The sequence below is a fragment of the Nonomuraea sp. NPDC059194 genome, from assembly GCF_042754765.1.
Lineage (GTDB): Bacteria > Actinomycetota > Actinomycetes > Streptosporangiales > Streptosporangiaceae > Nonomuraea.
On record NZ_JBHZBH010000057.1, the window covers coordinates 1 to 41260 of the forward strand.

Here is a 41260-nt window from a genome sequence, read left to right on the forward strand (position 1 = left end):
CTCGCGTACCTGGGGGTCAGGGATCGGTAGATCCTGTTCGCTTGCTCCCACGAAGGGATGACTCCTTCCCCACCCTCAGCACAGAGTTTCATGTCTGTTTGTTACCTATGTCTATTTTGACAGGGAGGGCTCAGTGTTCAGATAAGCGCAGATCTGAATCCCTGAGTCAGCGTCCAGGAATCCCCAATGAGGAAGGAGCGACAGCAGAACGGCGCTCGTCCAGCACAGCACACGGTGCTTCATCGCCTTCCTCCCAGATCCGCAACGCCTCGTCCTCCCGCGCGATTCTTGGGAGAAGGTCCATGATCCCGCGATGACCAGGGCCTCAGGACGAGGTACGGCCGTAGTCACTCAGTTAGTCACCCAGCAACACAAAAGGCCGCTTCCAACGCTCTGGAAGCGGCCTTTGACCTGGGTGGGGCGTTCACGAGTAGCTTCCACCTGCGATGGGAGTCGGAGAGCGGAGATCGTTTCCCAGCCGAGCGGAGATCGTTTCCCAGGCCTCGTCTGTCCCGGCGTGGCCGGGACAGACGAGGGCGCCTTGCCTGATACCGCTCACGTGTGGGTGAGGGGTAGGGGGTTGGTTTGTGATTTCGTCCCTGCGCGTGGGCGGACCTTCAGTCGGTGGGCGAAGGGCTCTGAGGCGAGGCGCCGTCGCAGGAGCCTGCGGGGTCGTCAGGCGGTGACTCCCAGTGCGAGGGCGGCGACGACCGGTGCGAGGTACAGCAGCGGGAAGATGACGGTCTTGTACGAGCGAGCTCGCAGCACGGTGATGACCGCGCCGGCGAAGTACAGGATCAGGCCGACTCCGGCGGCGATGCCGATCGCGGGAACCGCCAGACCGACCAGTAGGCCGACCGCTCCGGCGGCCTTGGCAGCGGCCAGCCAGGGCCACCACGATTGCGGCACGCCGTACTCGATCAGCGGCTTGGCGACGAAGTCGGCCGTGCGCATCAGGGAGAAGGCGGAAAAGCCGACCCAGGCGGCGGTGAGAACGGTGACGACCAGGTGAACAGCAGACATTTGAGGTGCTCCTTGCATCTGTGACCGGGGTGATCGGGGGAGTCCGTCACTGCCTTGACCCGGCGCGATGCGTCGATGTGACCGCGGGGCGGATGTGGTGTGCGTCACATCCGAAAGGAGCGGACGGCCGGCTGGGAGGCGGATCCAGGTAATCCACCTCCCAGCCCTGGCGGAAAGGTGGTCAGTCGAGGACGGCCAGGTCAAGTCGGTGGAGGCGGTCGGGTTCGGCGATGACATCGATGGCGGTGATGAGGCCGTCCGTGACGGCGAAGGTGAGTGCCACGCGCAGGTGGCCGTGGGGGGCCATCGCGAGGCCGACCGTGCCGTCGATGAGGGCCGGTCCGGTGAACTGGGCCCGCTGCATGGCGGCCATCGCACCCATGGCGACGGGCTCGGCTCCGTGGACCGTGACGGGCTCGGGAGTGGGGATGACGGCCTTGTCGGCCCGGAGCACGACATCGGGGTGGAGCAGGGTGATCAGCGCGTGGAAGTCTCGGCCGCGGGTGGCGGACAGGAAGGCTTGGACGATCTCCCGCTGGCGGGTCAGATCGACGTTGGGCGCGGGTGCGGCCCCCTTGACGCGGCGGCGGGCGCGGCTGGCCAACTGCCGAGTGGCGTCCGGTGACCGCTCCAGCATGGGGGCGATCTCCTCGAACGGCACGGCGAACAGATCGTGCAGCACGAAGGCGACCCGCTCGGCCGGCGTCAGGATGGCGAGCACCACCAGCAACGCCACCCCTACCGAGTCGGCCATCACCGCTTCCTGTTCGGGATCCCCATCGGAGGCGGGGCCCAGCAGCGGATCAGCCGTCTGGACATCCAGGGGATCTTCGCGGCGGTGCTCGCGCGAGCGCAGCATGTTCAGGCACACCCGGGCCACCACCGTGGTCAGCCAGCCAGCGAGGTTGTGCACCTGGCTGACATCGGCCCGGCTGGCCCGCAGCCAGGCCTCCTGCAGCGCATCGTCGGTCTCGCTCAGCGAGCCGAGCATCCGGTAGGCCACCGCGCGCAGATGCGACCGATGCTCGGCGAATCGCTCGGCCAGCCAAACTTGTTCGTCCACGCGTCACATTCCTTCGATAGCCAGTGTCAAAGCAGCAGATCGATACAACAAGGGATCAAACTATCGATCGGCAGATTATTGGACATATCGGACCCAATGGAGGAGTCATGGCGTCACCCATCCTGGTCACCGGCGTGCTGGGCGGTGACGTGGTCCCACCAGTGCGGAAGGCTGGCCGCGACGCGTGGATCCTGGCGGGAGGGACGAGCTGACCCGGTGACGCGCTTCCACAGCGGATTCACTCGCTGGATCGAACAACGCCTCCTCCACGAGGATCCCGACGACCTCGCCGAGGCGATCGGCGTCCTTGCCCGCGCCGAAGGCCTCTCACCCGACGTGGCAGACCTGGTCGCCGCTATGACCGGCACCACGATCAGCGACGTCATCGCCGCCTACAAAACCGACAACACCGAATGGGCCCGAACTCAAGCGACATTCGATCGGTCCGACCTGGCCGCGCTCGACGACCACCTCGACATGATCGCCCGTTGCTCCCAACCGGAACTGCGGCCCCGTCGCAGCCAGCATGGGGACGCGCGCTGACCAGCCCTTGGCGTCAATGGCCGCGTGGCGGCGTGAGAGGTGGTGTGGACGGAGACAATGGACTCCACGCCGGATCGTTCTAGGGAACTCCAGCGGATCGTGCTGGATGGTGGCACTGATCGACTCTTGCGGCGGCTTGTCGCACGGCATGACTGGCCGCTGCGGCCTGTCATACCGCATTCCCGGGGGCCTTGTCGGACTTTCGTCAGCTCACGTTGAACCCCGGGGCGCGCTGTGGATGACGGTCACGGAGGACGACGAGGACGAGGAGTTTCCTGCCTACTCCCACATGCTGGTGACACGCCAGAGCTGGCGTGTGGGTGCCCTCGACTCCCTGCTGAGAGCCGTGGCCGATGATGTCATGGCCGGTGTCCTGGTCACCGACCTGCACATGAGCCGGATCTACCACCCCTATGACGGTGGGGGCGACTGCATCCTCGAAGACTCGGAGGCGAGAGATCGTCTCAAGGCCGCGCACATGCAGTGGTTGTCGAGCCACCCGGCGGGTCTGTAGTAGCAAGGAAGGGCTGTGGCTCGGCAGCGACGAGCCTGCTGCGGATGCGTCTCTTCACGCGGGCTGCAAAGCCATCTACAGTTACGGTTTGCAGGCAGTGTGTGACTCTTTGCAGTCGCAGATTTTCTGCGGGTTACGCACGGCACCAGAACGTGGAGGTCGGGCATGACATTGGGCGAAGCATCGCTGCTGGAGCGTCTGACTGCGGACGAGGAGTCTGTCCGTGGGCAACTGGAGTCGTTGCGCGAGCAGGTGGTGGCGCTGGAAGAGCGGCTACGCGACCTGACTACCGCCCGGAGAGTGATCGCGCCGCTGCTGACTGAGGATTCTCGAGCCGAGCAGGCGGTATCTACCCGAACCTCTGGCGCTGCCACGCAAAGATCGACGGAGGTCGCGCCGACGCTGCCGCCAAAGCCGGTGACCGGACTCGACAAGCAGGTCGTCGTGATCATGGCCAGTTCCGGGCGGGCGATGCGTGCCAGGGAGGTGGCCCAAGCGCTCGGCGAACCGGATGTGCGGGGGCGGGTGGAGACCACGCGAGCACGGCTCAAGCGCCTGACGACGCTGGGCTTGCTGGCCCAGCACGAGCCGGGGCTGTTCTCGATTGCCGCGGGGATCAACGGCTATGTGACCAGCGGGGAGGCCGATTGACCATTCATCCCTGATCACGGCTCATGCCGTGAACGAGCAGGGTGCCGCCGAGGGTTCAGCTCGGCGGCACCCGAGGTTGCGTGAGCGACCAGAGCTGACTACCCAAAGTGGCTCTCGCATTCCCGAGGGTAACCCGGATGTGGTGTCTTGGGGAGGCGTCGAGCCTGGATTTCGCCTGTCCTGCCACCGGCAGGGTGAGGCGGGAAGGATCGACGATGCCTTCACCAGGGCGAAAACGAGTTCGGCGCGGGTCAGCTTCCATCGGACCCGTCGGCCGCGGCGGGCCACAGCCGGACGGACAGCCCGGTCTCCAACTGGGCGATGGTGGCCACGTCCGGCCAGCAGCGCCCGACGGCCACGTCATTGACGGTCTGCCGGTTCACCCCGGACACCTCGGCCAGGCGGCGGAAACTCAGCCCCCGCTCGGCCATCACTGCTTGCAGGGTGGCGGCGATGGCCTGGACGACGGCGGCGGCCGGGTGATGGGTCAGATCCGCGTGGGGCCAGTTCTCCGGGTCCTCGGCCAGGTCCCGGGGAGAGCGAGACCGCCCGTGTCCTCCGACCATGACAAAACACTCCTCTCGGTGGATGTCGTCGCGCTGCGTAACGGCAGATTGTTCTGCCGCTATGGATGGGGTGTGACTCTCGACGCAATGACCTCGGCCACGATCACCGGCTACCGGCCACAGAAAGCCCCGCCCGAGTGGGACCACATCTGCGGGCATGTGCGGATGCTGGTCGCCGCCAGCGCTGAGCGCTCCCCCTACCGGGTGGAACGGCTGCTCACCGCGACCACCCGGCTGGCCGTGTGGTGTCACCGCTCCGGCCTGCCCGATGACCCGGAAGTGTGGTTGCGGCATGAGACGATCGACGCGTATGTCCTGACCGGCTGCACCGACCTGGCCCCGAATTCGGCACAGACCTACCGCAGCTGTCTGCGGCACATGCGCGCCACGCTGGCCTGGCTGGAGCGCGGCGAGCAGGTGCCGCCGCCGATGAAGGCCCCCAAGAAGGTCAGCCCGCCATACTCTCCGACCCAGCTCGGCCGATTGCGCGGCTGGGCCGAACGCCTGCCCGGCCAGGCCAGAGGCGACGCGCTGGCGTTGATGGCGCTCGCTTTCGGTTGCGGTCTGACCTCTGGGGAGGTGGCCGCCGTCCGGACCGGGCATCTGCGCCGCCTGGACTCCGGCGCGGTTGTGGTCAACGCTCCAGGCACCGAGCGGTTGATTGTCTGCCGCGCCGCCTGGGAGGACGTCCTGGCCGGTGCCGCCGACACCGGCAGCGACACCTTCGTGTTCCGGTCGCGGCGAGCCGCCCGGCACGCCAAGAACCTGTTCAGCTCCTGGACAGCCCGGCACCCACCGACCGGCGGCCTGCCCGCCCTGTCGGTGCGCCGACTGCGCTCTTCGTGGATCGTCGAGCTGCTGGCCGCGCGGATCGACCTGAGGGTGGTGGCCGCCGCGGCCGGGATGAGCGCCACCGCGCTGGCCCGCTACCACCATTTCGTCCCCACCCTGGACGAACAGACCGCGGTCGCGCTGCTGCGCGGCCGCAACGGTTGAGTACGGCGAAGCCACGCGCCTGGCCGCCGCGCACCACCCGAGCCCGAGCCACCCGACCCCGGCCTCCCACCAAGCCGACGGCACAGATCCCCGACGCCGTCACAAGCCACTACGCCCGGCTGCTGGATGACTCCGGCATCATGGCGTTGATCGACGACGAGCTCGGCCCACGCCCCGGACCGTCGGGAGTGCCGATCCGGGCGGTGCTCATCTGCCTGATGGTCTCGATCCACCACAGCGGCAAAGCCACCCTGGCCGAAGCCTGGCGGCTGGCCGCCTTCTGTCTGTCCCCGACCGCCCGCGAGCAGCTGGGACTGGACGCCGACCGGCCACCTGCCGACGATCCGCACGCCTGCCTGGCCGACAACAGATGCTTCTATCGCGCCTTCGACCGGCTCACCAGCCTGCTGGACCCGGCCCGGCACGACCGCCGCACCCGCTTGCCCCAGCACGAGGCCGACCTGCTCGTTACTGCCTGGGAAGACGACGATCCCGACCACACCCGCAAGCGGAACCTGCTGCAAGACATCGCCACCGCGCTCGTGCTCACCCCGGCCCGCTGGAGCAAAGGCCGCGGCTACCTGGCCGGATTCGGCGGCGACGTCGGCATCGACACCACCGCCGCCCCGGTCTTCGCCCGCCCGCCCCGAGCTCGACGCTCCACCGGGGAACTGATCGCATCCACCGAGATCACCGCAGGCTGGCACCACTCGGCCGGCAACGACCCACCCGAGTACGGCTACAGCGCCACCCTCACCGTCGCCGCCCGCACCCGCTCGGTTCTCGGCTCCTTCCCGCAACTGGCGCTCGGCCTGGTTCTCGACACCCCACACAAGCGCATCGGCGCCAACGCCATCACCACCTTGAAGCCCCTGGCCGCACTCGGCTTCCCCACCGCCTTCGCCGTCGTCGACCGCGCCTACACCGACCAGCAACCCGGCCACTTCGCCCAACCCGCACGCGAACTCGGATACCGACTCGCCCTCGATTACAAAGTGGATCAGCGGGGAGTGCAGGGCAGCGCCCACGGCGCCCTGCTCATCGACGGCTCCCTGGCCTGCCCGCTGATGCCCGGCAGGCTCGCGCAGGCCACCACCGGCCTGGACGACGCCGCCATCCGCACACCATCGGAAGACCTCACCGCGTTGATCGCCGCGCGAGAACCGTACTTGCTGCGACTCAAACAGAACGCGAATGCAGACGGCGCCATCCGCTTCCAATGCCCGGCAGCAGGCACCTCCCCGTCGGTCACCTGCCCTCGCTTCGATCGTCTCCACCAGCGCGGGGCGCTCCGGCCCGCCGCGGTCGACCTGACCGACGCCCGGCAGCGAGCGGCTCACCTCGCTGCAAAGCCCCGCGTCCTGCCCCCACAGCCCGACCTGACGGTCGGCGAACTGCCGAAGATCTGCCGCCAGCGCACCATCACCTTGGGCAAGGACGACCTCGGGCACCTCGACAAGTTCCGCCAAGACTTGGCCTACTTGAGTCCCGCCTGGATCGGGACCTACAAGTCTGTCCGCGCCAACACCGAAGGCATCAACGGCAGACTCAAGGGACACGACCTCGATCTCGGCGATCCCAAGAACCGGCTCGCCCACGGCCGTGTCGCCCAGACCATCCTGGTCGCGTTGCTCGTCGCGGTCGCTAACGACCACTTCCTCGATCAGTGGCGCCACATCCACGAGCCCCAAGACGAGCCCGTCACACTCGCCGACACGCCGCAGACCCCAGCCCAGCCCTTCGACGGCATACCACCCGCAGGCCAGAGCAGGCCACCACCCGCCCCATAAGCCGCAAAACCCGCCACCCTGTCGCAGCGCCCCGCTCACCGTCGGCTTCGTCATGCCCAACGGCAGGATCTCGCTCCCCCACCAGCGGCCTGACACCACCCGGGCCTTCCCAGACACCCGCTCCGCAGTCCCCGAACCAGGACGAACCCGATTCGGAAACCCCTGAAACGACAAGATCCCGCCCGATCTCAACGATCAGACGGGATCCCGTCAACTTCAGTCCAGCCGTTTCAAGAACGACTCTGGGTGGAGATGAGGGGATTCGAACCCCTGACCCCTTCGATGCGAACGAAGTGCGCTACCGGACTGCGCTACATCCCCAAGGACTCGATTAGATTAGCAAACTTCCACGGGTCCTCGCGCCATCCACCCCGTCTCAGTCCCCCACCGCGCGGCGTGGCGGGTCGGCGTACTGGTCGAACAGCACGTCCGGCGCGCGGAACTCGATGATCTCGGCCTCGGCCTGCTCGGCTGCCAGGGCCTCGGCGCGCCGCCGTTCGCGCTGGCGGCGCAGGCGGGCGGCGCGGGCCTCGGCGGCGCGCATGCGGCGCTCCCTGTCGACGCGGGTCGCGATGCGCAGCACGGTGAGGTACGCCGTGAGGAGCAGCCCGGCGGGCGCCACCCCCCACCACGGGATCACCTGGACCGCGGCGGTGACCACGGACGCGAGCGTCAGCAGGACGGAGAAGAACAGCATCCTCCTGCGGCGCGCTACGATGATCGCTCTGCGACGGGCGCGCAGCTGGCGCAGGTCCACGGGCGGCTGCGTGAGGTCGCTGATCGTGTCGTACGGCTCGGCAGGCTCGGAGTCCTGCGACTCCACAGGGGAGGAGGCGGCCATGGTCGGGACGGGCCCGGTGATCTCGGCCGCGTAGAACTCCTCGAGCTCGGCCAGGTTGTTACGGTCTCGGCGCAGCCACATCGGCACGAGCACGCACAACCACATCACCACGATGGCGAGGTACAGCAACACGCTGCTCACGGCCACCTCCGAGCGCCAAGAAGAGCCGCGCGAAGCGCTCGGGAAGCCCCCGGAACGGTTCTGAGGGCAGCCCGAAGACGCCTGGGTGCTCTTGGCGTCTTCGATGTGCTCACGTCACGCACCGTAAGACCGCGTGTCACTAATTGACGAGTATTCGGTGCGGTGTGTCGCGAGATCGTCAAACCTCTTCATGCGATGAGCCTGCGCGACGCCACTGTACGAGCAGCCCACGAGGCACGTCCTCGACGGTCAGCGCATAGCAGATGTGGTCGCGCCAGGCCCCATCGATGTGGAGCTGACGCCGACGAATGCCTTCTTCCCTGAACCCGAGCTTCTCAACCACTCTGCGGCTGGCGTGATTCTCGGGACGGATGTTCGCCTCGATCCGGTGGAGGCCAGTGGTGAAGAAGCAGTGGTCGACGGCCATGGCGAGCGCGGTGGGCGTGATGCCGCGTCCGGCGAGCGCGCCGTCGATCCAGTAGCCGACCTGCGCGGAGCGGGCCGAGCCCCAGACGATGGCGCCGACGGTGAGCTGGCCGGCGAACCGGCCCTCGTGCGTGACGACCCACGGCATGGACAGCCCCTGGCGGGCCTCTCTGCGCAACATGGCGACCATCGAGAGGTACGGCCCCAGCCCGGTCCTGAACAGGGGCGTCTCGGGGTTGCTCGGCTCCCACGGACGCAGCCAGTCGGCGTTGCGCAGGCGGGTCTCGCGCCACACGCGGACGTCGCCCAGGCGCAGGGGGCGTAGCCCGACGGGTCCCTCGTTCAGGGTCGCCGGCCAACCACGAAGTCGATCCACATCACTCATCATCCCCCGGAACCTGGCGAAGCCGCCATGGATCGACCCGGGGTGGGTCAGCGGGGGTGATCGCCGCCGTGGATCTGGTCCACGGCGTGCCGAAGGATCGGAGCGAGTACGGCCACGCCGTCCTTCACCCCGCCCGACGACCCCGGGAGGTTGACGATCAACGTGGACCCCGCCTGCCCCGCCAGCCCCCGCGACAGGACCGAGGTCGGCACCCGCTCCCTGTTCGCCTGCCGGATCGCCTCGGCGATGCCCGGAATCTCCCGCGAAATGACCTTCGCCGTCATCTCCGGCGTCAGGTCCTGGGGTGTCAGCCCGGTCCCGCCCGTGGTGACGATGAGCGCGTACCCCTCGGCCACCCCGATCCTGAGCGTCTCCTCCACGGGGGGCCCGTCAGGCACCACCACCGGCCCCGACACCGAGCACCCCGCCTCGGCCAGCAGCGACGCCAGCAGCGGCCCCGACCTGTCCTCGTAGACCTCGGCCGAGGCCCGGTTCGACACGGTGACGACCAGGGTGCGGATCAAGGACGTCTCCATACCCCGCTCTTCCCGCCCGTCTTCTCCTCGACCCGGACCTCGGTGATCACCGCCGCGGGGTCGACGGCCTTCACCATGTCGATGAGGGCCAGGCCCGCGACGGTCACCGCGGTCAGCGCCTCCATCTCCACTCCGGTGCGGTCGGCGGTCTTCACCACGCAGGTGATGTCGACCCCCTGGTCGACCACGTCGAGCGTGACCGACACCCCGTGGAGGGCGATCGGGTGGCACAGCGGGATCAGGTCGGGCGTGCGCTTGGCGCCCATGATGCCCGCGATCCGCGCCACGCCGAGCGCGTCGCCCTTGGGCACCTCGCCGGACCGCAGCAGCGCGACGACCTCGCCGGAGAGCACGACCCGGCCCGTGGCCGTGGCCGTACGGACGGAGATGTCCTTGCCGGCGACGTCGACCATGCGCGCCGCGCCGGTCGAGTCGAGGTGTGTGAACTCGGTCATATGCGAATCACCTGTACTGCGGCTCCCGAGGGCACCTCGGTCACCTGTTCGGGCACCACGATCAGGCAGTTCGCCGAGGCGAGCGCCGCCAGTTGGTGCGATCCCTGCCCGTGGACGGGCGTCACGACCGTGCCGTCGTCGGCCAGCACGCCCCGCAGGAACGACCGCTTGCCCTCGGGCGACCTGAGCCCGGCCAGCACCTGGGCGGTGTGGATGGGCGGCGGACCTGCGGGCAGCCCGCTCATCTTCCGCAGCGCGGGCCTGACGAAGAGCATGAACGACACGTACGACGAGACGGGGTTGCCGGGCAGCGTGAAGATCGGGACCTGGTCGTCGCCGACCACGCCGAAGCCCTGCGGCATTCCTGGCTGCATCGCGACCCGCTCGAAGCGGACCGTGCCGAGCGGGGTGAGCGCCTCCTTGACCGGCTCGTAGGCGCCCATGGACACCCCGCCGCTGGTGATGACCGCGTCGGCGCGCACGAGCTGGGCGTCGAGCTGGTCGAGGAAGACGGCGGGGTCGTCGGTCACGGTGCCGGCGCGGAAGCCGTCGCCGCCCGCCTCGCGGACGGCAGCGGTGAGGGTGAAGCTGTTGGAGTCCCAGATTTGGCCGGGGCCGAGCGGCGTTCCCGGCTCGACGAGCTCGGCGCCGGTGGACAGCACGACGACGCGCGGGCGCGGGCGCACCCACACCCTGCGCCGCCCCGTGCCGGCGATGATGCCGAGCTGCGCGGCGCCGATGCGGGTGCCGGGCTTCAGCACGACCTCGCCCGCCTGCACGTCCTCCCCCGCCCGCCGTACGGCATGGCCCTCGGCGACGGGGCGCTCGACGCGCACGGTGGCGGTGCCGCCGTCGGTCCACTCCACGGGCACGACCGCGTCGGCCCCTGCGGGCAGCGGCGCGCCCGTCATGATGCGCACGGCATGCCCTGGACCGATCGCCCTGAGCTCGCCCGAGCCGGCCGCGACGTCGTCGATGACCGGGAGCGTCACGGGCGCGCCCGCGATGTCGGCGTGCCTGACGGCGTAGCCGTCCATCGCGGAGTTGTCGAACGGCGGCAGCGGCACCGGCGAGGAGACCTCCTCCGCCAGCGTCGTGCCGAGCGCCCGCTCGAGCTCTACCTCGAGCGGGGCCAGCGTGCGCACCGTGGCCAGGATGTCGGCCAGGTGCGCGTCAACTGATTTCATCGAGGAACTCACGCAGCCACGGTACAAACTCCGGTGCGAGATCCTCCCGGTCGGCCGCGAACTTCACGACCGTGCGCAGGTAGTCGAGCTTGTCGCCGGTGTCGTAGCGGCGGCCGCGGAAGAGCACGCCATGGACGGGACCGCCCTCCTCGTTGCCGCGTCCGGCCAGCGTGCGCAGCGCGTCGGTGAGCTGGATCTCGTTGCCGCGGCCCGGAGGGGTGTTCTCCAGCACCTCGAAGACGGCAGGGTCGATCACGTAGCGCCCGATGACCGCCCAGTTGGACGGCGCCTCCTCCACCGGAGGCTTCTCCACCAGGTCGGTGACGCGCACGACGTCGTCCTCCGAGGTGGGCGAGATGGTGGCCACGCCGTACAGGGAGACCTGCTCCTTCGGCACCTCCATCAGCGCGATCACGCTGCCGCCGTAGGTGTCGCGCACCTGGATCATGCGCTTGAGCAGCTCGTCACGGTAGTCGATCAGGTCGTCGCCGAGCAGGCACGCGAACGGGTGGTCGCCGACGTGCTGCTTGGCGCACAGCACCGCGTGTCCGAGGCCCTTGGGCTCGCCCTGCCGTACATAGTGGAGGGTCGCCAGCGACGCCGGCTCAAGGACCTGGGAGAGCCGTTCCTCATCGCCCTTGGCCTCAAGGGCGCCTTCCAGCTCGAACGCGCGGTCGAAGTGGTCCTCGATGGAGCGCTTGTTCTTGCCGGTCACCATCAGCACGTCGAGGAGCCCGGCGGAAGCGGCCTCTTCGACGACATACTGGATCGCGGGCTTGTCGACGATCGGCAGCATCTCCTTCGGAGTTGCCTTGGTCGCCGGGAGGAACCGGGTGCCCAGACCCGCGGCGGGCACGACGGCTTTCGTCACAGGGTCGAAGTCAGCCATACAGGCGACCCTACTGGAGGTATCTGTGGACAAGCTGAAGCTGCGCCGCGAGCTGAAGGAGCAGCGTGCCGCCATTACCGAGCAGAAAAGGCGGGAGAACGCGCGCGCGATCCGCGAAACACTGCTCGACCAGCCATGGGTCCAGATGGCCGGACTGGTGGCGTGCTACTGGTCGATCGGTGACGAGCCGGACACTCACGGGCTGGTGTTCGCGCTGTGGAAGCACGGCGCGACGGTCATGCTGCCGGTGCTGCGCGAGGACAACGACCTCGACTGGGCGGTCTACGACGGCCCCGACACGCTCGCGCCGGGCCGGTTCGGGATCATGGAACCGGTCGACACGCGCAGGGGCGTCGACGCGGTCCGCACCGCCGCGCTGCTCATCGTGCCCGCGCTGGCCGTCGACAAGGACTCGGGGGTACGGCTCGGCCGCGGCGGCGGCTCCTACGACCGCGCGCTGGCCAGGGTCGGACCGAACGTGCCGACGGTCGCCCTCCTCCACGACGGCGAGCTGATCAGCGGCGTGCCGTCCGAGCCGCACGACCGGCCGGTCACCTGGGTGGCGCAGCCGAGCGGCCTGACGAGGGTCGGCTCGGCAGCGGAATAGCCCGGGGCGTACGCCACAATATCCCTCAGGACAGGAGAGGGGGCCAGATGAAACTCGACGTCTGGCTTCTTCTCGGAGCCGCCGTTGTCATCGCGGCCATTGCCTCGGTACGGGTCGCCCATCGCAGCGGACTGCCCAGCCTCCTGCTCTTCCTCGGCTTCGGATTCCTGCTCGGCGAGAGCGGTTTCGGCATCCCTTTCGACGACCCGATGATCGCCCAGCAGATCGGGCTGGGCGCGCTGGCGTTGATCCTGGCCGAGGGTGGTCTGACCACCACGTGGAGCAACGTCCGGCGCTCGGTGCCTGCCGCGATCGCGCTGGCCACCGTCGGGGTCGCGGTCAGCATCGTGGTCGTGGCGCTGGCCGTACGAGGGCTGCTGGGCGCCGACTGGCGCATGGCGCTGATCCTCGGCGGCGTGCTCGCCTCCACCGACGCAGCCGCGGTCTTCTCCGTACTGCGCAGGCTTCCGCTGCCCTCCCGGCTGGCGGGCATCCTGGAGGCGGAGTCGGGCTTCAACGACGCGCCCACGGTCATCGTGGTCGTGCTGCTCAGCCAGGTGGCCGTCCCCGTGCCGCCGCTGGGCGAGTTCGTCCTGCACTCGGTCATGGAGCTGGCCATCGGCGCGGGCGTGGCCTGCCTGCTCGGTCCCGCGGGCGCCTTCGCGCTGCGCCGCGTCGCGCTGCCCGCCTCCGGCCTGTACCCGATCGCCGTGCTCGCGCTGACGATCGTCGCGTACGGCGGCGCCGTACTCCTGAAAGGCTCCGGCTTCCTCGCCGTCTACCTGACGGCGCTGATCCTCGGCAACGCCAGGCTGCCACACAGGGCGGCCACGCGCGGCTTCGCCGAGGGCGCGGCGTGGCTGGCGCAGATCGGCCTGTTCGTCATGCTCGGCCTGCTGGCCAGCCCCGGCGACATGCCCATCGACGTCGTGCCTGGGCTCATCGCGGGAACGGTCCTCGTGCTGCTGGCCAGGCCGCTGTCGGTGATCGTCTGCGCGTGGCTGGTGCGGATCCTGCGCCTCGACCGGATCAACTGGCGCGAACAGGCCTTCCTGTCGTGGGCGGGACTGCGCGGCGCGGTCCCGATCGTCCTGGCCACGATCCCGTGGGCGGCGGGCGTCGGCGAGGCTGAACGCCTGTTCAACCAGGTCTTCGTCATCGTGATCGTGTTCACGCTGGTGCAGGGGCCGACGCTGCCGTGGGTCGCCAAGCTCCTCGGGGTCGCCACCGAGGGCGAGGCGCGCGACATCAGCGTGGAGTCGGCGCCGCTGGAGGAGCTCAACGCCGACCTGCTCCAGATCACCGTCCCCCAGGGCTCGCTGCTGCACGGTGTGGAGATCTTCGAGCTGCGCCTTCCCGCCGACGCCCAGGTCACGCTGATCGTCCGCGAGGGCCGCACCTTCGTCCCCACCGGCACCACCAGGCTCAGGTCGGACGACCAGTTGCTGGTGGTCACCACGGCCGCCTGCCGCGACCAGGTCGAGCGCCGGATGCGCGCCGTCAGCCGCCGGGGCAAGCTGGCGGGCTGGTACGGCGAGAGCGGTGTGGAATGAGTCGCCCTCAAGGAGTGTTTATGATTGGCAGTCGCGTAGGTCGAGTGCCAATCTGAGGAGGAGCGCGTGCCCACGTACCAGTACGTCTGCAATGACTGTGGCGAGCCACTTGAGGTCGTCCAGAAGTTCTCCGACGACGCCCTGACGGTGTGCCCCAACTGCGAGGGTCAGCTGCGCAAGGTGTTCTCGGCCGTCGGCATCGTCTTCAAGGGCTCGGGCTTCTACCGCACCGACAACCGCTCGTCGTCCTCGACGAGCACCGCGACGACGACCGCCGCCAAGCCCGCGGAGAGCACGAGCACCCCTGCTTCTGCTTCGCCCGCGCCCGCCCCCGCGGCGGCTCCCGCTGCCTCCAGCTAGCGAGGCCGGTCGGCGTCCGCGCCGAGCAGCTGCGGGCACAGCGTGTCCAGCAGCCGGTGCAGCTCGGGGTGTGCGCCCCAGTCGGCGATCAGCGCCCTGAGCCCGTCCTTGGCATGGGCGAGCAGGGCCGCCGCCGCTCTTTCGCCCTCGGCCGTGAGCCGCAGCGACTCGCCGTCCGCCGAACGCGTGACCAGTCCCGCGGCTACCAGCTGGTCGGCGTACGGCCTGCCCTCCGCCCGCGTGACCTTCCCGCGGTCGGCCAGGTCCTGGCCGCGTACCCATCCCTCGCCGCCGAGCCTGGCGATGATCCAGACGCCCGCGGGAGGGATGCCGTCGAGCCCGGCCAGCTCGCCGAGCCTGGCGTAGTAGCCCTTGCTCAGGTCGGTGTCGGCCAGCCGTACGAGACCTCGCTCGACCTCTTCCAGCGACGAGCGCTCGGCCGAGCCTGCGCCCAGCCCCTCGCCGAGGTCGACGGCCGACACGGTCTTCCTGAGCGGCAGCTCGGGGATGAACCACGACAGCGCGAACCCCAGCAACATGATCGGCGCGGCAACCATGAAGACGCTGGAGATCGCGTCCGCGTACACGTGCAGGAAGTCGGCCGCGAGCGCGGGCGGCAGGCGTTTGATGATCGTCGGATCGGACTGCACCATGGCGGGGTCGAACCCCGCGGGCAGCCGCACACCCGCCAGGACCTGCCGCAGGTCGTCATTGAGCGTCGCGGTGAAGACCGACCCGAGGACGGCGACGCCGAACGAGCCGCCGATCAGCCGGAAGAACGTGGCGCCTGACGTGGCCACGCCCAGGTCCTCGTAACCGACCGCGTTCTGGACCACGATGACGAGCACCTGCATGGTCATGCCGAGCCCCACGCCGAGCACGAGCAGGTCGACGCTCATGACGAGCGTCGAACTGTTCTCGGTCAGGCGCGAGAGCAGGAACAGCCCCAGCGTGGCCACGGCCGTGCCGACGATCGGGAAGTACCTGTAGCGGCCGTAGCGCGAGATGACCTGGCCGCTCACGATCGACATGGTGAGCATGCCCGCCATCATCGGGAGCAGGTGGATGCCCGACAGCGTGGCGCTCGCGCCGTACACGACCTGCATGAACAGCGGCAGATACGTCAGCGCGCCGAACATGCCGAACCCGACGACGAAGCCGACCGCGGACGACATCGTGAACGTGCGCGTCGCGAACAACCGCGGCGGCATGACCGGCTCGGCGGCCCGCCGCTCCACGAACCACCAGGCCACCAGCATCGCCACCGCCGCCAGTCCGAGACCCCAGATGAGCGGGTCGGACCACGGGTAGGTCGTGCCGCCCCACGTCGTCAGCAGGACCAGGCAGGACGTCGCGCCGCCCAGCAGGACGATGCCCGCGTAGTCGATCGTGTGCTTGGTACGGGTGGACCTGCCCGGCAGGACGGCGATGATCACCGCGAGGGCGACGGCGGCCACGGGAAGGTTGATGTAGAAGACCCAGTGCCAGGACAGATGGTCGACGAAGAAGCCGCCGAGCAGGGGGCCGATGATGCTCGACACGGCGAAGACGGCGCCGAAGAAGCCCTGGTATCTGCCGCGTTCGCGGGGCGGGACGACGTCGCCGACGATCGCCTGAGCGAGCACCATCAGGCCGCCGCCGCCCAGGCCCTGGAGCGAGCGGAAGGCGATGAGCTGGCCCATCGACTGGCTGAGCCCGCAGAGGGCGGAGCCGACGATGAAGATGGCGATGGCGGTGATGAAGAGCGTTTTGCGGCCGTACTGGTCGCCTAGTTTGCCCCAGAGTGGGGTGGTGACGGTGGAGGCGAGCAGGTAGCCGGTGACGACCCAGGAGAGCTGCTCCAGGCCGCCGAGGTCGCTGACGATGGTGGGCAGGGCGGTGGCGACGATGGTCTGGTCGAGGGCGGCCAGGAGCATGCCGAGCATGAGCGCGATGATGATCAGGCCTAGGCCTTTCTGACGCTCTGGCATGGGGTTTCTCCCTTGGAGCTGGTACGGCCGAGCATACTCCTCGTGATCATTTGCTCACTCGGCGGAGTATGCGCATGGTGTGGGGCCGCTTGGCGGGCCGCGTCCGCCTACGGAGGAATCGCCAACCGCCCGCGAACCGAATCGTCAGCAATCACCGCGGCCTTTCCACACGCGGCCATCACCGCCGCCCTTCCACGCACGGCCATCACCGCCGCCCTTCCACGCGCGGCCATCATCCGGCCCTTCCACACGCGGCCTTTCCGCGCGGACGAATCGCCAGCCATCAGCCCTTTCACGCGGACGAATCCAGCGGTCACCGTGGGCTTCCGCGCGCGGACGAGTCCCCGACCACCAGCGTGCGCCGGTCCGGACTGGAGGCGGCACCCCCGATCCGCTTGCCCCACTCCACGCCGATCACGCAGAGCCCGCCTCCCCAGGGCTGTGGGTGGCGGGCAGGCGGCCGTCAGGGCAAGCCGCGCATCCGACCAGGGCTCCCACATCCCTCAGGCCTCCCCCGCCCGGGAACAGCAGCCTTCCACCTCACCAGAACCTCTACCGCCCGGGATCAGCGACCGTCCACCCCGCCAGCACCTCCACCGCCCGAGGCCAGCGGTCACGCATCCCACAGGGCCTTCACCGTCCGGGACAGGCGGGCGCGCAGCCGACCAGGACCTCCCCCGCCTGAGCCCAACGACCGCACATCCCACCCGACCTGGACTGCCCGGGACCAGCGGGTCGGGCATCCCTCGGGGCCTCCACCGCCCGGGACCAGCGGGCGCGCAGCCGACCAGGACCTCCCCCGCCTGGGTCCAGCGACCGCACATCCCATCAGAACCTCCGCCATCCAGATCCAGCGGTCACAACCCACAGGCCTCCACCGCCCGGGCCCAGCGGGCGCACATCCCACCCGACCCTCCGCCACCCAGATCCAGCGGTCACACAACCCGCAGGGCCTCCACCGCCCGGGACCAGCGGGTCGCGCATCCCACCCGGGCCCGAGACCAGCGGCCCCCATCCCGCCTGACCCCGTCCGCCCCGATCCTCAGTCCCCGCCACACCCCCAGCTGTCGAGTTATCCACACCCCACCCAACCGCTATCCACAGAACCCCGTTCCACTTCCCCGCCCCCTCCCCCCTTCCCGCTACTCTCTCGCCCATGGTCACTCCCGCAGACATCGGCGTCATCGGCGGATCAGGGTTCTACTCCCTGCTCGACGACGCCCACGAAGTCGAGCTCACCACGCCCTACGGTCCGCCGAGCGACGTGGTCACGGTCGGGCGCATCGGCGAGCGCTCCGTGGCCTTCATCCCGAGGCACGGCCGCGACCACCGCTTCCCGCCGCACCGCATCCCCTACCGCGCCAACCTCTGGGCCCTCCGCTCGCTCGGCGTCCGCCAGGTCCTGGCCCCCAACGCGGTCGGCTCTCTCCAGATCGAGTACGGCCCGGGCACCATCGTGGTCCCCGACCAGCTGATCGACCGCACCTCGGGCCGCGTGCAGACCTACTACGACGCGGGCGGCGCCGTCCACGTCTCCTTCGCCGACCCCTACTGCCCCAACGGCCGCGCGGTCGCCGTCTCCGCAGCCCGCTCCGGCGGCTGGAACACCGTCGACGGCGGCACCCTCGTCGTCATCGAAGGCCCCCGCTTCTCCACCCGCGCCGAATCGCAGTGGTTCGCAGGCAACGGCTGGACCATCGTCGGCATGACCGGCTTCCCCGAGGCCATCCTGGCGAGAGAGCTCGCCCTCTGCTACACGTCGCTGTCCCTCGTCACCGACCATGACGCGGGCGTAGAAGCCGGAGAAGGGGTGACGCACGACGAGGTGCTCCGCTTCTTCGCCACGAACGTGACCAAGATGCGCACCCTCGTCTCCGACGCCGTCCAGGCCCTTCCCGAAGAGCGCACCTGCTCCTGCGGATCTGCCCTCGACGGCCTCAAACTCCCGTTCGACCTCCCCTGACCTTCAGCGCCCAGAACACCACCCCTCCGGCGCTGGTCGGATCAGTCTTCCGGTCACATTCGCCTCTGCCGATCCTCCCGCGCGCTCCGTGCACCCCCACGGAGCCCGCACCTCCATTAGCCCCAAGCCAGCCCGAGACTAGCCCCAAGCCAGCCCGAGACGCTGTTCCCGTGCGCCCCTGGCAAGCCATCCTCCGCACCACACCGTCTCCGCAGGACACGCTCACCACAAACTCGCCGCTGTCGATCTTCGCGCTTGCTCCATACGCCCCACAGAGCCACCACCTCCGTCAACCGTGAGCCAGACCGCCCGCCACGCCGTCGCCCCTTGCCCCACCACGCCACCAAACGGCCTGTTCACACCGACACGCTGACGCCATAACCTCGCCGTCAATCCCTCGCCCGCTCTATAGCCGCAAGCCCCACACCTGCCCCTATCGCACACCCCCTCCCGAAAGATCCCTGGAGTAACACATGCGCGCCTGGACCCGCGCCTTCGGGCGGCGACGCCGACTGATCGCAGCCGCTCTCGCCGCCCTCTCCCTGGCATGCGCGCTCACCGTCCTCCGCCCCGGTCCGGGCCAGACCACCACCGTCCTCGTCGCTGCCAAGGACCTGAAACCCGGCCTTCTTCACGAAGGCGACCTCCGCCCAGCCCGACTCCCCGCGCAAGCCGTACCGGACGGCGCCCTGAGCACCGGCGCCATCGGCCGGACGCTCGCCGCCCCCATGCGCCGCGGCGAGCCTCTTACCGACGTACGCCTGGTCAACCCTTCCCTCCTGGCCACACTCCCGCCAGGCACGGTCGCCATGCCGGTCCGCATCGCCGACGCCGACGCCGTACGCCTGCTCTCCCCCGGCGACGCCATCGGCGTGCTCGCGGCGTGGGACACCGGCCAGCCCGCCCAGACCGTGGCGGAACGGGTCCCGGTCATCACCATCCCCACCGGCGAGACCGACAACGGCGCCCTCATCGTGCTGGCCGCCAGCCCAGACCAGGCCAGAATGCTCGCCGCCGCCCAAGCCGGCGGACGTCTCTCGGTGACGATCAACCCGCACTTACGGTAATGGTCTCGATACCATTCGTTGCCATGAGCGGATTCAAGAAGTTCCTCGTCCAGGGAAACGTTATCGACCTGGCCGTCGCGGTGGTCATCGGCGCGGCGTTCGGCGCCATCGTCACGTCCTTCGTCGCGGACCTGCTCACCCCCCTGATCTCCGCGTTCGGCGGTCTGCCCGACTTCAGCTCGCTGACGCTCACGGTGGGCGAGGCGCAGTTCAGGTACGGCAACTTCCTCAACACACTGGTGTCGTTCCTGTTGATCGCCGCTGTGGTGTACTTCCTGATCGTCAGGCCGTACTCCCGCTTCAAGGAGCGCGCCTCGGCACGAGAGGAGGCCACGCACCGCGATTGCCCCGAATGCCTGTCCGAGATCCCCAGGGCCGCTTCCCGATGCTCACAGTGCTGCGCCGAGGTCGTCCCGGTCTAACATCTCGTGCGGTGTCCGCGAACCTTCCCCGGGTCGGTGCGGGTCGTTGACGTGCTCGATGTCGTACGCCACGGGGAACATCGACTGTGGCGCCCTCGGCGTCCCAAGCCCGGAGTCGGTGACGGTAGTGGACACCGCACCAGCGAGGCGCCACACCACCGAGCGTCAACTGCCACTGGAGCACCTGCTCGCGGCCCGTCGTAAGGGAAAGTCAGGGCAGGGAGTCGATCTTCGGATCGTACTCCCAGTGCCAGGGCTCGTACGGGTTGCTGTACGCCCAGTCCGGATGGAACCAGCCGTACCGCTTCGAGTTGGCCTCCATCCACCTGAACTCAGCCGTCCCCGCGCTCTGCACCCCTCCACACAGGTCCACAGCCATGCCGAGCCCGTGGTTGCTCCGCCCCGGCACCGCCGCGAACCCAGGCCTGCGGTAGTAGACCGACTGCTGCTCGGCCAATGTCCGGTACGCGTCGGTGACGCACATCTGCCGCCCGAACTGCCTCTTGTACGCCTCGTTGAGCGAGACGAACGCGATGGCCGCGTCCGCCCGCAGCAGATGCCCACGCTGCTGAATCGGACAGAGGATGTTCTTCGGGATGAGCCCGTTGGGATAGTCGGTGGTCGCATCGATTCGCAACGGATTGCACGCGAAGGCGGCCCGACCCACCTTGTCGATCTTGATGCCCATCTTCACGAGGGCCTTCGTGAGCGATTGCACGACCTTGTCCGACCGCTTCGTCAGCGTGGAGACCTCGGCCTCGACCTGGGCCGCCGCCAGCAGGTTCGTGGCCCGCAGCTCCTGCGCCTCCGCCGCCAGCCGCTGCTTGTCCGCGTAAGCCTTGGAGATCTCATCCACCTGCAACTGCCTGGCCTGCGCGAGCACGCTCGCGTCGCTCTGCGAACGCATCATGGCCATGCTCGCGTCGCCGTCCCCTGACAGGAACGGCGCGATGCCATCGCCCACAGGCTGCTGGTAGACCAGCTCGACCAGGTCCGCGATAGGCCGCCGCATCTGCGTCAGCGTGACCTCCGCTGCCGCGAGTTCCTTGAGCTTCTTGTTGAGCTGGTCGTTGGCCGCCTTCAGATCACCGGTCCGCTTGTCGAGCACCTTCTGCGCCGCCGCCAGCTCGTTCGCCGACTTCTCGGCCTCCTTGCGCAACGCGGTGAGATCGGGCCCCTGCGCCAGGGATTCACCCACGGCACTGTCCCCACCAGCGCTCTCCGCCACGCCGCCCCCGAGTACAGCGTCGACAACCGCGTCCGGTATCGGGTCGACAGCCTGGGCAGGCTGGGCAGGAATCCCCAGCAACACCGAGGAGATCGCCGTGACGACCGCGATCAGACCCGCTGATCGAGGGGCTGACACGTTCGATTCCTCCGTTTGCGAACTCGTTACCTGGGTCAGGCACGCACGTTACTACAGCCATCTCAGTGTCCGGACCGAACTCCCGGCAGCCGTTATGCTCCGAACGCACCCTTACGGCCGTTTCCGAGCTGGATTGTCACGCCTGCCTGCGCTGATACTCCTGACACAACTCCCACAGCCAGGTCTCCGCCCACTCGTCAGGACAGCCGCTACGCCGTACCGGCTGCTGCTGCCGCTCAGGCCGCTCCCGCTCCAGCAGCCGCGCCTCCGCCGGCTTCTCAGCCGGCCCCTCAGGCACAGGTACGGCAGAAGCCGCAAACTCCCGCGACTCCCCCCTTAGCGGCGCCGGCACCAGCCCCTCGTACTCCCAATCCGCATGCGGCGGCGCCGGCGCCAACACCGGCGCGAACGCCATCCGCCCGCTCTGCCGCTCCGCCACCGCCATCCGCCCGCTCTGCCGTCCCCCCACCGCCTGACGACCGACCTGCCGCTCACTCACCCCGGCAGCGCTGACGGCCGCGTCGTACCCCACAAGCTCCCCCGCCAGCAGCCCCCCGGCCAGAATCGCCGGCGCGAGCAACGCCGCGAACAGCACCACCGGCCGCCCCGCGCCTCGCCTACCTCGTCGCCTACTGGTCACGAGCGCGACGTTAGCCAGGCGGCGTATCTGATCACTGGACCGCTTGTCATGCCTTTACCGCAGATCAGAGCAGCCATGACTGATCCGACGAAACTTAGCTGGGGCTGATGTCACACGCATGGCCTGAGGTTCGCTAGGCTTACGAGCGTCCGCCTCCGTAGCTCAGGGGATAGAGCACCGCTCTCCTAAAGCGGGTGTCGCATGTTCGAATCATGCCGGGGGCACACAGTTGATCAGGCGTTTCGCCCTCTGACCTGCGGCTTCTCAGTCGCAGGTCTTTTGCTTGGTAGGCCACCGTGAGCAGCCACATGCAGCGGTAGGTCAGAGATCTGGGGACATGCTGGGGACGATCAAGGGGGCGTTTCCCGACGTCAGGCGGTAATCGCCCCTACTCCGGCGCCACCGGGCAGGCAGGACGAGTAAGTCCGATGTGATCAGTAGTCATAGGCGTCAGTGACCGGTGACCCGGTAGTAGCGGCCTGCTCATCCGCCGGCTTCCTTCGATCTCCACATATAGTGCGATCAAGAGGGTGTCCAGGTCTGTCGCCACAAACAGATCTTGGGCGCCTTCGCTGCGTCTGCGGGATCGGATGCCCGAAGGCAGCCCGACTGAGGGGAGATCGATCGGCGATGGAGTTGGGAACTGAGCGGCTGGTGCTGCGTCGCTGGCGCGAGGAGGATCTGGAACCGCTGGCCGTGATCGACGGAGATCCGGAGGTCATGCGCTTCATCGGTGATGGCTCGGTCCGCACCAGGGAGCAGACCGCGGCCGCGCTCGCGTTCATGGAGCGGACATGGGACGAGCGTGGCTTCGGAATATTCGCCGTGGAGCTGCGCGAGACCGGGGAGCTGGCCGGTTGGGTTGGGCTGACGGTCCCCGGCTTCCTGCCCGAGGTGCTACCGGCTGTGGAGATCGGCTGGCGGCTGGGACGGCCCTTCTGGGGCCGGGGTATTGCCACCGAGGCAGCCAAAGAGGCACTGCGCTTCGGATTCGCCGAGGCGGACCTGGATCGGATCATTAGCATCTGCCACGTCGATCACCACGCGTCCGCCCGCGTTATGACGAAGCTGGGCATGCGCCAGGAGCGGGAGACGGTAGTCCCGGCCCACGGGCAGCCGGTCCGAGTCCTGGCGATCACCCGCAGTGAATTCAACGTCATCCACGGCGGCTGATCTACGGGGTCGATGCTCGACGAAACACGGTTCCCGCATTTCGGACTTACTCGCCAAGGCGGGGCAGGGTACCCCTAACCTGAGACGCCATGCAGCGTCTCGCCCTCTTTGACCTCGACAGGACACTCATCGACCTGGACGCCGCGTTCCTGCTGTGGGCCGAGGAGTTCGTACAGGAACACAAGCTGGGCCGCAAAGCTGTGCGGTGGCTGGTCACCCTGGACCGCAACGGGCTCCCCCACCGAGAGCTGTTCTTCGCCAAGGTGCGCGAGCACTTCAAGCTGTCGACACCGGCGGCGGCCATGTGGAACGCGTATCGGCGCCGCATGCCGTACCTCGTGCAGTGTTTCCCCGGAGTACTCGACGGCCTGGGCCAGCTCCGCGCGGACGGGTGGCGAGTCGGAATCGTCACCAACGGCACCGCGGACAACCAGCTCGGCAAGATCCAGCAGACCGGCCTCGGCGACGTGGTGGACGGCTACGCCCTCTCGGGCGCCGAAGGTGTCCGCAAGCCCGAGACCGGCCTGTTCGAGATCGCCGCGCAGCGATGCGGTGCAACGCTGGCCAAGGGCGGATGGATGGTCGGCGACAACCTCGTCGCCGATATCGATGGAGGCCGGGCCGCAGGCTACGCACGATTTGGATCAAGCGGGGTTCGCAGAACGGCCGTGAGCACCAGGCCGACCACATCGCGAGTGGCGTCGAAGAGGCTATTAGGCTGATGCGTCTGGAGAGCAGGTAGGGCCGTAGAACCATCCGCCGTGACGATCGCTGACGGTGGCTGATGTCCGTAGCCGGTCGGGGCGATCGCCGCCGCAGGACCTCCTCCGTCGGCCCCACGGCACCGGTGACCATGGCTGGCGTTGCCGCGCCCCTTCCGCAGCACAGCAAGAGGCCCCAGCAGCAGCCGGGGCCTCGGTGGAACAGAGTGCGCTATTCGAGGGCGTTGTTGATCTTTCCATTGATGTGGTCTTGCTGACCGTCCATGCACTTGGCGTAGACGCGGAGCAGGACGTCGACGCTGTGACCAGCGCGTTTGGCTACTTCGGGTGCGGGGACGCCCGCGTTCAGCCAGAGCGAGACGGCAGCGTGCCGAAGGTCGTACGGGCGTGCAGCGAGAGATGAAGCGATCTGAGCCGGAGTCAGGACGAGCTTGCGGGTTTTCTGCCAGACGTAGGAGTAGGCCGAACTGGAGTAGGAGCCGCCTGTCTCGGTGTGGAAGAGCCTGCCGTCTTTGGCGAGGCCGTACGCCTCGATGTGCTCGCGAAGGATGACGACCAGGGCGGGCGGGATCGGGATCTCTCGTGTCTCCTTGTCCGCCCGGTGCTTGAGACGGCGGGATTCGTGGGTCTGGCCGCTGTCGGTCCAGCGCTTAGTACTTTGCGGCCGGGCGCGCTCCAGGACGATCAGGCCCCATCCCGACTCGGGCAGGGTACAGTTCCTCTCCCTGAGGTCCGCCGCTTCCTCCGGGCGAAGCGCCGCGTAGTACAAGCATGCGAAGAGTGCCTTGAGGCGCGCGCCACGCTTGCGACCGACCTTGGGCGCGGCGTCGAGGAGCTGACGAGCCTGGGCAGGGTTGACGACGGTTCGAGGATCAACAGCGGTGACGGCCTTGGGCGGAGTCCACTTGAGGCCATCGAGCGGATTACTCTCGAACACCTTCTGTTCCACCGCCTGCTCCAGGAGGTGGTGAAGGATCGCCCGCTTGCGCCGCACGGTGTTGGCCCCGGCGGTCTTTCCTGCGAAGGTCTCCGAGATGGCGTGAAGCGCCAGGCGCAGCGTGGGCGGCTCCCCCAGCGCCGTCAAAGGCAGTGACGCCTTCTCCAACCAGTGCAGGGCCGCAGTCTGCTCGTCGGTGAGCTTCCCCCTCCGTTCCTTGGGGAGCAGCGCATGCGTCCGGAGCGCGGCGCGCAGCTCTTCAGCATCGGGCCGCCCTGGAACGTCGGCCACCAGTGCGGGCAGGAGCGTAAGCATCGCGTAGGCGTCTGTCTCGCGAGTCCTGGCAGCCGACGTGCGCCAGCGCCGCATGACATAAACCTGTGCGAACTCCAGAAACGAAGGACCGGTCGGCTCAGGTGCCAGCATCGAGACGGGAAGGCCCGTAGCCAGGTCGAATGCTTCTCCGTTCCTTGCCGCTTGTCGAAGGTCCGTCAGGAAGGCGTTAGCCAGGCCTTTCGTGCGGAAGCTCTTGCTCTTGGGCTTGCGTGCCACCGTCCAGCGGACGATGAACGCCGCCGTGGGACGGTCGGAACGGTGCTGGATTTCGCCGACCTTCACGTCGTAGGTGGTGTTCATGCCGACCTCCGCCGAGAGTCGAGCCAGGACACGAGGTCGCTGCGCCAGACGCGCAGTTCGTGGTTCGGGAGCTGGATGCAGGCGGGCGCGTTGCCGAGTTCGCGCCAGCGGTAGAAGGTGCGGCGGGAGATCCCGCCCAGCTCGTCGAGGACCTGGGCGACGGTCAGCAGCTCGTCACGACGACTCATCGGGTACCACCACTCACGTCGGGAAGCCGGGTCCCGGTGAGCGCGGCGGCGAGGATCTGATCACCAGCGGACAGACCCTGTCCGGCGTACTCCCAGTGGGCGACGACGAGAACGGTGTCTTCCTCGAAGAGGGCCAGGCGGCCCGTGGTGATCTGCTCAGTGCGCATGTGTTCCTCGCGAGCCGCGCGGAGCGCACCGAGAGTGGTGGAGTAGCGGCGGGACTTGGTCGAGAAGTGACCCCGGAAGCCGAGCATGTGCGCCCACTGGGCAAGCCGCAGGTCGGCCAGGCCCTCGACGGCCCCCAGCCGCAGACACTCGGCAATCAGCCGCCGGGCGTGCTCCCGCAGGCGGTACAGGCCGAGTTCTTCCAGGTTGTGAATGCGCCGGTCCAGGGTGCCGACACACTCCGCGGCCTTGGTCGCGTACTTCGCGATGTAGGCGGCGACGGCCTGTTCGGTGAGGTCGCCGGTCATGGTGATCTGGCGGATGTCGAGCTGAGCGCCCCAGCGCAGGGTGTGGTTCGCCGCGGTGACGGTCACCGCTCCAACGGCGTGCTGTACGGCTTGCGCCAGGGCGTCAGCCGTCGCCCAGGGCGGAGGCGTCGAGGTCGGCCCGGTGGGGCCGTCGAGACGGATCACCGCGTGGAAGTGGACGACGCCCCGCCGTTGGTATTCGGCGACCTTGGCGAAGGAGATCGTGAGCTGGTCACGTAGCTCTTTGAGCGTCAGGCCGGACACGCGGGCAAAGCGCCGGCGAAGTGCCTCGGTGAAGCGTCGCCACAGCTCAGGACTGACGGCGTTGAACAGCACCGAGCCGGTGTAGTCGTAGCAGTCAGGGCACAGCGGTTCACCGAGGCGATCCTCGGTGGGGCCGTGCTTGGCCGTACAGGACATGACCCGCCCGTGAGGGCAGGTGACGGCGTTGCGGCGGGCGTGGCACGGCAGGACCCGACCGTTCTTCTCCCGCCGCACGTGGACGGCGCCGAACGAGGGCGCGGTCAGGGTGACGAACAGGGCCGGGTGGGCGGCGACGGTCTCCGGGACGCCCTTGCCGCGTGGCCAAGGCCCCCGACCCGGCTGCGGCGGCCAAGCTCACCATCGGGCAGATCACGGCCGTGCTCAGACGGGCTCGTCGCCGCGGCGACCGCGCCGACAAGGCCGCGCGGATCCAAGCCGCGTTGCGCACCGAGCACCTGGGGCAACCTGCAGTCGTCACGTCGGCTTACGCGGCCTCGGTCCGCGCGCTGGTCACCGTGCTGGGCACGCTGGAAGCACAGGTCACGGGCTTGCAGCAAGAAGTGGAGGCGCATTTTGGCGAGCACCCGGCCGCTGAGATCATCTTGTCCCAACCTGGGCTGGGGCCGGTCCTCGGTGCCCGGGTGCTCGCGGAGTTCGGCGATGACTCTCGCCGGTATGCCTCGGCCAAGGCGCGTAAGAACTACGCCGGCACCAGCCCGGTCACCCGCGCCTCGGGCAAGAAGAAGATCGTCGCAGCCCGCTTCGTGCGCAACGACCGGCTCATCGATGCGTTGATGGCCCAGGCCGCCACCGCGATCCGCTGGTCACCCGGGGCTCGTGCCTACTACGACAAGCAACGCGCTCGTGAGGTGGACTACAACGCCGCCCTGCGCCAGGTCGCTAACCGGCTGGTCGGCATCCTTCACGGCTGCCTCAAGACCGGAACGCTCTATGACGAGGCAACCGCTTGGTCCCTGCAGTCCGGATCGCGTGCCGCTTGACACCGAAGTGTCCTGGGATGTCTTCCCGAATCATCTGATCATGGTTTCGAGATAGGCCGACGCGCCAACGTCGGTCGGGAAGGCACATCGGGGTGCGCGCCGACGGGCGCAAGGAACTGGTCGCGCTGAGCGACGGCTACCGCGAGTCCACCGAGTCGTGGCCCGACCTGCTGCGCGACTGTAAGCGGCGCGGCATGCGCGCCCCGGTGCTGGCGATCGGGGACGGCGCGCTCGGCTTCTGGGCCGCGCTGGGCGAGGTGTTTCCGCAGACCAGAGCCCAGAGGTGCTGGTTTCACAAGATCGCAAATGCGCTCGGGGTGCTCCCGAAGTCCGCCCACCCCGCCGCCAAGAAGCACCTGGCTGAGATCTGGAATGCCGAGGGCAAGGACCACGCCCTGGCAGCGGTCAAGGACTTCCAGGCCGCCTACGGCGCCAAGTACCCCAAGGCCGTCGCCAAAGTCGTCGACGACCTCGATGAGCTGCTGGCCTTCTACGACTACCCGTGCGAGCACTGGGTGCACCTGCGCACCACCAACCCCATCGAGTCCACCTTCGGACACCATCGTCCGCCACCGGACCAAGGTCACCAAGGGGCCGGGTTCGCGCGCGGCCGGGCTCGCGATGGCCTTCAAGCTGATCGAGTCGGCACAGAAGCGCTGGCGAGCGGTCAACGCGCCCCACCTCGTCGCCCTGGTCCGCGCCGGGGCGACCTTCGTCAAGGGCAAGCTCGTCGAGCGGCCCGAGGAATCACCGGCCATCGAGGAACTTCGATAGCCGCCTAAAAGATCTTGATCCACATTGCTCCCCAAGGCGGAACAGGACCCGCTGGGCGTTGCTGAGTGCCGACAGGTACTGTAAAGACCCGAAGTCAGTCAGTGGTAGGTCAGACCCGGCCGGGAGGCGCTCACCTACATCCTCACTGTCAGCGGTGCATATACACCTTGCGGGTCCGCACGTGATCTGGGGTTGACACGTACGCGCTGCCGACTCCGAGCTGCTCGATCTGCTGGCTCAGGTCCTGCCCTTCCCGACCTCGCAAGAAGCCGGCTGTGGTCTTGGATTCCGGATAGTTCGTTCGGAAGATGACCTTAGTACCAGCATTACCGAGGACGTCCCGGTGGAAGTCCGCCGTTCCCTGGCTGGCGACCACCACCGGGACACCGTACTTGCGCCCTTCCTTCATCAGCTTCGGCAGGGTGACATCCTTTGCCAGCCGGTGGGCCTCGTCCAGGATGACGGCCAGCCGTAGGACATCCGCCTGTCCCCAGCGGAACATTTCCCGATAGATCTTCCGAAGCAGGAAGGCCCCGGCCGCGAGCTGCACGGTCTCCAGGTTGAGTCGGCTCAGATCAACGACCGCTCCGCTGTTCCAGGAGGCCAGGAAGGTGTCCGATGGTTCGTCCGGGAACAAGCCGAAGTCAGTCAGGGGCCGGATGCGGTCCCGGGCGTGCCGGCCACGTGCCACCTGTTCCGCTTGTTCCACTGCGGCAGCGAACTGCTGCATGCTGGGGACGCCCCCGGCGATCTCGTAGGCACTCCGTAGCCCGTCGTAGACATGGCTGCGCTGGATCTCGCCCAGACCGCAGACATATCCGATGATCTCGGCGACCTCCCACGCGGTCTCAGTACGCGAGCGTGTCTCCGCCGACGGCAGTTCAAAGGGGCTGAACGGCAACCCCTCCGCGGCGTCGATGACCTGGGCTCCCGGTGGAGGGGCCGCCGCCATGTCGCCGTGGAAGTCTACGATCAACGAGGGCAGCCCCTGACCGGCGAACTCGCCAATGATCCTTCGGGTGGTCACCGACTTGCCCTGGCCTGGTATGCCCAGGACGAAGGCGTGTGGGCTCCCCTTCGTACTTATGTTCCAGATGACCGGTGCGCCCCCGGCATCCCTGCCCAGCTCTACCTCGACCGTGGAGGGCCAGGGCTTAGCAGGTTCGTCTTGGTCGGCGTTTTCGAAGATGACAGGCGCGCTGTCGCCGTCGGGTGCCTGAGAGAACGCATCGCTCGCCGACTCTTTCGCGGCGGCTTCCCCGGCAGCGGCCGGTGATGAGTCGGTGCTCTGGGACGACTCAGGAGGTGTTTCCGGGCTTGGCGGAGTGGCCGCACCACCGACCGTGGTGAAGCCGGCTTTGCCGAGGTCGCCCGCAGTCAGAACCTTGATCGACACGTCTCGGTGCTTAGCGGGGAAACCGGCGGCGCCGCCGGGGCTGATGACATACCCGGTCTTGCCGATCTCGGCGGGCTCGGCCGATTCCTCGATCCGGTCGATGTTGCGGTGTAGCTCGGTGAGCCGACCAGCTTCGATGAGACCATGGCGGGCGGACCGTTCCGCGTAGTAATGGAGCAGCCCGGCCAGCCGAGAACGTTGCAGGGCGCCGTCCAGCCGCGGCGGGTCGACGGCGAAGAACTGGCGTTGCAGCACCCTTTCGGTGTTCTCAAGCTGGTCGACGATGTCGTCGGCCAAGGCCTCCGGCAGCTGTGCCGCACGCCGTCCCTTCACCTCGATGCACTCGATACGCAACGAACGCTGGGTGATGCTGACGAGCAGCAGGTCACATCGCCGAGCCGGTTCGTCCTCATTCCCGGACCGCACGCCGAAGATCTCCGGATGCGCGTCGATGGGCACCACGATTCGGCCGTCGAGCTGCCCACGAAGCTCGAGATGCGCCATGACAGCGGCCAGACTGACCGCCTCGACGGACAGCGAGGTCTCCCGAAGCAGGCGCAGCGCGAGCCTGCCGGAGACTAGCAGTAGTCGGCTGAGCGCATGCGACACCGACTTCTCATCTTGAGCCAGGCCGAGGGCCCACATGGCCTCACCCAGGATGCGCCGTACTTCACCGTGATGCGCGGTGGTGACGGTGAGCTTCTTGCCGAGCCCTTCGAGGAAGTCCGGCGTGTAATCGAGAAGGTAACGGCCGTCGTCCAGTTCGTCGGTGGTCACCTCCTCGAACAGCTCCGGGCCGATCCCCCGGTCCAGGGTGACGACCCAATCCGCGCGGTTATGGCCGGCACGGAGCCTGCGCAGGTCCTGCGGATCCAGCTGGATCGCCAGCGCCGGTACGGCTGCCCTCAGGCCCAGGTGGGCGGCAACGGCGGCCTGGTGGGCGCGGTGCGCCCCCACAATGTCGGCCTCCAGCCGACCGGCACCGCGCGGCTTCAGCGCCGGCGTCACGAACCACGTGGCGGAGCCATCAGGCGCGCGCTCGGAACGCAGCGGGGTGAGCAGATCCTGGAAGGTCGTGGTCCATGGGCCGACCTCCGCTGCCGGGTCGGTGACTTGGCCACGGGCCATGTCCTGCACCAGGGCGAGGTGGTGTCCCTCGCGGTCCTCGGCCAGGCGGCCCAGATCGCGAGCGGACAAGCCCATCGAAGGCACCAGGTGCGTGGCGGTGCGCCGGATCTCTCCTGATGCGACGGACCGCTGCAACTCACGCAGGTCGGCGACCGGGTCAGTGTAGGAAAGCCGGTCGCTGTAGGCGATGAGTTCAAGGCGCTGCGGATCGTGCGGCGGCGGGCCGTCCTGTTCGGGTGCCTCATCAGGCAGAACGAGCGGTTGCAGGGCCCTGCGCAGTACCGACCCCGAACCTGGGTTGACTGCCATGATCCGCAGTGTCCCGGTGCCGGGATGGGCGTCCCGGTAACTGCGGATGCGGTCACCGAGCGCCTGGGCGGAGACCGACAGATCCACGTTGTCACGGGCGATCTCGATCGCCCCGCAGATGACGTCCGAGGCGGACTGTGGTTCCTTGACGTCCGGAGGCAAGTAGAGGGCCGTTCCGTGGGTCAGTTCCTCGGTGTAGACGAGCGCCTTCCCGTCACGATCGACCATGACGAACGGCATGTTGGAGGGCGACAGTCGGGACACCATCGCCTGATCGACCCGCCCGGCCCGGTTCGACCTACGTTTCCCCTCCTGGGCGACCTCGCCGGCCCATTCGCGCAGCAACTGGTCGTGCGCCGCCACCCAAGCCAGGCGCAGCGGGTGGGTGGGTAGCAGGACGAGCCCCCGCACCTCGTCAGTCGCGGTGCCGACCCGGACCGCCAGCGTGTCCATCGCCAGGAGCGCGATACGCGTCTGCGGTGCGGCATTGTCCAGGATCCGGCGGTAGCTCTGCACATAGCTTCGTACCTGGTCGAGAAGTTCGTCGTCCCAGCTCAACATCTCGACCACATCCCGGGGTGTGCGTGCCTCGAGGGTGGTGAGCAACTTCCGGCGGCGATCGGCCAGGGTCTGCGGGATTTCCAGCAGGCGCTGCTCCGCCTCGGCCGGGTCGATCGGCTCGCCGAGCGGGGAGTGGACGTCGAAGGCGAACACATCGGGGGACTTGAGCATCCGGCGCTGGAGCTCGACGATCACCCGCGAAGCCTTGATCTGAGCGCGACGGCTGCCGACCCGGAGATCGAACACCTGACGGGCGGCGTCCCATGCCGGAGTGCCCTCGGTCAGGTCTCCGCCAGTGTCGATCGCGATGGTGAGCACCGCCTCGGGGAGGGAAGCGGCACCCGCCGCGCGCAGGACGGACGGGGGCATGTGGTCGTGCAGTCTGACCTCGAACTGGTCGCTTTCGGCCGCCGCCTTCTCATCGTGCAGGTCGAGGTCGTTGCCGTCGGCGTCCTGTGCACGGACACGGATCACGAACAGCGTGCCCGTGGCGAGGTCGTCCTCTCCGAGGTCCACTCGCAGCGTCGCCCGCCGTTTGTCGCCCTTCACCTTCGTGGTGGCCACCGGCGGGGTATCAGTCGTACGGAGGTCGGACGGAGGCAGCATCTCCACCCGCCATGACGCGACCGAGGTCGTCTTGGACGGCTCGGTCGCCCACTTGACGGTCACCTTGCCGGGCTGGTCAGGTGCGACGTCGCAGTACAGCTGACCGTCATCGTCCGACAGCCGGAGCTTGCACTGCGGATCGACCTTACCGTCGTCCCGGCGGAACGGAGTTACCTTGATCTTCTCCAAGCCGGCCTGCTGGACCTCCGTAAGCGGCCAGTGTTCAAATGTCAGCCTCCCTGCATGACGTTCCTTGATCTCACGGCCCCACGTGACCGGGTTGGCCAGTATTCCGGCTGGCTGCCGTTCGAGAAACGCCAGCAGTTCCTGCCGGAACGAGCCGGCCTTCACCTCTCCCTCGGCCAGGCGGTCGACGACCCGTGCGGTCGGCCGCGTTGGCCGGGCAATTGCCGCGACCGCCTTCGCGTTGCGCCGCAGCCGTGCCTGGGTTCCGTCGTCCCCCAGATCGGGGACAAGCCCGACCTGCCACAGCTCACGGCCGACCGTGTGGACACTCGGGTCCGCCGCGACCGCGCCCAGGAAGCGGGCCCAAGTCTCAACCTGGCGAGTGCGCCCGAGAACCCGCTTGACCTCGTTGACCAGCGCGGCCACGGCGGTCGCCGACAGTTCCTTCTCGAGGGTCTCAGTGACCGTCGTGAGCAAGGTGATCAGCGGCAGTGGTTCGAAGGAGTTGTCCAGCGAACTGGCCGCATGGCCCGCGCCTGCCGGAACGAGCAGCAGCAGCGGACGGCCCTTGCGGTTGCGCAGTTCGATCGCCCGGTCGGCTCCGATCTCCAGCGGGTGCCGCGGCTCGAGATGCGCGAGCACGTGAACCTGGCATTCGATGCGGTGGCGTTCTACCTCGTCGGCGACGGCATGAGCGTCCACGGTGGACAAGTCGTCGACCCGGACGCAGTGTCCCGGCCGCCGCTGCGCCAGGCGGCTCCCCAGGTGGCCCGCGATGCGGTCGATCAACGTCCGCGGCAGCTCTGCGTTCACTCTGTCTCCAAGGGGTTGCGGACGTACTGGGCGGAGAAGTCGTCGCTCAGGCCGTCGAAGCAGCCGAGCAGCCGGAGCCGGCGTTTAAACGCTTCGAGATTCGCGGCAGCCGCAGCGCGATTGTCCACGCTATCGAAGGCGGCCGGCGGGCGGTCGATGAGAATACCGAACCGGTCGCGTAGAACCTTCAGCAGTTCCACGATGGGCATCCTGCCGCGAAGGCGGACCTCGGGACCCTGGGCTGTGGTGAAACAGACCAGGAGAAGGGCGTACATCAGGTCGTCCGACGGCGCGTACCGCCACGATCGGCGGGAGTTCGGCGAACCGGTGATCAGCCCGTACGGTTTCTTAATCCCGCCAGTGGACGAGAACCACCCGACCTGGTTCTTCAGGGCTGTGCGAGACAATCCTTCGACCAACAGGGTGGTGAGCTGCTCGATGGAAAGCGCTTCGGAGTCCCTCACCGAAGCGATGAACTCCAGGTCCTCATCGGTGCCATTCTCCTCCGTCTCCGCCTCGATCTCTTGAATCCTGATGTCCGCGTAGGTGTTGATCCGCATGTCCTCCCGCAGGCCGACCATGGCCACCAGGCTGTCCGGCATTGGTAGGTTTCTGATCTCTTCGCCGCGCTTCCGAAGGGTCGACAAAGCCGCTTCGCGCAAAGAACGCAGCAAGAGGCGGTCGGGCATGAAGCCGCTCATGATCTCCAGGTCCCGCAGCACGCACTGACGGGCCAGCTCGTCCGATGCCGACCCGCGTACCCGCGTGAAGTCGCAGTACAGTTCCAGAGGGTTGGCGACATCGGCGTCATCTCTCATGTCCTCGGATTGCTCTCCGGTGTTGAGGACATGCCGCGTCGCCCGGGCGACGCGCAGCGGCAACTGAAACAGCCGCAGCGAGATCAGCGCCGCGAACCGGTCGACGAAGGCCGACGGAGTCAGTCGGCCCCCATAGGCGACGAGGTAGTCCAGCAGGTCGCCGGCCAGCCCACGGGTGGCTCCGGGTACGACGCTGCTGCGGAATCCATAGGTGGCCTCCCGCGCGCCGAGTGGAGTGAACTCCTCCAGGAAGTACAGCGACAGCAGGGCGTTGATGTCGATGTCGGTCCGGCCGTCGTACTCCGGTACCCACTGGCCGTCGACGCCGATCTTTACTCCAGCTCCGACCGCCTTCTCAAGTGCGTATCGGAGGTTCTTCTCCGGAGCCTCGACGCCGAGCAGCTTCAGCCGCTCGATGAGCAAGTGGTAGATCAATGTGTGCGCATGGCGATGGCGGCGGGTTTTGGGGAGGCCCGCACGGTAGCTGGCGATGGTCAGCGGCTGGATGTAGTCCATCTGCGTGCCCGACCGAGCCCGCCCCTTGGCACCGATCCGCACAATGGACGATCGCAGCCATCCGTCGAGCACCTTCATGCCATGCTCGTCGTCAAACCCCTCCAGGTGTTCGTTGGCCGCGAGCGCGCCGAGGTAGTGGCCGTAGTCGTCGGCGTCCTTCGGCGCTGACGACATCCGGCCCTGTTTAACCACCAACTCCCACAGGTGTGGTAGCAGGCGGTCCACGTCGATGTCGTTGAGCTCCACCAGCGTCAGCTCGGTGAATTCAAGACTGCGCAGCTGCTTTGGGATGACGATAGTCATGCTCGCTCCAAGACGATGCGCCGGTCGACGGTCATCGCACGCCGTGCCGTCCCCGCGGGGTTGACGATGCTGACGGCATTGGCCGGGCTCCGCCGCAGCGCGGCGGCGAACGTCTCGACCTCCTGGCGGACGGAGTCGGCGGCGCTGTCCCCGATCAGCTCCCCGTCAGCGGCCCGTATCACCAGCTCGAAGGTGTCCAAGGTGAGGGTGAGGGAGTGCCTGCTGACGTGATCGAGCCGGAGTGCATCCGGACGCCACTCGACGTACTGAGAAGGGTGCTCCACCCGTTCGAGGGAGAACTCCGTGGCCGGGATCTCCTTGAGCACCGCCCACTTGCCGCCAGCCCCCTGGTCGGCTACGGCCAGGTCACCGCCCCGGTAACCTGGCGCGCCCAGCAGTCTGCTCAGTCCTAGCAGGACCCGCCCACGGATCTCCTCGGGCCGTTTACCGGAACCGAGCAAGGCCTCCTCGAACTCGCCGAGATGCCTATAGACTCGGACGGTCTTGCGTCCCAACCCACCAGAGCTCCAGAGGCCGAAGAAGAGTCGCCGCTGGACTCGCTCACGGTCCCGGTCTCCGAAGGCCGTCGGGTCGGCCACCACCGACCGGTCGGCGCGGGCGGCCCGCTCGACATCCGGTGCCGCGGTGTTCGCTGGGTCGAGGTCGGCCCACTCCCGCACCAGGTAGTCGGCCGAGCGGGGGTCGAAGGCCAGGTCCTCGACAAGGGCGTCACCGGCCCGGCGCAGGTCCATGCCCCGTTCGCGGGCCTGGTGCACGCCGTCGCAGGACCGGTCGCCCGTGATCAGCCAGGCCAGGGCCGAGCGCACGTCCCGGAACGTGGCGCGGCGCTGGCGCCGCAAATGCGAAGTGGCGACGAGCTCCTCGACGGCCTCCCGCGCCGGGCCGCGCAGCTCGGCGGCGTTCCGCACCATGGGGCAGATGTCCCGGGACAGGCAACTCTCACACTGCTTCCACTGCTCCGGCGCAGTGAAGCTGTCCAGGATGCGACCGGCAAGGCTGGGGGCATCGCCGGGCCTGCGGGCCAGGGTGCGCCGCTTCAGGTCCACCAGCGCGATCGTCTCATCGCCGGCCGGCTTCCCCGACATCTGGCTGAGAACCTCGCGAGCATCGTCCTCGTACAGGTCCTCATAGTCGGTGAAAAACTGCAGCAGCCGCCCATCGTTGATCGCGAGCAGGACGGTGTGCCGCTGCGGGTCCTCTTCTGGAGCCGGGTCCAGCGCCTCGCGCATCAGATCATCGGAGGACTTTCCATCGTGCGACTCGCTGGCGTCGTAGACGGCCACGAACGTGTGACCATTCAGGTTCATCCGCCATCCGGCAGCGTTCTCACTGATGATTTGTGCACCATCCTGGTGGAGTCTTTCGCTGGTCTTCACCAGGAATGACGTCTTGCCGTCACCGGGGTTGCCGGTTAGCAGCACCAGGCGCAGCTCACCCCGGGCGATCGCGGGCAGCAGCTCGGTGTCCAACAAGGTCGGCACGTAGGTCCGGTGCGCGAACTCGTCGTCCAGGCCGCGATTACCGCTGTTGCCCACGCTGCTGGCCCGGTAGAGGCCACGCAGGTTGTCCACCACCGGATTAATCAGACGCTCCCCCTTCGGCGCGACGATCTCGTCGAGCAGCCGCAGCTCGGCCGCCAGCTCTTCTGCAGACGCAGGACGCATGGCGGGGTCGGCGTGGGCGGCGGTGAAGAGTACGTTCAGCATCGCCTCGCCGAGCGGCCCCCAAGCCTGGCGTTCGTCGTCGGTAGGCGGGAGCAGCCGTTCCCGGTCGTCGTCGCCGCGAGCAGGGTCCCCGGCGTAGGCGGGGCGCCCCAGCATCGTGTAGATCATCGTGACCGCGAACCCGTAGATGTCACTCTGTACGGTGGCGCCTTGTGCAGCGCGCAGTTCCGGGGCCATGAACGGCGGTGTGCCGACCACGGTGGTCGCCCGAGGGCGGCCCGCGACTCCGAAGTCGATGAGCTTGGCGCGACCCTCCGGAGTGATGATTACATTGGTCGGGGTGACATCACGATGCACGAGGTTGCGGTCGTGCAGGTGAGCGAGGGCAGACAGAACGTCCAAGGCGATCGTCCGGTACCGCTCAGGGTTCGGCGAGCCAGCAGCGGCGAAGTCCCTCAGGTTGTCGCCAGGGATGTACTCCAGTACCAGGTAGCCCGGTTTGTCGCGGCTGATGTCGTATACCCGGGCGCAGTGGTCATGCCGGATGCGATCCGCGGCCTTGTACTCCTGCTGAGCATGAGAGGCGGCGGCGTCGTCATGGAACTGCTTGATGACCCGGTCGGCCTCTGCGGAGGTGTCCCATGCCCGCCAGGTGTGCGCGAAGCCACCCTGCCCCAGGCTTTCTTTGATCTGGTATCGGTCGGCGACGACGCCGCCGACCCGAAACTCTTCTGCGGCGCCAGTTTCCCCCACCGTAACGCGCTCCTTGTTCATCGCCTCGACGATCTGCCCAATCCGCGTGACCGCCGTGGCGGCGTCAGGACGTTCGCGAGGGTCGTCAGCAAGGCAGTCCGCTAGGACGGGACCGACGACGGGAGTTCGTGCGATGGCCCTTCGCACCTCCTCTACCTGGGGTTCGGCAGCCAGGTCACCGAGCACCCACCCACTGAGCGCGAGCGCTAGGGAGTAGACGTCCGAGGCCGGTGTCGCGTTCGCGATGCTGGCGCGGCACTCCGGCGCGCGATACGGCACGCCGGGATCGGCGTCGGCACTCATCTGGGGAGCGATGGTGCGTTCCCCCTCCACTCGGGCCAGGTAGAAGTCACTGAACTTCACTCGCAGACCGCGGCCGAGGAAGATGCGGCGGGGGTAGAGCCCGCGGTGCACCAGCCCCGCTTCGTGTACTTCGGACAGGCCTCGGAGGGCATCGGTCACCACGTCGATCGCCACCTGCTGCTGCAGCCGACCGTCCTCCCTGATGGGGTCATCGATCCGCAGCGAGGTGGCCAGGCTCTTGCCGCGCGCCGGGACGACGGGCACGACGATCCACTGCCGTGCCTCGTACTCGAAGCTGGGGTGGATCTGCCAGGCGCGGTCGCGTTCCTCCAGCCGGTCGAGGGCCAGCCGCTCTCGCTCCGTGATCCCCTGCGGTGATGCATCGGGCCCCCACCCGTGCATCGGGTAGCACCGGAGGATCACCGTGCGATCGCCGTCCTTGGCGTGGAAGCAGCGGGCCGTTTCGATAGGCTCGATCTCACCCATCACCTGGTACGGCCCGATGCGCTCAGGCTTCGGCTCACGTCCAGGCAGGCCGAGGAGGAAGGCGATTGTCTCGTCCCGCATCGCCTGCAGCCCGGTTCCGCACGCATCGTCCTGGTCCCGCAGCCACAACGCGGCGTCGGCGAGCTTGACGACGGCGTCCCCGTCGGCGTAGGTCGGGCCGACCACCAGCTCGACGGTGTCGTGCGACAGGACGATGCCAGCGATGACAGGACGGCCGCGGACCTTCGATCCGTAGCCAGGCACCCGGGAGCGGAGCTGACCTGCGAGTACTCGTGCCAGGTGGTTGGCCCGGTCCAGCGGATTCCGACGTTCCTCCCCCTTGACCCGCCAAAACTGATCTCCGAGTTCGATGCGCGGCCCCCAGGCCTTCTCGTCCAGGACGAAGATTGCGTGGTCTCCGACCACCACGAGATCGAGGTCGTCGCGGCGGGGACCGCTCAGCTTGCGACCGGCGATCACATGCCAGGAGCCGGGGAGGTCACGGGCAAGGCTTTCGGCGGTCTTGCGCTCGCCGGGGCCCTGGTACTCCCCCATCACTGTCAATTCAGCCATGCTCACACCTCATAGTCATCGGGCCAAGTCGATGAATGGACTCCTGCGCATCCATGGAGTCGGCCGAGATACGGGCTGTCTCGGGTGTAGGTCACGAGGAGCTGGTCACGGGCCCGGGTCATCCCGACGAAGCCGACCTTGCCGCGCTGGGCCGCCTGCCGATCGCGTTCAGAGTCGTCGCCGGAAGGGCTGGGCAGGGTCTCCAGACCGAACAACACGACTACGTCGAACTCGTGGCCTTTGGCCGAGTGCACCGTCATGATCTTCACACCCGGAGAGCACGGGTCGAAGGTCGCGGCATTGCTGCGGGTGACGACGAGGTAAGGCACCTCGGCCCCGTCGAGGGCTGCCCGCAGGCGTCCGAGCGATCCTCGCCACTGGGTGATGAGGACGGCGATGTCCTGCGGTTCCCGCTCCCCGTGGTCGAGCATGCGACGAATCTCCCACGCCACGGCGGTGGCCTGCTCGTTCCAGCTCTCCGCCCAGATCAGTTCGACCGGCTCACCGTCCAGAACCGCGTCGTCTGCCGCCGGCTCGGCATCCGGTTGCGTGGTGGACGCCGCCTGGAGGATCTGCCGGGTGCTGCGATAGGGACGTTCAAGCCGTAGTTGCGTTACCCGCCGACCGGTGAGCGCCGGAGGGCGGTCCGCGTCTCGGTAGAGGGCCTGTCTCGGGTCACCCGCGAGAACAGCACCGCCGCGGCCTGGCCTCACGGTCGCCAGCGCGAACCTGATCCAAGCTTCGTGGAAGTCCTGGGACTCGTCGATGAGCAGGGCGTCCACGGTGTGGGCGATGCCTTTCACCAGTGCTGCGGCCACATCTTCCTCAGCCTGCTCCGGGTCGTTGAGGGCGATCCGATGCCTCATGGCATGGGAGAACTTCCCGAACGTCGTAACCTCGACATTCGGGTAGTCCTCGACGAGGCGGCGCAGGTACGGCACCAGCGCGTTGTTGTAGCACAGGAGCACGATGCGCCAGCCAGGATGCTGGGCGGCCAGGTGCCGTGCCCGCCCGGCCAGCACTAGCGTCTTGCCGCTACCCGGCGGACCGGAGAGCAGGAGCACGTCGTCCACCGGGATCGTGGCGGCAGCGGCCTGCTGGGCGTCCAGCTCGATCCGCCGCCGATGCCGCTCCCCCCGTCCTGGATCGAATGCACCCCGGCGGGAGCGAACGTTGAAGGTCAGGGTGGGTGCCAGTGCGGAACGCAGCGACGTCAGATCGTCCGATTCGAGTGGACGCGGTTCCAGCCGGGCCAGCCATTTTCCATCTTCTACGTCCGCGAAGCCGAGCGCACGTGGCGGCCCGCCCCGCGACGGCGCGGCGAGCGGTTCGGAACAGGCGCCGAAGAGGACGAGGCGGTGGGGCCGGAAAAGCTCCAGGATCGGCGCTTCCAGTCGTAGATCCGAGATCTTTCGGTTCAGCCGGGAGAACGGCTCGCGCGCCGCCGGATCGTGCCCGTTCAGGTCAATGTCGATGGTCACCAGCCCATAGGCGCGATCGACCACGATGAGGTCGGGCCGGTCGTCGCCGTCGGCGCACAGCGCCAACGCGTCTGGGGCGAGATTCTGCGTCAACCGGCGCAGAATCGTCTCCCGCAGCGGCTCCGTCGCCGCTTCCATGCACAACTCCCCACACAGAACGGCCACCCGCCTAGGCCACCGGGCAGATGCCGCGTATTTCATGGACGTGCTAAGACATATACGATCAGTGAACGCCTTGTACAAGAATTCCAAATTCTCGGCGAGAAAGAGCCCGTTCCCACCCAGACCACCGCCCCCCATCCGCAGGCATCCGAAAGCATGGGTTCCGGTGGATTTATGCATAATCTGGCACCTATAGGTCGTATCACCTGGTTTTTCTCGCCAGATTCCGCCAAAGCCGCATGGAAGTGCACCGGTTGAGGGCCGACGGGAAGCGTTGTAGCGCAGAACCTTGTCGGCCACGACAACTCGAGGCCTAGACCGGTCAGCGGGTCGCCTGTGGGTCTCCCCTGCCGCAGGAGCCGCCAGCTACGTCCGGTCGTGGGCCGAGATGCTCCCCAGCATCGAGCTCGCCGAGCGTATCCATGCCGTCAAAGACGCGCGAATGTGGGCTCTGGTATGAATTGCGTGATCTCGCCCCGGTAGCGCTGTCGGGCTTGGTGATCATGGTCGGTGATGATCTCGGAGTTGCTCGCGGTCCTGTTCCCGCATCTGGCGTTCTTGCATGTCGGCCGGTGACAGGGCGCGCGCCCGTCGCCTGGCTTTCGACGCGGTACACGTGATCGAGGTCTCTGCCAAGACCCATGCGCGTGATGCAGCGCTGAAGATGCTGGTCGCCGTCGGCGAGTTGAATCATGCCGAGCGACTCGCCGTGGCTGACGGCTCCAGCCTCCTGTCAACGAACGAGTTGGTAAAGGCGGTCGCCGCTACCGGTGACCTGGATAGGGCCGAAGCGATCATTCGCCGCATCAGGGATCTCTATCACGCAGCCAGGGCTTGGATCGAGTTGGTGACAGCCATGGCGCATGCCGGTGACCCTGATCGCGCAGAATCCGTCGCCCGGGCCATGACCGACCCCGGCGACAGGAGTGAAGCTCTGGCCGCTCTAGGGCGTGTTTCATAAGCGGGTCAGCCAGTCGTTGATGATGGCGATCTGGACGGTGGCCTCGTAGCGTACGGCGAGCTTGTCGTACCTGGTCGCGACGGCACGGTGGCGTTTGA

Annotated in this window: 34 protein-coding genes, 2 tRNA genes and 1 pseudogene; 17 read left to right on the top strand and 20 right to left on the bottom strand. The window is 68.0% G+C overall.

Features of this window, described 5'->3' with window-relative positions:
• Positions 1-675: 675 nt before the first annotated feature.
• Both ACFXJ8_RS40055 and ACFXJ8_RS40060 read right to left on the bottom strand, forming a co-directional pair.
• A complete protein-coding gene (locus tag ACFXJ8_RS40055; protein WP_379650183.1) occupies positions 676-1023 on the bottom strand; it encodes a DoxX family protein in 348 nt (115 codons plus the stop codon).
• 181 nt (positions 1024-1204) lie between these two features.
• Positions 1205-2086 carry a sigma-70 family RNA polymerase sigma factor gene (locus ACFXJ8_RS40060; RefSeq protein ID WP_379650185.1) on the bottom strand — a complete coding sequence of 294 codons (882 nt, stop codon included), beginning with the start codon at positions 2084-2086 and terminating at the stop codon, positions 1205-1207.
• A gap of 216 nt (positions 2087-2302) precedes the next feature.
• Here ACFXJ8_RS40060 and ACFXJ8_RS40065 point away from each other — a divergent pair, with 216 nt between their 5' ends.
• From ACFXJ8_RS40065 to ACFXJ8_RS40075, 3 genes are all read left to right on the top strand, one after another.
• Positions 2303-2629: a hypothetical protein gene (locus tag ACFXJ8_RS40065; RefSeq protein WP_379650187.1), complete on the top strand. Its 327-nt coding sequence runs from the start codon at positions 2303-2305 to the stop codon at positions 2627-2629.
• 238 nt (positions 2630-2867) lie between these two features.
• Positions 2868-3143, top strand: coding sequence for a hypothetical protein (locus ACFXJ8_RS40070; protein ID WP_379650189.1), 276 nt, complete (start codon positions 2868-2870; stop codon positions 3141-3143).
• A gap of 165 nt (positions 3144-3308) precedes the next feature.
• The gene (locus ACFXJ8_RS40075; protein WP_379650190.1) at positions 3309-3794 is read left to right on the top strand and encodes a hypothetical protein; all 486 of its coding nucleotides are present in this window, start codon (positions 3309-3311) and stop codon (positions 3792-3794) included.
• A gap of 251 nt (positions 3795-4045) precedes the next feature.
• Here ACFXJ8_RS40075 and ACFXJ8_RS40080 read toward each other — a convergent pair whose 3' ends face one another.
• Positions 4046-4360, bottom strand: coding sequence for a helix-turn-helix domain-containing protein (locus ACFXJ8_RS40080; protein ID WP_379650192.1), 315 nt, complete (start codon positions 4358-4360; stop codon positions 4046-4048).
• A 72-nt stretch (positions 4361-4432) separates the two neighbouring features.
• On the opposite strand from ACFXJ8_RS40080, the gene ACFXJ8_RS40085 reads away from it, so the two are divergent.
• On the top strand, positions 4433-5356 hold the full coding sequence (locus ACFXJ8_RS40085) for a hypothetical protein (protein WP_379650193.1): 924 nt from the start codon (positions 4433-4435) through the stop codon (positions 5354-5356).
• Positions 5357-5496: 140 nt separating this feature from the next.
• The gene (locus ACFXJ8_RS40090) at positions 5497-7146 is read left to right on the top strand and encodes a hypothetical protein (RefSeq protein WP_379650195.1); all 1650 of its coding nucleotides are present in this window, start codon (positions 5497-5499) and stop codon (positions 7144-7146) included.
• Positions 7147-7393: 247 nt separating this feature from the next.
• Here the strand turns inward: ACFXJ8_RS40090 and ACFXJ8_RS40095 are convergent.
• The 7 genes from ACFXJ8_RS40095 to galU form a co-directional block, all read right to left on the bottom strand.
• Positions 7394-7467, bottom strand: a tRNA-Ala gene (locus ACFXJ8_RS40095).
• A gap of 55 nt (positions 7468-7522) precedes the next feature.
• The gene (locus tag ACFXJ8_RS40100; protein ID WP_379650196.1) at positions 7523-8128 is read right to left on the bottom strand and encodes a hypothetical protein; all 606 of its coding nucleotides are present in this window, start codon (positions 8126-8128) and stop codon (positions 7523-7525) included.
• A gap of 178 nt (positions 8129-8306) precedes the next feature.
• Positions 8307-8939: a GNAT family N-acetyltransferase gene (locus ACFXJ8_RS40105; protein ID WP_379650239.1), complete on the bottom strand. Its 633-nt coding sequence runs from the start codon at positions 8937-8939 to the stop codon at positions 8307-8309.
• 47 nt (positions 8940-8986) lie between these two features.
• Complete coding sequence (locus ACFXJ8_RS40110; RefSeq protein ID WP_379650198.1) at positions 8987-9475, bottom strand: molybdenum cofactor biosynthesis protein B; 489 nt, start codon at positions 9473-9475, stop codon at positions 8987-8989.
• Complete coding sequence (gene moaC, locus ACFXJ8_RS40115) at positions 9460-9930, bottom strand: cyclic pyranopterin monophosphate synthase MoaC (protein WP_379650200.1); 471 nt, start codon at positions 9928-9930, stop codon at positions 9460-9462. The genes ACFXJ8_RS40110 and moaC overlap by 16 nt, the downstream gene beginning before the upstream one ends.
• On the bottom strand, positions 9927-11117 hold the full coding sequence (glp, locus tag ACFXJ8_RS40120; protein WP_379650241.1) for a gephyrin-like molybdotransferase Glp: 1191 nt from the start codon (positions 11115-11117) through the stop codon (positions 9927-9929). The genes moaC and glp overlap by 4 nt, the downstream gene beginning before the upstream one ends.
• Entirely contained in the window at positions 11104-12006 is a 903-nt protein-coding gene (gene galU / locus ACFXJ8_RS40125) for a UTP--glucose-1-phosphate uridylyltransferase GalU (RefSeq protein ID WP_379650202.1), read from the bottom strand. Before galU ends, glp begins: the two co-directional genes overlap by 14 nt.
• 25 nt (positions 12007-12031) lie before the next feature.
• Between galU and ACFXJ8_RS40130 the strand changes: the two genes are divergently transcribed.
• The 3 genes from ACFXJ8_RS40130 to ACFXJ8_RS40140 all read left to right on the top strand — a co-directional run bounded on the left by ACFXJ8_RS40130 (position 12032) and on the right by ACFXJ8_RS40140 (position 14526).
• The gene (locus ACFXJ8_RS40130) at positions 12032-12613 is read left to right on the top strand and encodes a 5-formyltetrahydrofolate cyclo-ligase (RefSeq protein WP_379650204.1); all 582 of its coding nucleotides are present in this window, start codon (positions 12032-12034) and stop codon (positions 12611-12613) included.
• Between the two features lie 47 nt (positions 12614-12660).
• Positions 12661-14166: a potassium/proton antiporter gene (locus ACFXJ8_RS40135; RefSeq protein WP_379650205.1), complete on the top strand. Its 1506-nt coding sequence runs from the start codon at positions 12661-12663 to the stop codon at positions 14164-14166.
• 66 nt (positions 14167-14232) lie between these two features.
• Complete coding sequence (locus tag ACFXJ8_RS40140; RefSeq protein ID WP_379650207.1) at positions 14233-14526, top strand: FmdB family zinc ribbon protein; 294 nt, start codon at positions 14233-14235, stop codon at positions 14524-14526.
• On the opposite strand, the gene ACFXJ8_RS40145 is transcribed toward ACFXJ8_RS40140, so the two are convergent.
• Positions 14523-16496 carry a DHA2 family efflux MFS transporter permease subunit gene (locus ACFXJ8_RS40145; protein WP_379650209.1) on the bottom strand — a complete coding sequence of 658 codons (1974 nt, stop codon included), beginning with the start codon at positions 16494-16496 and terminating at the stop codon, positions 14523-14525. The two genes, ACFXJ8_RS40140 and ACFXJ8_RS40145, sit on opposite strands and share 4 nt — an antisense overlap.
• A gap of 1156 nt (positions 16497-17652) precedes the next feature.
• Here ACFXJ8_RS40145 and ACFXJ8_RS40150 point away from each other — a divergent pair.
• The 3 genes from ACFXJ8_RS40150 to mscL all read left to right on the top strand — a co-directional run bounded on the left by ACFXJ8_RS40150 (position 17653) and on the right by mscL (position 19948).
• Positions 17653-18459: an S-methyl-5'-thioadenosine phosphorylase gene (locus ACFXJ8_RS40150; protein ID WP_379650211.1), complete on the top strand. Its 807-nt coding sequence runs from the start codon at positions 17653-17655 to the stop codon at positions 18457-18459.
• Between the two features lie 473 nt (positions 18460-18932).
• Positions 18933-19526: a Flp pilus assembly protein CpaB gene (locus ACFXJ8_RS40155; protein ID WP_379650213.1), complete on the top strand. Its 594-nt coding sequence runs from the start codon at positions 18933-18935 to the stop codon at positions 19524-19526.
• Between the two features lie 23 nt (positions 19527-19549).
• Positions 19550-19948 (top strand): large conductance mechanosensitive channel protein MscL, encoded by a 399-nt coding sequence (gene mscL, locus ACFXJ8_RS40160; protein WP_379650215.1) that lies wholly within the window; start codon positions 19550-19552, stop codon positions 19946-19948.
• A gap of 211 nt (positions 19949-20159) precedes the next feature.
• Here the strand turns inward: mscL and ACFXJ8_RS40165 are convergent, their stop codons facing one another.
• A complete protein-coding gene (locus tag ACFXJ8_RS40165) occupies positions 20160-21146 on the bottom strand; it encodes a D-alanyl-D-alanine carboxypeptidase family protein (RefSeq protein ID WP_379650217.1) in 987 nt (328 codons plus the stop codon).
• A 304-nt stretch (positions 21147-21450) separates the two neighbouring features.
• Positions 21451-21954 carry a hypothetical protein gene (locus ACFXJ8_RS40170; protein WP_379650218.1) on the bottom strand — a complete coding sequence of 168 codons (504 nt, stop codon included), beginning with the start codon at positions 21952-21954 and terminating at the stop codon, positions 21451-21453.
• 151 nt (positions 21955-22105) lie between these two features.
• On the opposite strand from ACFXJ8_RS40170, the gene ACFXJ8_RS40175 reads away from it, so the two are divergent.
• From ACFXJ8_RS40175 to ACFXJ8_RS40185, 3 genes are all read left to right on the top strand, one after another.
• A tRNA-Arg gene (locus ACFXJ8_RS40175) sits at positions 22106-22178 on the top strand.
• A gap of 430 nt (positions 22179-22608) precedes the next feature.
• A complete protein-coding gene (locus tag ACFXJ8_RS40180; protein ID WP_379650220.1) occupies positions 22609-23127 on the top strand; it encodes a GNAT family N-acetyltransferase in 519 nt (172 codons plus the stop codon).
• An 89-nt stretch (positions 23128-23216) separates the two neighbouring features.
• Positions 23217-23849 carry an HAD family hydrolase gene (locus ACFXJ8_RS40185; RefSeq protein WP_379650222.1) on the top strand — a complete coding sequence of 211 codons (633 nt, stop codon included), beginning with the start codon at positions 23217-23219 and terminating at the stop codon, positions 23847-23849.
• 211 nt (positions 23850-24060) lie between these two features.
• Here ACFXJ8_RS40185 and ACFXJ8_RS40190 read toward each other — a convergent pair whose 3' ends face one another.
• From ACFXJ8_RS40190 to ACFXJ8_RS40200, 3 genes are read right to left on the bottom strand one after another with little or no spacing between them, the layout of a single operon-like run.
• Positions 24061-25422: a tyrosine-type recombinase/integrase gene (locus tag ACFXJ8_RS40190; RefSeq protein WP_379650224.1), complete on the bottom strand. Its 1362-nt coding sequence runs from the start codon at positions 25420-25422 to the stop codon at positions 24061-24063.
• Positions 25419-25610: a helix-turn-helix transcriptional regulator gene (locus tag ACFXJ8_RS40195; RefSeq protein ID WP_379650225.1), complete on the bottom strand. Its 192-nt coding sequence runs from the start codon at positions 25608-25610 to the stop codon at positions 25419-25421. Before ACFXJ8_RS40195 ends, ACFXJ8_RS40190 begins: the two co-directional genes overlap by 4 nt.
• Complete coding sequence (locus ACFXJ8_RS40200) at positions 25607-26623, bottom strand: replication initiator (protein ID WP_379650243.1); 1017 nt, start codon at positions 26621-26623, stop codon at positions 25607-25609. The genes ACFXJ8_RS40195 and ACFXJ8_RS40200 overlap by 4 nt, the downstream gene beginning before the upstream one ends.
• 41 nt (positions 26624-26664) lie before the next feature.
• Here ACFXJ8_RS40200 and ACFXJ8_RS40205 point away from each other — a divergent pair, with 41 nt between their 5' ends.
• Together ACFXJ8_RS40205 and ACFXJ8_RS40210 are read left to right on the top strand one after the other, a co-directional pair.
• Complete coding sequence (locus ACFXJ8_RS40205; protein WP_379650227.1) at positions 26665-27348, top strand: transposase; 684 nt, start codon at positions 26665-26667, stop codon at positions 27346-27348.
• An 86-nt stretch (positions 27349-27434) separates the two neighbouring features.
• A pseudogene (locus ACFXJ8_RS40210) lies at positions 27435-28122 on the top strand (IS256 family transposase); the annotation flags it as partial.
• A 148-nt stretch (positions 28123-28270) separates the two neighbouring features.
• On the opposite strand, the gene ACFXJ8_RS40215 reads toward ACFXJ8_RS40210, so the two are convergent.
• Genes ACFXJ8_RS40215 through ACFXJ8_RS40230 form a run of 4 tightly spaced genes read right to left on the bottom strand, consistent with a single transcriptional unit; the run spans position 28271 to position 40177 of the window.
• Positions 28271-33121 (bottom strand): ATP-binding protein, encoded by a 4851-nt coding sequence (locus tag ACFXJ8_RS40215; protein WP_379650229.1) that lies wholly within the window; start codon positions 33119-33121, stop codon positions 28271-28273.
• Entirely contained in the window at positions 33118-34758 is a 1641-nt protein-coding gene (locus ACFXJ8_RS40220) for a hypothetical protein (protein WP_379650231.1), read from the bottom strand. The genes ACFXJ8_RS40215 and ACFXJ8_RS40220 overlap by 4 nt, the downstream gene beginning before the upstream one ends.
• Positions 34755-38558 (bottom strand): protein kinase, encoded by a 3804-nt coding sequence (locus tag ACFXJ8_RS40225; protein ID WP_379650233.1) that lies wholly within the window; start codon positions 38556-38558, stop codon positions 34755-34757. The genes ACFXJ8_RS40220 and ACFXJ8_RS40225 overlap by 4 nt, the downstream gene beginning before the upstream one ends.
• Before the next feature lie 2 nt (positions 38559-38560).
• Positions 38561-40177, bottom strand: coding sequence for a 3'-5' exonuclease (locus ACFXJ8_RS40230; protein WP_379650235.1), 1617 nt, complete (start codon positions 40175-40177; stop codon positions 38561-38563).
• 586 nt (positions 40178-40763) lie between these two features.
• On the opposite strand from ACFXJ8_RS40230, the gene ACFXJ8_RS40235 reads away from it, so the two are divergent.
• Positions 40764-41162 (top strand): hypothetical protein, encoded by a 399-nt coding sequence (locus tag ACFXJ8_RS40235; protein ID WP_379650237.1) that lies wholly within the window; start codon positions 40764-40766, stop codon positions 41160-41162.
• Positions 41163-41260: the final 98 nt, after the last annotated feature.

Coding starts and splice junctions, on each gene's coding strand:
- ACFXJ8_RS40055 (WP_379650183.1), bottom strand. CDS start 1,023: ATGTCTGCTGTTCACCTGGTCGTCACCGTTCTCACCGCCGCCTGGGTC.
- ACFXJ8_RS40070 (WP_379650189.1), top strand. CDS start 2,868: ATGACGGTCACGGAGGACGACGAGGACGAGGAGTTTCCTGCCTACTCC.
- ACFXJ8_RS40075 (WP_379650190.1), top strand. CDS start 3,309: ATGACATTGGGCGAAGCATCGCTGCTGGAGCGTCTGACTGCGGACGAG.
- ACFXJ8_RS40080 (WP_379650192.1), bottom strand. CDS start 4,360: ATGGTCGGAGGACACGGGCGGTCTCGCTCTCCCCGGGACCTGGCCGAG.
- ACFXJ8_RS40090 (WP_379650195.1), top strand. CDS start 5,497: ATGGCGTTGATCGACGACGAGCTCGGCCCACGCCCCGGACCGTCGGGA.
- ACFXJ8_RS40105 (WP_379650239.1), bottom strand. CDS start 8,939: ATGAGTGATGTGGATCGACTTCGTGGTTGGCCGGCGACCCTGAACGAG.
- ACFXJ8_RS40110 (WP_379650198.1), bottom strand. CDS start 9,475: ATGGAGACGTCCTTGATCCGCACCCTGGTCGTCACCGTGTCGAACCGG.
- moaC (WP_379650200.1), bottom strand. CDS start 9,930: ATGACCGAGTTCACACACCTCGACTCGACCGGCGCGGCGCGCATGGTC.
- glp (WP_379650241.1), bottom strand. CDS start 11,117: ATGAAATCAGTTGACGCGCACCTGGCCGACATCCTGGCCACGGTGCGC.
- galU (WP_379650202.1), bottom strand. CDS start 12,006: ATGGCTGACTTCGACCCTGTGACGAAAGCCGTCGTGCCCGCCGCGGGT.
- ACFXJ8_RS40135 (WP_379650205.1), top strand. CDS start 12,661: ATGAAACTCGACGTCTGGCTTCTTCTCGGAGCCGCCGTTGTCATCGCG.
- ACFXJ8_RS40145 (WP_379650209.1), bottom strand. CDS start 16,496: ATGCCAGAGCGTCAGAAAGGCCTAGGCCTGATCATCATCGCGCTCATG.
- ACFXJ8_RS40150 (WP_379650211.1), top strand. CDS start 17,653: ATGGTCACTCCCGCAGACATCGGCGTCATCGGCGGATCAGGGTTCTAC.
- ACFXJ8_RS40155 (WP_379650213.1), top strand. CDS start 18,933: ATGCGCGCCTGGACCCGCGCCTTCGGGCGGCGACGCCGACTGATCGCA.
- mscL (WP_379650215.1), top strand. CDS start 19,550: ATGAGCGGATTCAAGAAGTTCCTCGTCCAGGGAAACGTTATCGACCTG.
- ACFXJ8_RS40185 (WP_379650222.1), top strand. CDS start 23,217: ATGCAGCGTCTCGCCCTCTTTGACCTCGACAGGACACTCATCGACCTG.
- ACFXJ8_RS40190 (WP_379650224.1), bottom strand. CDS start 25,422: ATGAACACCACCTACGACGTGAAGGTCGGCGAAATCCAGCACCGTTCC.
- ACFXJ8_RS40195 (WP_379650225.1), bottom strand. CDS start 25,610: ATGAGTCGTCGTGACGAGCTGCTGACCGTCGCCCAGGTCCTCGACGAG.
- ACFXJ8_RS40220 (WP_379650231.1), bottom strand. CDS start 34,758: ATGACTATCGTCATCCCAAAGCAGCTGCGCAGTCTTGAATTCACCGAG.
- ACFXJ8_RS40225 (WP_379650233.1), bottom strand. CDS start 38,558: ATGGCTGAATTGACAGTGATGGGGGAGTACCAGGGCCCCGGCGAGCGC.
- ACFXJ8_RS40230 (WP_379650235.1), bottom strand. CDS start 40,177: ATGGAAGCGGCGACGGAGCCGCTGCGGGAGACGATTCTGCGCCGGTTG.
- ACFXJ8_RS40235 (WP_379650237.1), top strand. CDS start 40,764: ATGTCGGCCGGTGACAGGGCGCGCGCCCGTCGCCTGGCTTTCGACGCG.